The sequence below is a fragment of the Leisingera sp. SA32 genome, from assembly GCF_056033425.1.
The window spans coordinates 397,927-451,186 of sequence record NZ_JBVYHB010000001.1; the positions used below are offsets into that span (position 1 = coordinate 397,927).

The following is a 53,260-nucleotide window of genomic DNA, read 5'->3' on the forward strand; positions in this document are numbered from 1 at the left end:
CTACCGTGCCGGGTCGCACCGTCATCGGTATCGAACTGCCGAATGAGAACCGCGAAAAGGTGGTCCTGCGCGAGATCCTGTCGAGCCGCGATTTCGGCGACGGCAATCACGCTCTGCCGCTGGCCCTGGGCAAGGACATCGGCGGCGATGCGATGGTGGCGAACCTCGCCAAGATGCCGCACCTGCTGATTGCGGGCACCACCGGCTCCGGTAAATCGGTGGCAATCAACACCATGATCCTGTCGCTTTTGTACAAGCTGACGCCGGAGGAATGCCGCCTGATCATGATCGACCCCAAGATGCTGGAACTCAGCGTCTATGACGGTATCCCGCATCTGCTGTCGCCGGTTGTGACCGACCCAAAGAAGGCCGTCGTGGCGCTGAAATGGGTGGTCGGCGAGATGGAGGACCGCTACCGCAAGATGTCCAAGATGGGCGTGCGCAACATCGCCGGCTACAACGGCCGCGTGAAAGAGGCGCTGTCCAAGGGCGAGATGTTCAGCCGCACGGTGCAGACCGGTTTTGACGACGAGACCGGCGAGCCGGTGTTCGAGACCGAAGAATTCGAACCCAAGGCGCTGCCCTATATCGTGGTGATCGTCGATGAGATGGCCGATCTGATGATGGTCGCGGGCAAGGAGATCGAGGCCTGCATCCAGCGCCTGGCGCAAATGGCGCGGGCTTCCGGTATTCACCTGATCATGGCGACGCAGCGCCCCTCCGTGGATGTGATCACCGGCACCATCAAGGCCAACTTCCCGACCCGGATTTCCTTCCAGGTGACGTCCAAGGTCGACAGCCGCACCATTCTTGGCGAAATGGGCGCCGAGCAGCTCTTGGGCATGGGCGACATGCTGTATATGGCGGGCGGCGCCAAGATCACCCGTTGCCACGGGCCGTTCTGTTCGGATGAAGAGGTGGAGGAAGTGGTCAATCACCTCAAGCAGTTCGGACCGCCGGATTACGTCGGCAGCGTGCTGGACGGCCCGGATGACGACAAGGCCGACAATATTGATGCGGTGCTGGGTCTGAACACGGGCGGCAACACTAACGGCGAAGATGCGCTTTATGATCAGGCGGTGGCGATTGTGATCAAGGATCGCAAATGCTCGACATCCTACATTCAGCGCAAGTTGGCGATTGGCTACAACAAGGCCGCGCGGCTAGTGGAGCAGATGGAGGATGAGGGCGTGGTCTCTGCCGCGAACCACGTGGGCAAGCGGGAAATTCTGGTTCCCGAACAGTAGGCTGACGAAAACCTGCCGATGCCGGGCCGTGATGCGCCCGGCATCTTCACATCTGCCACAGGCTGCCTATGTTGAAGGGCATGAAACGCATTGCCCTTGCCCTTGCCCTGACCCTCTGCGCCCCGGCTTCCTGGGCCGCAGAGAAGCTGAGCCTGAATGAAATCTCGCGCTTCTTGAACGGGATCACCACGGCGACCTCTTCCTTTACCCAGATCAACGACGACGGCAGCCTGTCCACAGGAAAGCTGTACATCCACCGGCCCGGGCGGATGCGGTTTGAGTATGATGGCAAAGCCGGTGGGACCGTTGTTGCAGGCGCCGGCGCGGTGGTGATCAAAGATCCCAAGTCGAACCAGCCGCCGGAAACCTACCCGCTGAAACGAACGCCGCTGTCGATCATCCTCGCCCGCCAGGTCAATCTGGGACGCGCCAACATGGTGGTGGGGCACGGTTTCGATGGCACCTCGACGGTGGTGCGGGCGCAGGATCCGGAAAACCCCGAATACGGCAGCATCGAGCTGATGTTCACCAGCAATCCCGTCGAGCTGCGCAAATGGGTGATCCACGACAGTGCGGGCAGCCAGACCACGGTTGTTCTGGGGCCGCTGGAAACCGGGCAGCGGCTGCCGTCCCGGCTGTTTAGCACCTCGCCCTAAGCGCGCGCGAAGCGCGTCGCCCCAATTCTTTTTTAATCGCGGCGCCCTCCCGCGCCCGCACAGGCTTCGGCAGGCCGAAGCCCGCTGGCGGCCTTGGGCCGGGCGCCGGGCTTTTGCCCGGCGCGGTTGCGCCTAGCTGTAACGAGGCCTGTCCGGCGAAACCTGGCGGCAAGGGCGCACCGCGCGGCAGCGCGGTGCCCGGCCCAACGGTTTGGGGGCTTTCGCAGAAAGCACCGCAAGCGGGCGGGAGTGCCTGCCCGCCGGAGCCTGTTTCGGGCTAGCGGAACTTGCGGCAGGTGGCCAGTTGCGCCTGATACGTCTGCGCACGGTCCTCGGCACGGGCGGCGACACGCATCAGCCAGGGTTTCGCGCGGTAGCTGCCGCGGGCAAATCCGCTGTGGCCCTCGTGGTAGGCGAGATACTGGTTGCGCGCATCATAGAGCGCGATGCCGTTCTTCTCGTAGCTCTTGCGCATGTACCAGCCCATGAAATCGGTGGCATCGCTGATCCGGTCGCGTCTGGCACGGCGGTTGCCGGTTTCGCGGCGGTAATCGTCCCAGGTTCCGTCCAGAGCCTGGCTGTAGCCATAGGCGCTGGATTGCCGCCCCACTGGAATCACGCCCAGCACATATTGGTGCGGCGTGCGCGCGTCGCCGCGAAAACGGCTTTCGTGATAGATCGTCGCCATCTGCACATGCACCGGCACGCCCCAGCGTTTCTGGGTCTTGCGGAATGCCTTCAGATATTCCGGGCGCTGCTGGATGATGCTGCACGCATTGTCCAGATGACGCGGCGGTGAATTGTACCCGCCTCCACAAGACGCAACCGCCAAGAGGAGGATAAGGGCGCTGATGAGTCTGCTCATGACCTCTGCCCGTGTTCTTTTGCCTGTGGTGTTCTTTTGGCAGCAGTCTAGCGGATCGCGGCTGCGGTGAAAATCACATTTCCAGAACCAGCCCCAGCAAAAGAGGCAGCAGCACCGCGGACAGCAGGGTCGAGACCACCACCAGGCCTGCCACCGCCTGCGCATCCGCCTTGAACTTCTCGGCCAGCAGGTAGGCGGTCACGGCCACTGGAGTCGCCAGTTGCAGGATCAGCACGCCGGCAGCGGTGCCATCCAGGCCAAAGACCAGCGCGAGCGCCCAACCAGCGGCGGCGCTAATCAGGAATTTCACCAATGACACAACGCAGGCGGTGCTTGTGCGCCCCGGTGTCAACCGTGCCACGGCGGTGCCCAGCGTGATAAGCATCAGCGGCACTGCCATCTGTCCGATCAGCGACAGCGCGTTGGTCAGGAAGGCCGGCGTCTGCCAGTCCTGCCACAGGAACAGCCCGCCCATGAGGGTTGCCCAGACCATCGGTTCGCGGATCACCTTACTGCCGGCGCCGCGTCCCGCCACCAGGTAGATCCCATAGGTGAACGACAGCACTGCTGAGACCGCCAGCATCACCACCGCATAACCCAGCCCGGCCTCGCCAAAGGCGAACAGCGACAGCGGGATGCCGATATTGCCAGTATTTCCAAAGATGAACGGCGCCAGAAAGGTGCGTCGTTCCAGACCGACGCTGCGGCACAGGATCTCGCCGGCCACCGCGAGCACCCCGTGCCCGGCCAGTGCCGCCAGCATAAAGGTGCCCAAAGCGGCCTTGTCCAATGTGGTCTGCATCAGTGCTGTGAAAATCAGACAGGGCACCGCCAGCGTCATGGCCAGCCGGGTCACGAACTCGGTGCGATACTCGAAACCCAGTTTCACCCAAGTGAAACCCACAAGCGCAAGCAGGAAGACGGGGGCTGTGATTTCCAGCACTGTCACGGCGAGGTTCACAGTCTGTTTCCCTGAAAATTTGTGTCAAGCGTTGGACAATTGCCGCACTGGCGCGCTATTTACAAGAGGACGGGGGCAGATAGGACCATGATGAGAACACGCGCAAAGTACAACCTCGGGCAGGTCGTCCGTCATCGCAAGCACCCCTTTCGCGGGGTGGTGTTCGATGTCGATCCTGAATTTGCAAATACCGAAGAATGGTATGAAGCAATCCCTGAGGACAGCCGTCCGGTCAAGGATCAGCCGTTCTACCACCTTCTGGCAGAGAACGATCAGACCTATTACGTCGCCTACGTGTCAGAGCAGAACCTGGTCGCGGACTACTCGGGAGAGCCGGTCGGCCACCCGGATGTGCCGGAGATGTTCGGCAATTTCGACGGCGGCGCCTATGTGTTGCATTACCCGCTGAACTGACGCCGATGGCGCGGCAGCTGACGGTCCGCCCAGCAGTCCGCCGGCCCCAACGTTCGCCGCGCCCCAGCTCTCCGCGAGCCATAGGACGCGGCGCGGATCAGTAGCCCAGCGCGCAGCCATCCTTGCGCGGGTCGCTGCCGCCGATCAACACGCCAGACGCATCCATGCGGATTGCCTGCGCACCGCCCAGCGGCGTGTCTGGCACCTCGACCTTATGGCCCAGATCCGCCAGCTGCTGGCGCACGTCGGATGTATAGCCACGCTCCACCTTCAGAATGTGACCATCCGCAAAACAGCGCGGCGCATCGATGGCTGATTGCAGGTCCATGCCGAAATCGCTGAGATTGCTGACCAGCCGGGCGTGCCCCGCGGGCTGGTAGCCGCCGCCCATCACGCCAAAGGGCATCACCACCTCGCCGCCCTGTTTCAGCATGGCGGGAATGATCGTGTGCATCGGGCGCTTGCCTGGCGCCAGCTCATTCGGGTGGCCCTGTTCCAGGCTGAAGCCGGCACCGCGGTTTTGCAGCAGAATGCCAAATTTTTCCGACGCGATGCCCGAGCCAAAGCCATGGAAGATCGAGTAGATCAGCGACACCGCCATCCTGTCACGGTCGACGACAGTAATGTAAACGGTATCCTTGTGGATGGATTCGCTTAGCGGGGCGGCGGCGGCCATGGCGCGGCGGGGATCGATCAGCGCCGCCAGCCCGGCGGCTGTTTCCGGTGCCAGCATATGGTCGAGCCGCGCGGTGTGATCCGGATCCGCCAGGAACCTGTTGCGCGCATCATAGGCCAGCTTGGACGCCTCGGCCTCGATGTGGGCGCGCTCTGCCCCCATTGGGTCCATCGCGGCAATGTCAAAATGTTTCAGGATGTTCAGCAGCAACAGTGCCGTGGCGCCCTGGCCGTTTGGCGGGTGCTCCACCAGATCATAGCCCCGATAGCTGCCGTCCACCGGGACGGTGGCAAGGGCGCGGGCGGCGGCAAAATCCTCCGCGGTATGGACACCGCCATGGGCGAGCAGCGTGGCAATCATGTCCTCTGCCACTTCGCCGCGGTAGAACCCGTCCCGGCCATCGCGGGCGATCCGGCGCAGAACCTCTGCCTGACCCGGCGCGCGGAACATCTCGCCGGTTTGCAGCGGTTTGCCGGCATTCAGATAATGCTGCCGCGCCGCACCTTGCAGGCTTTGGGCGTCCTTGTTCCAGTCAAACGCAGTCCGGGCGGCCACTGGCACCCCCTCTTCGGCATATTGGATGGCCGGTTGCAGCAGAGTATCCAGCCCCAGCGTGCCCTCCGTCTCTGCCAGTTGGCAAAAGGCGTCGATGGCGCAGGGGATTGTGACCGCATCGGCACTGCGCAGCGGCACCGCCGACAGCCCGCGCTCGCGCAGGGTGGCGGCGCTTGCGGCGGCCGGGGCGCAACCGGAGCCGTTCAGCGCTCGCACCGGTTGGCCGGGCCGGGACTGCAACACAAAGCAATCGCCGCCGATGCCGGTCATCTGCGGCTCGCAGATCCCCAGCAGCACCGCGCCGGCCAGAGCGGCATCCATTGCATTGCCGCCGCGTTTCAGGATGTCCACCGCCACGCTCGCTGCCAGGGGGTGCGATGTCGCGCACATGCCGTTTGCGGCGATCACGGCGGACCGGCCAGGATGGTGGAAATCGCGCATGTAGCTGCTCCTCGCTGTTGTTGGGCAGAGCCTAGAATCCGCGCGCCCGAAGCTCAAGCGGCGAGGGTCGACATCGACGTGGCGCCCTGGCGACGGCGTGTCTCTACACTGCGGAGCGAGGCCGCGGAGGAAAAAGGGAGAGGGGGCGATCAACCCATGCATTGGTCAGATGCCACGCATAGGGACGGCAGGCCCGTGACATGCCGGGCCATGAACGGTTTGGTGCAGGCAAGGCTCAGACCTTGGCCGAATGTCCCGTCACCTGGATTTCGAAGCAAAGCGACAGGTTGTTGTTGCCCTCAGTGCGTTCATACTGGACCTTGCTGGCGAGTTCGCGGATCAGGAACCAGCCAAAGCCGCCTTCGGGCAGGTCCTGGATGGGGACATCCACATTCGCGGGTTTGCCTTCGGGCAGGATACCCGACTGGAACGGCGCGCCTGCATCCTGGATGGAGATCCACAGCCGTTCGGAATAGAGCTCCCCACGTATCCGCACATCGCCAGGCGCGGTACCGGCGTAGGCGTGTTCCACAACATTGTTCACGGCTTCTGTCAGGGCGATTTGAACCTCGTCCACACGGGAACCCGGCACCCCAAGGGAGCGCAGTTTCTCCACCACCGAGGATATACCCGAGCGGGCATCCAGATTCGTGGCTGTGAACGAGCAGGCAAATGTTTTTACCATCAATATCTCGCTTTACGCGTCCTACGCAGTCGGTGTCAGGAGTTGGCGTCAGCCGGGGCGGTCGCATCGCCGAGCGATGCGTAAAGGTCAAAAATGGTATCCATACGGGTAAGCCTGAACACTTTTTCAACCATAGGCGTCAGCCCGGCCAGGTCCAGCTTGCGGCCGCTGCCCAGCTGTTTCATAGCTGCGACAATAGCGCCCAGGCCGCTGGAATCGATAAATTGCACCTCGGACAGATCCAGGATGACGCGATCCGGCCCGCTTTCGGTCTCGGTGCGCATGTCCTCTTTGAACTGGATGGCCATGGCGGCGTCAATGCGCTCGGCATTGACTTTGACGATCTGGGCACCGTCCGTCATGGTGGTTGTCAGGCTCATGATGTCCCCCTGGGATCTTGTGTCTCTCAACAGCACTCTAGACTGCAAAGCTTACTATTCTGTAGGTGTTGTTTCGACACTTGGAGGAAAATTGCATGAAAGATGTTGTTATTGCCGGCGCCGCCCGGACACCGATGGGCGGGTTCCAGGGCATGTATGACGGTGTGACGGCTTCGGAGCTCGGCGGCGCGGCGATCAAGGCTGCACTGGAGGGGGCTGGCACCAAAACGGTCGACGAGTTGCTGATGGGCTGCGTGCTGCCTGCGGGCCAGGGCCAAGCGCCTGCCCGGCAGGCCGGCTTTGCTGCGGGGCTCGGCGAAGAGGTGCCCGCCACCACGCTCAACAAGATGTGCGGCTCTGGCATGAAAGCGGCGATGATCGCCTTTGACCAGATTGCCCTGGGGCAGGCCGACACCATGGTGGCTGGCGGCATGGAGAGCATGACCAACGCGCCTTATGTGCTTCCAAAGATGCGCGGCGGCGCCCGTATCGGCCACGGTCAGGTGATCGATCATATGTTCCTCGACGGGCTGGAAGACGCCTACGACAAGGGCCGCTTGATGGGCAGTTTCGCCGAGGATTGTGCGGAGAAGTACCAGTTCACCCGCGAGGCTCAGGATGAATATGCGCTCAAGTCGCTCTCCAACGCATTGGCGGCGCAGGACAGCGGCGCGTTTGAAGACGAGATCGCTGCGGTCACCGTGAAAAGCCGCAAAGGCGAGGTGGTGACCGAGGCGGACGAGCAGCCCAAATCGGCGCGCCCAGAAAAGATCCCGACGCTCAAACCAGCCTTCCGCAAGGACGGCACCGTGACGGCGGCCAATGCCTCCTCGATTTCCGACGGCGCCGCGGCGCTGGTGCTGGCGTCGGCCGATGCGGCCCAGGCCCAGGGGCTGACAGTCCGCGCCCGCATCCTGGGGCACGCCAGCCATGCCCAGGCGCCGGGCTGGTTCACAACCGCCCCGGTGCCGGCGGCGCAAAAGCTGCTCAAGACCATCGGCTGGAGCGTTGAAGACGTGGACCTGTGGGAGGTGAACGAAGCTTTTGCCGTGGTGCCGATGGCCTTCATGCACGAAATGGGCATCTCTCGCGACATCGTGAACGTGAACGGCGGCGCCTGCGCGCTGGGCCACCCGATCGGTGCGTCGGGTGCGCGGATCATGGTCACGCTGCTGAACGCGCTGGAGAAACGCGGTCTGAAACGCGGTGTGGCCGCGATCTGCATCGGCGGCGGTGAAGGCACGGCCATCGCGATTGAACGGGTCTGACGGCTCTTCTTCTGGCCGAAATATCCTCGGGGGTGAATTGACCGCCAGGTCAAGAGGGGGCAGACAGCCCCCTCTGCTATGTTGAAGGAGGGCACCCATGCGGGTCGATTACCAAACCTTGGCCAAAACCGTCGCGGCACTGACCGATGGCGAGACCGACGAGGTGGCGCTGATGGCCACGCTGGCCTGCGAGGTGCATCACGCCGACACGAGGTTCGACTGGACCGGGTTCTATCGAGTGGTGGCGCCGGAGCTGTTGAAGATCGGCCCCTATCAAGGAGGTCACGGCTGCCTGCAGATCCCGTTTTCCCGCGGCGTCTGCGGCGCGGCTGCCCGCACCGGCGAGGTGCAGCTGGTGGCGGATGTCGAGTCCTTTCCGGGTCACATCGCTTGCGCCTCCTCAACCCGGTCGGAGCTGGTGCTGCCGGTCTGGAACCATCAGGGTGCGCTGATCGGGGTGTTCGACATCGACAGTGACCAGCCCGATGCCTTCACCAAAGAGGACGCGGAACAGTTGGCGGCCATCCTGGCGCAGGTGTTTGGCCGCGCCTGACGGATTTCAGGGGCTTTGCCCCTCGGCCTGCGGCCTCACCCCAGAGTATTTCCGACCAGAAAGAAACCACCCGGTGCCGAACAGACGCCGGGTTTTTTCGGGCGCGCTCAAGCGCGTGAAAAAATGTCTTGAAATTTCACGCGCAGTGGCCATTGTGAAAAAAGATGATGATTTTTCATGAAAGGCGGAGCGAGGCTGTGCGCGATCAAATCCAGACCGGGGCGACGTTGGGCGCGGATATTCGCGCCCTGCGCAAAGCGCGGGGGCTGACGCTGGCGCAGATTGCTTCCCGGCTGAACCGCTCTGTCGGCTGGTTCAGCCAGGTGGAACGCGATCTTTCGGAGCCATCGATTTCGGATCTGCGCCAGATCGCACAGGCGCTGGGGGTGCCGATGTCGATGCTGTTTGCCCATTCCGAGGCGCCGGCCGCAGAGCGTGGCTATGTGGTGCGCGCGGGAAGTCGTCGCCCGATGGGCTCCGGCGAGGAGGGGCTCATCGAAGAGCTGCTGTCGCCGGATCTCACCGATGATTTCGAGATGGTGCATTCCACCTTTCAGCCGCGCTCTCGCATGCAGACCCCGGCAGACCGGCCAACGCAGGAGGTGGGCTACATGATCTCGGGCCAGCTGGATCTGGAAATTGGTGGCCGCCCGTTCACCGTTGGCCCCGGTGACAGTTTTCGCATCCGCCATGAACCTTACCGCTGGGCCAACCCCTATGACGTGCCCGCGGTGGCGATCTGGGTGATCGCGCCACCAGTTTACTAGCCCGCGCTGGCAAGGAATGCGCATGACCAAGGGGCGCAGGCCCGCAACAAGATTGCATAGAGGGAGCAACCATGTCCGAGTTTCCAACCAAGGCCCGCGTTGTCATCGTTGGCGGCGGCGTCATCGGCTGTTCGGCGCTGTATCATCTGGCCCAAAAGGGCTGGGCTGATTGTGTTCTGCTGGAAAAGAACGAGCTGACGGCCGGCTCCACCTGGCATGCGGCGGGCAATGTGCCGACGTTCTCGACCTCCTGGTCGATCATGAACATGCAGCGTTATTCGACCGAACTCTATGCCCGCCTGGGGGAGGAGGTCGACTACCCGATGAATTATCACCAGACCGGGTCGATCCGGTTGGCGCATACGCAGGAACGGATGCAGGAGTTCGAACGTGCCTGTTCGATGGGCCGTTACCAAGGCATCGGAATGGAGATATGGACACCCGAGCAGGCCAAAGAGCGCTATCCCTTTCTGGAAACCCATGATCTGAAGGGTGTGCTGTGGGATCCTTCCGATGGCGACATCGATCCGGCGCAGGTCACCCAGGCCCTGGCCAAGGGCGCGCGCGACAGGGGCGCGCGGATCATCCGCTTCTGTCCGGCAACCGGGGTGACGCAGCAGGCGGACAAGAGCTGGGTCGTACACACCGACAAGGGTGATATCGCCTGCGACCACGTGGTCAACGCCGCCGGATATTACGCCCAGCGGGTTGGTGAATGGTTCAAACCCTACGGGGGGCGCACCGTGCCGATGATGGTGATGAGCCATCAGTATCTGCTGACGGAACAGATCCCCGAGGTCGAAGCGCTCAGCAAGGAAACCGGCAAGAAGCTGCCCCTGATCCGCGATGTGGATGTCTCCTACTACCTGCGCCAGGAGAAGAACGGTTATAACCTCGGCCCCTATGAGCCGAATTGCCGGGGCTACTGGATGACCTCGGACGACCCGATGCCGGAGGACTTCTCGTTCCAGCTGTGGTCCGATGACCTGGACCGGATCGAGGACATCGTGGCCGACGCGATGGAGCGGGTGCCATTGATGCAGACGGCCGGTGTTTCCAGCGTCATCAACGGGCCGATCCCCTATGCCCCGGATGGTTTGCCGCTGCTCGGTCCTATGCCGGGCGTCGACAATGCCTTCGAGGCCTGCGTTTTCACCTTTGGCATCGCCCAGGGCGGCGGCGCGGGCAAGGTGCTGGCGGAATGGATCGTTGACGGGCGCACCGAATGGGACATGTGGGCGGTCGATCCGCGCCGCTACACCGATTACACCGATCAGGACTATTGCAACCAAAAGGGCATGGAGGTCTACGGCAACGAATATGCCATGCACTTCCCGCACCACGAGTGGCCCGCCGCGCGCGACAAGAAGGTGAGCGAAGTGCATGCCCGCGTAAAGGAACTGGGCGGCCAGATGGGCGTCTACAACGGATGGGAACGCGCCAACTGGTTTGCCAAGGAAGGCGACGACACCTCCGAGGCGGCGACGCAGACCTGGGGTCGCGCCGGGCCGTGGCAGCCGCGCATCAAGGAAGAATGCGAGGCGGTTCGCGACGGTGTCGGTGTGCTGGACCTGCCGGGGTTCTCCCGCTTCAACCTCTCGGGCGAGGGCGCGGCAGAGGCCTTGCGCGGGCTGATTGCCGGCGGTCTGCCCAAGGTGGGCCGGATGAACCTGATCTATATTGCCGACGACCGCGGGCGCATCGTGACAGAGATGTCCTGCCTGCGTCACGACGAGGACGTCTTTACCCTGATTACCGCGGGCGCGGCGCAGTGGCATGACTTTGATCTGCTGCGCAAGGCCCTGCCCGCGGGGCTGAGCCTGACCGATCACACCACGGAATTCGCGACCATGATCGTGACCGGACCGAAGGCCCGCGATCTGTTTCAGGCGATCGGCACCGAGGCCGATCTGTCGCTGCCCTGGCTGTCGCATCAGCCTGCCACCGTGGCCGGGCACCCTTGCGCGCTGGCGCGGGTCTCTTTCGCGGGCGAGCTGGGCTGGGAGGTGCATTGCGCCAGCGCTCAGCAGCCGGAGATCTATGAGGCCATCCTGTCGGCGGGGGCCAGGCCCTTTGGCATGTATGCGCTCAACAGCTTGCGGATTGAGAAAGGCTACCGCGCCTGGAAGGGTGATCTCAGCACGGATTACTCGCTGCTGGAGGGCGGGTTGGCGCGCTTCGTCAAGCTGGACAAGCCGCAGGACTTCCCGGGCAAGGCGGCATTGCTGCGCCAGACGCAACAGGGGGTGAGGAAGGCCTTTGTCACCCTGATCGTCGAGGCGGGCGACGCCGATGCACCTTATATGTCCTGCATCTGGAAGGACGGCGACATTGTCGGCGAAACCACCAGTGGCGATTGGGGCTATCGCGTCAATGCCTCCATCGCGCTGGGTATGGTCCGGGCCGACCTGGCGACGCCCGGCACCCGGCTCGAGGTGGAGATCTACGGCCAGAAATATCCCGCGGTGGTGCAGGCGGATGCGCCCTTGTGGGATCCTGAAAACACCCGTCTTCGGGCCTGAGCGGTCGGCGGGGCCGTGGCAGCGCAGCAACACAACCCGGAGGGCACCGGCGCGCAGCGGATCTGGCGCTTTGACATCATCCTGTGCGAAGGCTTCGTGCTGACGGAGCTTTCCGCACTGGTTGAGGTTCTGCGCATTGCCAACCGCGTGCTGGCGCAGCCGCCTTTTGTCTGGAATCTGCGGTCGGCTACAGGCGGGCAACTTGGCTGCCGTGCCGGGCTCAGCGCGGATACCGAACTGCTGACAGAGCGTCCGGACGCCGATTTTGCCTTCTTTCTGGGGAATTCGGATCCAGACCATCCGGGCCTAGCCGATGCGCGCGCCATCGCCCGCTATCTCAGCCGCGGCACCAAGGTCTATCTTCTGGCCGAAGCTGCGGCGCGTTACATACGCGACCAAGGCGGCGGCGACGGGCGTCTGACGACCCATTGGGAGAACTCCACGCTGCTGCGCGAGCGGCTCGGGTGGGCGGATGCCAGTCACGCCTTGGCCAGCGAGGACGGGCAGCTGGTCACCTGCGCCGGCATGAACGCGACGCTGGACGTGGTGCTGGCGCTGGTCGGGCGACTTACCTCGGCTGCGGCGCAGGTGGCGGTGGGCAACATCCTGTTGCTGGAGCGGGTGCGCGATCTTTCCTCCTTGCAGCCCTTTGCCGGGGTCCGGCCGACGGTCACCGGCGACAGCGATCTGGACCAGTGCATCCGCATCATGCAGGACAACATAGAAGAGCCGGTTCCGATCAGTGATCTGGTCGATCAGCTGCGCATCTCCACCCGCTCGCTGGAGCGCAAGTTTCGCAGCTACCTGGGCACCACGCCCAATGGGTTCTACCGCGAGATGCGCCTGTCGCGGGCCAACAACCTGTTGCTCAACACCAGCATGAGCGTGCGGGAAATCGGTCTGGCCTGCGGTTTTGCGAACGGGTTTTCCAGCCTGTACAAACAGACCTTCGGAATCACTCCGCTGACGCTGCGCAAACGGCGCCGGGCAGCAGCCATGCCCGACGGCAAAGCGCAGGGGCCGTTGCAAAGCCTATGAAGTCTGGCGTTTCTGATGCATTTTGCGCCGCCTTCCCATGGTATCGCTAAAGGGAACGCAAGCAGGAGCGACGAGATGAGCGATCTTCCCAAATCGGCCCGCGTGGTCATCATCGGCGGCGGTGTGATCGGTTGCTCGGTGGCCTATCACCTGACCAAACTGGGCTGGCAGGACGTGGTTCTGCTGGAGCGCAAACAGCTGACGTCGGGCACCACATGGCACGCGGCCGGACTGATCGCGCAGCTGCGCGCCACCGCCAACATGACCAAACTGGCAAAATACAGTCAGGAGCTTTATGGCGCTCTGGAGGCCGAAACAGGCGTCTCTACCGGCTTCAAACGCTGCGGTTCGATCACCGTTGCGCTGACTGAAGAACGCCGCGAGGAAATCTTCCGCCAGGCCGCCATGGCCCGCGCCTTTGGTGTCGAGGTTGAGGAAATCTCACCCGCGGAGGTGAAAGCCCGGTATGAGCATCTGAACATTGACGGCGTGACGGCGGGTGTCTGGCTGCCCAAGGACGGGCAGGGCGATCCGGCCAATATCGCACTCGCGCTTGCAAAAGGTGCCCGCCAGCGCGGCGCGGTGGTCAAGGAACGTATCAAGGTCACCGGCATCGCCAAACAGGGGCGCCGTGTCACCGGGGTGGATTGGGTCAGCGACGACGGTCAATCGCAGGGGCACATCGCGGCAGACATGGTGGTGAACTGCGCGGGCATGTGGGGGCATGAGGTCGGCCGCAAGGCGGGCGTCAACGTTCCGCTGCACGCCTGCGAACATTTCTACATCGTGACCGAAGGTATCAAGGGCCTCAGTCAGATGCCGGTGCTGCGGGTGCCGGATGAATGCGCCTATTACAAGGAGGACGCGGGCAAAATCCTGCTTGGCGCTTTTGAACCAAACGCCAAGCCCTGGGGCATGAACGGCATCCCCGGCAGTTTCGAGTTTGACCAGCTGCCTGAGGATTTCGACCATTTCGAGCCGATCCTTGCAGCCGCCTGCAACCGCATGCCGATGCTGGCGGAGGCGGGCATCCATACCTTCTTCAACGGCCCCGAAAGCTTCACACCCGACGACGCCTACCACCTGGGCCTCGCGCCCGAGATGGACAATGTCTGGGTCGCGGCCGGTTTCAACTCGATCGGTATCCAGTCCGCGGGCGGCGCGGGTATGGCGCTGGCACAGTGGATGGAGGACGGGCAGAAACCCTTTGATCTCGGCGATGTCGATATTTCCCGCATGCAGCCGTTTCAAGGCAACAGGCACTACCTGTTTGAACGCTCCAAAGAGACGCTGGGCCTGCTCTATGCCGACCACTTCCCCTATCGCCAGAAGGCCACCGCCCGCGGCATCCGCCGCACGCCCTTCCACCAGCATCTAACGGAACAGGGCGCGGTCTTTGGCGAGCTTGCCGGCTGGGAACGGGCCAACTGGTTTGCGAACGAAGGCCAGGAACGCGACTACCGCTACAGCTGGAAACGCCAGAACTGGTTTGAAAACTCCGCTGCCGAACACCGCGCCGTGCGCGAGAACGTGGGCATGTACGACATGTCCTCCTTCGGCAAGATCCGCGTCGAAGGCCCCGATGCCGAGGCCTTCCTAAATCGCATCTGCGGGGCCAGTGTCTCTGTGCCCGCGGGCAAGATCGTCTACACGCAGTTTCTGAACCCGCGCGGCGGCATCGAGGCCGATGTGACCGTCACCCGCCTGAGCGAGACTGCCTATCTGGTGGTCACCCCGGCGGCCACGCGGCGCGCCGATCAGACCTGGATGCTGCGCCAGCGCGGCGATTTCAGCGTGGTAATCACCGATGTGACCGCGGCCGAGGGCGTGCTGGCCGTGATGGGGCCGAATGCGCGCAAGCTGTTGCAAAAGGTTTCCCCCAACGATTTCTCAAACGCCGTAAACCCCTTTGGCACCGCACAGGAGATAGAGCTGGGCATGGGCCTCGCGCGGGTGCACCGCGTCACCTACGTGGGCGAGCTGGGCTGGGAAATCTATGTCAGCGCTGACATGGCGGGCCACGCGTTCGAAACCTTGTGGGACGCAGGCCAGGACATGGGGCTAAAACTTTGCGGCATGCACATGATGGACAGCTGCCGGATCGAAAAGGGCTTTCGCCATTTCGGTCACGACATCACCTGCGAGGATCATGTAATCGACGCGGGCCTCGGCTTTGCAGTTGCGACGGGCAAGGATGACTTCATCGGCAAAGCGGCGGTGCTGGAGCGCAAGGAAACCGGCCCGCAAAATCGGATGCTCCAGTTCAAACTGGCCGATCCAGAGCCGCTGTTGTTCCACAATGAACCGATCCTGCGGGATGGCGAATGCGTCGGCTATCTCAGTTCCGGCAACTATGGTCACACGTTGGGGGCGGCGATCGGCCTGGGGTATGTGCCCTGCGCGGGCGAAAGCGCGGCGGATGTGCTGGGTTCATCCTATGAAATCGACGTCTGCGGCGTGCGTGTGGCCGCCGAGGTGTCGCTGAAACCGATGTATGATCCAAAATCGGAGCGGGTTAAGGTCTGAGCCGCGCCACCAGCCTGCTGCCGCCGTGGCGTTTTGGGGGTGTCACCGCCGCCGTCCGGTGGCGCGTCGGGTTCTCGTGCAACGATTCTCTTGGTTTCGCGCCCCAGCCGCGCGCGGCCTCTTGACCCCGTGGTAAATCCCTTGGAGAAATCCATAAAAAGCCTTGTACGGCAGGGGCAAACCGCTAGGTTGCTTGTCCCGGCCACTGACAGGGGGCCAGACGAAGAGGATTTGGGATATGAAGATCAGCATCGAACGCGGCACGCTTCTCAAGGCCGTGGCGCAGGCGCAGTCGGTGGTGGAGCGCCGCAACACCATTCCGATTCTCGCGAATGTGCTGATCGAGGCCGAGGGCGACAGCGTCCAGTTCCGCGCCACGGACCTGGATATCGAGGTGGTCGACAAGGCCAACGCCCAGGTGGAGCGCGCCGGTGCCACCACCGTGGCCGCCACCACCCTGCACGAGATCGTTCGCAAGCTGCCCGATGGCGCGCTGGTCACGCTGAGCGCCGATGCCGCCACCGGCCGCCTGACGGTTGAGGCCGGACGCTCCAACTTCTCGCTGGCGACCCTCCCGCGCGAGGATTTCCCGGTGATGGCTTCGTCCGAGTACCATTCCAATTTCTCGGCCAAGGCCGCGGTGCTGCGCCGCCTGTTCGACAAATCGAAATTCGCCATCTCGACCGAGGAAACCCGCTATTACCTGAACGGTGTCTACCTGCATGTCGCCACCGGTACCGAAGGCGGCAAGGCGCTGCGCGCGGTCGCCACCGACGGACACCGCCTGGCGCGCATCGACGCCGAGTTGCCGCTGGGGGCTGAGGACATGCCGGGCGTGATCGTGCCGCGCAAGACCGTGGGCGAGCTGCGCAAACTGTTGGATGAGGATGACATGGATATCGCGGTGTCGGTGTCCGAGACCAAGGTCCGCTTTGCCACCCCCAATATCACCCTTACGTCCAAGGTGATCGACGGCACCTTTCCCGATTACACCCGCGTCATTCCCGCCGGCAACACCCGCCGTCTGGAGGTCGACGCGGCCGAATTCGCCCAGGCGGTTGACCGGGTTGCAACGGTGTCGTCCGAACGCTCCCGTGCGGTGAAACTGCAGCTGGAAGAGGATCGCCTGATCCTGTCAGTGAACGCGCCCGACAGCGGCGCCGCCGAGGAAGAACTGGCCGTGGCCTACAACGACGAGCGGCTGGAAATCGGCTTCAACGCCAAATACCTGTTGGAGATCGCCAACCAGGTGGATCGCGAAAACGCCGTGTTCATGTTCAACTCCTCCGGCGATCCGACGCTGATGCGCGAAGGTAGCGACGAAAGCGCCGTCTACGTGGTGATGCCGATGCGGGTCTGACCGTGTGACGGGGATGCCTCCCCTCTCGGCGGCCAAGGCGCCTGCCGCGCAGCGGGGCATGAGTATTTTTGGAATGATGAAATAGGGCGCACGCTTCATGCTGGCTCTGACTGCCCTGACCCTGTCCCATTTCCGCTCGCATTTGCGGGCGGAATTGCATTTGGACGGGCGACCTGTGGCAATCCACGGCAACAACGGCGCAGGCAAGACCAATATTCTTGAGGCGGTCTCGCTGTTCTCTCCCGGTCGGGGTCTGCGCCGCGCCAGTGCTGCCGACATGGCGCGCAAGCCTGAGGCGCTGGGCTGGAAGTTGAAGGCGACATTGCAGGCGCCCAGTCAGGCCTATGAGCTGGAAACCTGGTCCGAAGGGGGCAATGCCCGCCAGGTCAAGATCGACAACAAATCCGCGAGCCAGGTGGCGTTGGGGCAGGTGGTGCGGGTGGTCTGGCTGATCCCGTCGATGGACCGGCTGTGGATCGAGGCGGCAGACGGGCGGCGGCGCTTTCTGGATCGCATCGCGCTGAGCTTTGAACCCGCCCATGCCGAGGCCTCGCTGGCCTATGAAAAGGCCATGCGCGAGCGCAACCGCCTGCTGAAGGAGCAGGTGCGCGATGCCGCCTGGTACCGGGTGCTGGAAGATCGCATGGCCACCGCCGGTCACCGGGTTCATGCGGCGCGGGTCGCTGCGGTGGATCTGTTGCAACAGGCGCAGGATGCAGGAGAAACCGCCTTTCCCGTCGCCGAGCTGGAGCTGGTCCAGACCGAGGGCAGCATGCCGACCACCGAAGCGGACTTCAAGGAGGCGCTGGCAGAAAGCCGGTTTCGTGATCTGTCGGCGGGCCGCACTTTGGTGGGGCCGCATCGCAGTGATCTGATCGGCACCTTCCGCGCCAAGGGGATCCCGGCCAAGGACTGTTCCACCGGCGAGCAGAAGGCGCTGCTGGTGTCGCTGATCCTGGCCAATGCCCGTGCGCTGGCCGCCCGCGAGGGCGCGCCGCCGATCCTGTTGTTGGACGAGGTGGCCGCGCATCTGGACGCCGCCCGCCGCGCCGCGCTGTATGATGAGATCTGCGCGCTTGGCGCCCAGGCCTGGATGACCGGCACCGGGGCGGAGCTGTTTGCCGAACTGGAGGGCCGGGCGCAGGTGCTTGAGGTCTCCGACAGCGGCGGCACCTCCGAGGTCTCGCAGAGGTGACGGTCTCTGTCTGGGACCTGACGCTATATGCGGGCGCGTTGCTGGTGTTGTTTTTGACACCGGGGCCGGTTTGGCTGGCCCTGATGGCGCGGTCGGTCTCTGGCGGGTTTTCTGCCGCCTGGCCGCTGGCTCTGGGGGTTGCGGTTGGCGATATGCTGTGGCCGCTGGTCGCCGTGGCGGGTATGTCCTGGGTGGTGGCCGAATTCACCGGCATCATGGTGGCGCTACGATGGGTCGCCTGCCTGATGTTCCTTGGCATGGGCTGTCTGCTGATCCGTCGCGCCGATGCGGAGGTTGTGGAAAACCGTGCCTTGACCCGCCCCGGCGTTGGAGCGGGCTTCGTGGCCGGCATCGCCGTCATCCTCGGCAATCCCAAGGCGATCCTGTTCTACATGGGCGTGCTGCCGGGGTTTTTTGACCTGTCTGCCACCGGTTGGCCGGATGTTGTTGCCATCGTCACATTGTCCTTTTTGATCCCGCTGGCTGGCAATCTGGCGCTGGCGGGGATGGTCCACCGGGTGCGCCGCGCGGTGAGCATGCCGCACAGACGGCGGCGGATCAATCAGCTGTCGGGGGGGCTGCTGATCTGCGTTGGCCTCGTGATCCCACTGGTCTGACGCGACCTGCCGATCAGGCAGGCGGCGCCAGCCAGGCCTGCAAATAGGGGCGCAGCGCATCTGCGGGGGGCTGGTTGTCGTCATGTTCCATGCAGAACCACAGTGCCAGCACGTGGTTCAGGAAGCCTTGCACCCCCTCGGCCAGCAGCTGCGCAGGCTGGTCCCGTCGCACCGCCCCCGCCGCCTGCATGACGCTCAGCCATTCGGTCAGCAACGTCACCTGACGGGTGAAGCCGGCGGCGACGACCTCATCCGGTTCGGCGGCAGTCGCGCCGGAATAGCGCAGCAGAAGTTCAAAAATGACCCGGTCCTGCGCCACATAGTCCAGGTGCGGCTTCAGCCGGTGCAGCAGGGCCGTTGTATCGTGCGGAGGGGCCTGGTCCTCCATGGTGTCCAGCAGGTGCATCACCTCGTCGCCGATCAGAACGGCCAGCAGCCCGTCCTTGTCCTTGAAATGCGAAAACAGCGTGCCCTTGGCGACGCCCGCCCGGGCCACGACGTCCTCGACCCGCAGCCCCGAATAGCCCTGCGTCTGCACAATGTCAGCCGCGGCCGCCAACAGCCTGTTGCGGGTTTCCAGCCGTCGTTTCTGGGGCACACGCGTCATTCCGACCTCACATATTTTGACCGTGGTCACTTTTAATATTGACCGCGGTCATTTTTGATTCAATAAAGTGACCGTGGTCAATTTATCTGATGGAGATACCCATGTCTGCCCCCAAAAAAACGACCCGAAAAATCCTGATCCTCAATGGGCACCCGGCACAGAGCTCGTTGTCGAAATCCCTGTGCGAGGCCTACCGCACAGCGGCATTGGCCAGCGGTCACCAGGTCCGCAGCCAGGAGCTGCCGACCATGCAGTTTGATCCCGACTTCGGCCAGGGCGGGTATGAGAATACCAAACCGCTGGAACCGGATCTGGAGGCCTTTCTAACCGATCTGGAATGGGCTGAGCACGTGGTCATGGCCGCGCCTTTGTGGTGGGGCGCGGTTCCGGCCAAGCTGAAGGCGCTGTTTGACCGCGCCCTGCTGCCGGGACGCAGTTTTGACACCCGTAACGTCAATTTTCTCGGCCTGCCTGCGCCCTTACTGACCGGTAAAACCGCACGGGTGCTGCTGACGTCGGACACGCCGGCGGTGTTCTTATGGCTGTTCTACGGAAACGCGGTGAAGAAATTCATCAGTCGCCAGATCCTGGGGTTTGTGGGCATCAAGCCAACCCGCTTTACCACCTTTTCCCCGGCCACCGGTGCTTCCGACGCCAAGGTCAAATCCTGGCTGCGGCGGGCCAGCACCTTGGGGGGCAGGGCCGCCTGAAACAGGCGGGGAAAAAAGGGGGTGGATGCGTGACATTCCCCTGCGGGTTTCGTATAAAATCCCGAAGCAAAGACAGGAAGATGCGAATGTCCGGAAACGAGCAGGCCCCCGCAGAATATGGCGCGGATTCCATCAAGGTTCTCAAAGGGTTGGAGGCGGTTCGCAAGCGCCCCGGCATGTACATCGGGGACACGGATGACGGCTCGGGCCTGCACCACATGGTGTACGAGGTCGTGGACAACGGCATCGACGAGGCACTGGCCGGTCATGCCGACCACGTGACGGTGAAGATTCACGCCGATTCCAGTGTCTCCGTCAGCGACAACGGCCGCGGAATCCCGGTTGGCATCCATGAGGAAGAAGGCGTCTCGGCCGCAGAGGTCATCATGACCCAGCTGCACGCGGGCGGTAAGTTTGACAGCAACTCCTACAAGGTCTCTGGCGGCCTGCACGGGGTGGGTGTGTCGGTGGTAAACGCCCTGTCCGACTGGCTGGAGCTGCGGATCTGGCGCGACGGCAAGGAGCACATCGCCCGGTTCGAGCGCGGCGAAACCGCCAAGCATCTGACCGTGGTGGGCGACTGCGGCGACCGGACCGGTACAGAGGTGCGTTTTCTTGCCTCGACCGACACGTTTTCGAACCTGGAATACTCCTTCGAAACGCTGGAAAAGCGCCTGCGGGAGCTGGCCTTCCTCAACTCTGGCGTCCGCATCATTCTGGTGGACGAACGTCCCGCCGAGCGGCTGGAGGTGGAACTGTTCTACGAAGGCGGCGTCAAGGAATTCGTCAAATACCTTGACCGCCACAAGGCCCCGGTCATGGATACTCCGGTCTATATTATCGGCGAAAAGGACGAAATCGGCGTCGAGATCGCCATGTGGTGGAACGACAGCTACCATGAAACGGTGCTGCCCTTCACCAACAACATCCCGCAGCGCGACGGTGGCACCCATGTGGCGGGCTTCCGCGGTGCGCTGACCCGCACCATCAACGCCTATGCGCAATCCTCCGGGATCGCCAAGCGGGAGAAAATCTCCTTTACCGGCGACGATGCCCGGGAGGGGCTGACCTGCGTTCTGTCCGTCAAGGTGCCAGATCCGAAATTCTCCAGCCAGACCAAGGACAAGCTCGTCTCCTCCGAGGTGCGCCCCGTGGTCGAGAGCCTGGTTGGCGAGAAACTGGCCGAATGGTTCGAGGAAAATCCGAACGAGGCCAAGCAGATCGTCGGCAAGATCATCGAGGCCGCCCTGGCGCGCGAGGCCGCCCGCAAGGCGCGCGAACTCACCCGGCGCAAGACGGCGATGGACGTGAACTACCTGGCCGGCAAGCTCAAGGACTGCTCCGAGAAGGATCCGTCCAAAACCGAAGTCTTCCTGGTCGAGGGTGACTCGGCCGGCGGCTCCGCCCAGACCGGCCGCGACCGCCAGACCCAGGCGATCCTGCCGCTGAAGGGCAAGATCCTCAACGTCGAGCGCGCCCGCTTCGACCGCATGCTGTCGAGCCAGGAGATCGGCAACCTGGTGATGGCGCTCGGCACTGGCATCGGCCGCGACGAGTTCGACATCTCCAAACTGCGCTACCACAAGATCGTCATCATGACCGATGCGGACGTCGACGGCGCCCACATCCGCACACTGCTGCTGACCTTCTTCTACCGGCAGATGCCGGAACTGATCGAGGGCGGCTACCTCTATATCGCGCAGCCGCCGCTCTACAAGGTGAGCCGGGGCAAGTCGGAGGTCTATCTGAAAGACCAGGCGGCGATGGATGATTACCTGATTAATCAGGGTGTTGATGGTGCGGTACTGAGGTTGGGCAACGGCTCTGAGATGGCCGGTGCCGACTTGGCCCGCGTGGTGGGCGAAGCGCGCCAGTTGAAACGCGTGCTGGACGCCTTCCCGACCCATTATCCCCGCCACATCCTGGAACAGGCCGCCGTGGCCGGCGCCTTTGTGCCCGGCGCGGTGGATGCCAACCTGCAGGGCGTCGCCGATCAGGTTGCCGCCCGTCTGGACGCTATCGCGCTGGAATACGAACGTGGCTGGCAGGGCCGGATCACCCAGGACCACGGCATCCGCCTCGCCCGCATCCTGCGCGGCGTCGAAGAGGTCCGCACCCTGGACGGGCCGATGCTGCGCTCCGGCGAGGCGCGCCGCACCGGCAGCTTCACCCAGAGCCTGCAAGAGGTCTATGGCACCGCCGCCCAGCTTGTGCGCCGCGACCGCAGCCAGATCATCCACGGCCCGCTGGGGCTGCTCAAGGCGATCCTGGAAGAGGGCGAGAAAGGTCTGACGCTGCAACGTTACAAGGGTTTGGGCGAAATGAACCCGGACCAGCTGTGGGAAACCACACTGGACCCGGACGCCCGCACCCTGCTGCAAGTGCGCGTCGACGATATGGTCGAGGCGGACGACCTGTTCACGAAGCTGATGGGGGACGTGGTGGAGCCGCGCCGCGAATTCATCCAGAAAAACGCGCTGAGTGTTGAGAATCTGGACTTCTAACGGCCTGTAGGCGAGCGCATAGTTTTTCGCGCCGCATGTGGGGCAGGAGGCATTGATCTCGGCCGCAGCGTATGACTGGCGGCTCCTGAAACGGAGCTGAGCTGTGTCATGAGCGATCGTATCTGATTGGCCGACGCGCAAACAGCGCGTCGGAAAACCAATTTTATGAAGTCGCACGGCAAGCCGCGGGCTGACGACACGCGTGTGCTGAGCGAGTTCAACTTTTTCACTCGTAATGCCCTGCGTCGCCATGGCCGATATAGGATCGTGTCTTTTTAACCGCGGTTATGATGCCAAGTGGTTTAGAGAGGCCCTGAACCGTAACGGCCACCGGCCGCTCTGGGGGGGCATGCGCGGGCCAGCCACTGACCGATACCTCCCGGCGCTTTGGGCCGTCCGCGCGCCGTGGTCGACATCTCGCGGACTGTCGTCGACAGGGGCGATGTGCCCTTGCGGCTCTCTAGTTGTCGATGTCGGTGAGGATGATACGCGTACGGACGACATGATGCAGGCCCGATCCGGCCCGTTCCAGCGCGGCCTTGATGACCTCGATGCATTGCCGGGGCTGTACTGAAATGTCGCCGATGCCGACCGTGTTGCCCTGCGCATCGACTGGGGCGGTGCCGCCGATCGCAATCATGGGCCCGACCCGAACGGCGCGCGAGAAACCGACGATGCCCTCTATGGGGTTGCCGTTTGAAATCAGCTCTCGGTCGAATTCCATGTTATGATCCTCCCTGGATGCGTGAACAGTAGCATGGATCGCTTCCGCAGACGACGGAGGTGCGATGTGACCCATTCAGAGTTCGATACCTGGAGTGCCGGCCAAAGCTACGAGCAGTACATGGGGCGGTGGAGCCGGAAAATCGCCGGGCCGTTCATCGACTGGGTTGATCCGCCCGCTGGTCTCGACTGGTTGGAGATTGGGTGCGGCACCGTGCATTGACGCAAGCCCTGTTGTCGCAGGCAAGTCCCCGGTCGATCCGCGCCACAGACCAGTCGCGGGACTTCGTCTCTCATGCGAAGGCGGAAATCACGGATGAGCGGGCGACTTTTCACGTGGCCGATGCCTGCGATCTGCCTTGTCCTGATTCTTCTGTCGATGTCGTCACATCGGGTCTCGTTTTCAACTTCATCCCCGACAAGCAAAAGGTCCTAGCAGAAATGCGCCGCGTGCTGCGTCCGGGGGGTGTGGTGACGTTCTACGTCTGGGATTACCCCGGCGGAGGCATGGGGTTCATCGACGCGTTTTGGAAGGCTGCCGCCGAGCTTGTTGCCAGTGCGGCAGATCTGGATGAAAGCGCGCGCTTCCCCTTTTGCCAGCCGGACGGGCTTGCGGAACTCTTCACCACGGCAGGCGCCGCCGAAACGCATGTCGAGCTCATCGAAGAGGAAACGCGGTTTCCAGATTTTGAGGCCTTCTGGCACCCTTTCACACTCGGAGCCGGTCCGTCTCCGCCTGGTCCTCGGTGTAGACCTGCAACGAATAGGCGTCGTTCGGCTGCACCTGCGGTCCCGCATTCAACAGCGCATAAGGCAGACCGAGGAGCGTCATCTCGACCACCTGAACTGCCCCCGCAGGGAGGCCCGGCACGCCCTCGGGCACGCGGGTGAGGGTCTCCACGGCCGTATCGGGAAAGGTTGCGGCATAGAACTCCGCCGCCTGTTCGGCCTGGGTGTCAAACCACAGGAAGACGGCGGCCTTGCGTCTTGTCATTGGTCTGCTCCATGCGGCGGGGCGGGGTCATCCATCGGGATTTGCGCTGGCTTCGAAGACAGGCGTGAAGCCGCCCCAGATCATGCGTTTGCCATCAAAGGGCATCGTGAGCTCCTGCCAGCGCGGGTCCGTCTCCATGGAGGCCCCGCAGCGGTCATGGCTTTCCTTGTCGGGCCAGACGATCCACGAGAAGCACACACTTTCGCCCGCCTCCAACGCCACGGCGCGCTTGAAGTCGGTGCGCGTGCCGTCGGGGATCTTGTCGCCCCAGCTTTCCATGATCGACAGCGCGCCATAGTCGCGAAACAGCGCCCAGGCCTTGCGGGCGCTTTCGATGTAGGCCTCTCGGTTCCCGTCCGGAACGGGGGCGATGAATCCGGCTACATAGGTCATGTCAGTTCTCCTGTTCCGGGCCGTGGTTTCGGACCTGCCAGAAGTCGGCTGCTGTGCTGCCCGCAAGGTCACAGCGCTCTGCCACGGTGGCAGCGATCCTTGCCGCCGCCGCAATGTCCGGTTCAGGCCCCGTCGTGGCCGTCCGTTGCACGTTCCGAGACCGCGCCTGCATCCATCCAGACCGTTTCCCAGCCATGGCCATCGGGGTCTTCGAAGGCACCGCCGTACATAAAGCCCTGGTCTTTGATGGCGCGGGTGTCGCGCCCACCGGCGGCGGCGGCAGCGCCATGGATGTCGTCCACCGCTTCCTTGCTGTCAAAGGACAGGCACAGCAACACGCCGCTCTGTGTCCTTGCATCAATGATCTGCTTGTCGGTGAAGGTCGCGTAGAAGGCGCGGTCGAGCAGCATGACGTGGATCGTATCCGACCACACCATGGCGCTGGCCTGCTCGTTTGAGAAAGCCGGGTTCTTCTCAAACCCGATGGCCTCGTAAAAGGCCGTCGATTTCGCCAGATCGGTCACCGGCAGATTGATGAAGATCGTCTTTCCCACGGCGCATCCTTCCGAGTCGCGCTTCGGTCATGGACAGGTTACGCAAGTTTGGTTACATAAAGCAATTATGGAGTTACATAAAGAAACCATATTGCCGAAGGGACCTCACGGCCGTTGGTATGCAGATGCCTGCGGCACGGCCTTCGGAATGGAGCTGCTGGGCGAGCGCTGGTCTCTTCTGATCGTGCGCGAGCTGATGTTCGGACCGCGGCGCTTCACCGACATCCGCGGCAACCTGCCGGGGATCAGCGCCAAGGTGCTGACAGAGCGGTTGGCCGGGCTGGAGGCAAACGGCGTGATTGTCCGCTCGACCGCGCCAGAGCCTGCGCCCGCACAGCTTTATGGGCTGACGGAATGGGGCTACGCTGCCGAGCCGATGATCCAGGAGATCGGCCGCTGGGCCGCCGCATCGCCGCTACATGATCCGACCCTGCCGCTCTCGCCAGCCTCGTTCATGCTCTCGCTTCGGACGATGCTCGATCGCGGCGCCGCCGGTGATATGACCCTCACCGCGGCCTTCTACATCGGCCCGACGCGTTTCATCGCGCGGCTTGAAAACGGGCAGATGCCGGTCGAGCGCGGCGAGATGCCTGCGCCGGATCTCACGTTCAAGTCCCCCTCCGCCCCGCCGCTTGCCGCAGTCTTCTACGGCGGCCTGTCGCCATCGGATGCCGGTGTAGAGATTGCCGGAGACGAAGCATTGATGCGCCGCTTCACAGATTGCTTCAATTTGCCGGTCAAACAGGCCCAGTGACAGGCCGCGCCGAGCAACCGCGGCGTTGCCTCTCAGATGCCAAGGCGCACAAAAGCTGGAAATGGTGCGGCAAGCGGCGCGGAAGCGGATCGTCAGGGGAGAAGTATTTCGGGCCCTCGGCGACGTGACTTGCGCGCAGAAACTCCGCAAGCCATCGCGTTGCTGGACCGCTGACGAAAAAATGCGCGCCCCTACAGCGCGTGTCGGGGCGCGGGCGCTCAGACCCGTCGCGTGGGAAACCTTGCGCCGCAACCGGACGGGCGCGATGCCGATGTTTGACGGGTCGCCATCTGCTGACGGCCGTAATTACAGGGTGATACTTCCCAGATGGTCCTCGCCGCGTTCGCGGGCCAGTTTCATCTGTCTCTGCCGTTCGCGGAACCGGGACTTGTCCTCGTCCGAGGTCTCATCAATACACTGATGGCAGCTCACGCCCTGCTCGAACGCGGGGCGCGCCTTGTCCTCGGGCAGGATCGGGCGGCGGCAGCCATGGCACAGCTCATGCGGGCCTTCGACCAGCCCGTGACCCACCGACACCCGGTTGTCAAAAACGAAGCATTCGCCTTCCCAGGTGCTGTTTTCCGCAGGCACCTCTTCCAGGTAGCGCAGGATGCCGCCTTTCAGGTGATAGACATCCTCCAGCCCCTGTCCCAACAGGTAGTTGGTTGATTTCTCACAACGGATACCGCCGGTGCAGAACATCGCAACGCGCTTGTTGTGAAACCGCGCCTTGTTTTCCTCCCACCAGGCGGGGAAGTCGCGAAAACTCTCTGTCTTGGGGTCGATCGCACCCTCAAAGGTGCCGATCGCAACCTCATAGGAGTTGCGCGTGTCGATCACCACGACATCCTCCTGGCGGATCAGATCGTTCCAGTCCTCCGGTTCGACGTAATGGCCAACACTGGCGCGCGGGTCGACGTCCGGCTGCCCCATGGTGACGATCTCTTTCTTCAGCCGCACCTTCATCTTGCCAAACGGCGGCTCGCTGGCGCTGGCCTCTTTCCAGTCCAGATCGTTACAGCCCGGCAGGGCGCGAATATGCGCCAGCACCGCGCCAATCCCGGCATGCGATCCTGCGATGGTGCCGTTGATCCCCTCCTGCGCCAGCAGGAGCGAGCCCTTGACGCCCTCAGCCTGGCACAGCGCCAAAAGCGCCGGCTTGATCGCGGCGGGGTCGGCGAAACGGGTGAAGTGGTAAAGTGCTGCAATCCGGTACATGGCCCGGCCATAGAACCCTGCGGCCGGTAATTCAAGAGCCGCGATGCCGGGGGCCGCCGCGATGAAATGCGGATCTGGCGCGGCATCGTTTGCCAGTTTTGGTGCAATCGCGCCGCAAGCCGTTTCCAATCCCCGAAGGAACCGCTACATTTTGTGTATACCAATAAGAGGAGCCGCAAATGTCAGAGGCGCTGATCGTCGTGGATGTGCAGAATGATTTCTGCCCCGGAGGTGCGTTGGCGGTGCCCGGCGGGGATGAGGTGGTGGCCCCGATCAATGCGATGATGGACCGCTTTGATGCGGTGATTCTGACGCAGGACTGGCACCCGGCGAGGCACAGCTCCTTTGCGTCCTCGCATCCGGGCAAGGCGCCCTTCGACAGCATCCAGATGCCCTATGGTGCGCAAGTGCTGTGGCCGGATCACTGCGTGCAGGGGACCCGGGGCGCTGAGTTTCATGCGGATCTGCGCACCGATGGCGATCTGATCATCCGCAAGGGGTTCCGCCCGGACATCGACAGCTACTCGGGCTTCTTTGAAAACGATCAGTCCACCCCCACCGGTCTGGAGGGATATTTGCGCAGTCGCGGCATCACCGCGCTGACGCTGGTCGGGCTGGCCACCGATTTCTGCGTTGCCTTCACCGCGCTCGACGCGGCCCGGTTGGGTTTTGCGGTGACCGTCGACCTCGCCGCCTGCCGGGCCATCGACCTGGAGGGCTCCCTGTCGGCGGCGCTCGTCCAGATGGAGACGTCGGGTGTAATCCTGCAATCATAAGTATAGCAATAAAATCTGCCACGGGGTTAGACTGTGTTCATAACCTGATGGCAGGATGGGGTGATGAAAACCACAGATGCAGCTGACACAGGGCTGTTGGACAGCTACCATACGCGATACGACCCCGACGCGCTGCTGCTAAGCTACGCGCGCGGTCGGGTGCGGACATTCTGGGCGCGTCAGTTTTGCATCTTTACCGCATTCGCGGTCCTGGGCCTGGTTGTGCCACCCGTCTTTGCATTGGCTGCCTTTGCCGTTTCGATGGCCGGCGACGTTCTGGACACGCTACTGCTGCGGCAGGCACCCGCGCTGCTGCGCCGCGGCATGTCGGTTGAACGGCTGCAGCGGCTGACCGGGCTGGCAGGTCTGCTGCAGGCCTTGTCGCTGGCTGTCGCGGCGCTTGCACCCTATTGGATCGAGGTTCCGAACCTGCCGCCGGGCATTCACAATCAGCCGTTGTTCACCGTTGGTTTGATGCTGGGTGCGGCGCTGAACACTGGTCTGGTGATCGCCTACAATCCGCAGGCGGCTCTGGCCAAGCTCACGATCTTTGCTGCGCTGCCTGTTTTGCTGGTCTTGCATGATTTCGTGACGTCGCCGAATTTGGTGCCCATGCATTACCTGCATCTGGGCGGATTGCTGGTTCTGTATGTGTCTTTCTACTGGTTCCTGCATTTCATCCTGCGCAATTTTGAGCACAGTCGCCTTCGCCATCTGGCCCAGACGGAACAGCAGCAGGAGCTGGAGCGCGCCTACACCCGCCTTTCGGAACAGCAGATGCTGGCCCGGCGTCTGGCTCTGGTGGCGAAGAATGCCCATGACAGCGTCATGCTGATGGACCGCGAAGGGCGTATCACCTGGGTCAATGACAGCTTCAGCCGCTTGTCCGGCTACAGTTTCGAGGAAGCGGTGGGCACGTTTCCCGGTGAACTCCTGAATGGTCCGGGAACCGATCCGGAGGCCATCCGCAAACTTCAGGACGCCATTCGCAATGTCCGACCTGTCCGCATCGAGATCTGCAACCGGCGCAAGGATGGGCAGGACATCTGGATCGAGACCAGCCAGGTGCCGGTGCTGAATAGCGACGGCGGGCTGGAATCACTGCTGGCGGTGGAACGGGATGTCACCGCCGCCAAGGAACACGCCCAGCAGCTGGAAGATGCCCGCATCGCCGCCGAGGAAGGCGCCCGTGCCAAGGCCGATTTTCTGGCGACGATGAGCCACGAAATCCGCACGCCCATGAACGGGGTGATCGGCATGGCGCAGTTGCTGCGCGACAGCGGGCTGACGGCAGAGCAAGACTCTTATGCCGATGCCATCCTCAGCTCGGCGGATACGTTGCTGTCGCTCATCAATGACGTTCTGGACTATTCCAAGATGGAGGCAGAGGGGATTGTTCTCAGCTGCGAGGATTTTGACCTGCACGCCTGTTTCCGTTCCACCGTTCAGCTGCTGCGACCGCAGGCCGAGGCCAAGGGGCTGGAGCTGCACTTGGACATCGGCGACGAGGTGCCGCAGCATTTGCACGGCGATGACCGACGCATCCGGCAGATCCTGATGAACCTGCTGGGCAACGCCATCAAGTTCACGCCACAGGGCCAGGTGCGGGTGACGCTGGATGTGGTGCCCGCTGAAACCACTGTCGCTGAACGGGCCGGACACGCCCATGCGCCACAGGCCGTCGGATTGGTTTTTTCGGTGGCCGACACCGGCATCGGTATCGCGGCGGAGCATCTGGACAGGGTGTTCGAGCGGTTCTCGCAGGCGGACGCGGCCATCACCCGCCGCTATGGCGGCACCGGACTGGGGCTGACGATCAGCCGCCGCCTCGCCGCGGCCATGGGCGGCAGCGTCTCCGCCGAGTCGGAGCTGGGCCAGGGGTCATGTTTCACCGTTCAGCTGACACTGCACCCCAGCCGGGCATTGCTGGCACCGCAACCGGATGAGACCGCGACCGCCGCCGCTGATCTGCCAACGCTGGAGGGGCTGCGGGTGCTGGTGGCCGAAGACAATGTGCTGAACCGCAAACTGGTGGAAAAATTCCTGCGCTCCGTTCAGGTGGATCTGGTGTTCGCCGAAAACGGCCGTGTCGCGGTGCAGCAGTTTGAGGCCACCGCGCCGGACGTCATCCTGATGGACATGTCGATGCCGGAAATGGACGGCTTGGAAGCCACCCGCGCCATTCGCCATCTGCCCTTGCCGCAGCCGGCCATTGTGGCGCTGACTGCAAACGCCTTTGCCTCCGATCGTGCGGCCTGTCTTGCGGCGGGCATGGACGACTTCATGAGCAAACCCGTCAGCCGCCGCAAACTGGTGGCGCTGCTAGAGAAATTTGCAACCCAGACACGTCGTGCGGGCTGATCTCCTTGCTCTCCTTCGGTGGGTGTCCTATCAATCCGTGACCCTTATGAATGAGGCCGCCGGTGGACATTGCAACCCGCGTCTACAATCACAAATGGAAGATCGACCCGATCGTCCGATCGCTGATTGATACGGACTTTTACAAGCTGCTGATGTGCCAGTCGGTGTTCCGCAACAAGCCGGACACCACGGTGACCTTCTCGCTGATCAACCGCTCTACTCAGGTACCGTTGGCCCGGCTGATCGACGAGGGCGAACTGCGTGAGCAGCTGGACCACATCCGCTCGCTTTCCCTCAGCCGGGGCGAAAGCACATGGCTGCGCGGCAATACCTTTTATGGCAAGCGGCAGATGTTCCGCCCAGATTTCATGGAGTGGTTCGAAGGGTTGCAGCTGCCGCCCTACCATCTGGAGCGCAAGGGCGACCAGTATGAGCTGACCTTCGAGGGCAAGTGGCACGAGGTCATGCTGTGGGAAATCCCGGCGCTGGCGGTGTTGATGGAGCTGCGCAGCCGCGCCGTCATCAACAGCATGGGCCGGTTCGAGCTTCAGGTGCTTTATGCCCGCGCCATGACCCGTGTCTGGGAAAAGATCGAAAGTCTGCGGGACATTGATGGCCTCACCATCGCCGATTTTGGTACGCGGCGGCGTCATTCCTTCCTCTGGCAGGACTGGTGCGTGCAGGCGATGATGGAGGGGCTGGGCGCAAAGTTCACCGGCACGTCCAACTGTCTCATCGCCATGCGCCGCGAGGTCGAGGCGATTGGCACCAATGCGCATGAGCTGCCGATGGTCTACTCGGCGCTGGCCGATAGTGACGCGGAGCTGGCGCAAGCCCCCTATGACGTGCTGTCGGACTGGCATGACGAACACGAGGGCAACCTGCGCATCATCCTGCCCGATACCTACGGCACCCAAGGGTTCCTCGACCGCGCGCCGGACTGGCTGGCGGGCTGGACCGGCATCCGCATCGACAGCGGTGACCCTGCGACGGGCGCCGAAGTGGCGATCAACTGGTGGAAAGACCGGGGCGAGGATCCGGCGCAGAAGCGGGTGATCTTCTCTGATGGTCTCGACGTGCAACAGATCCGTGATCTGCACGCGCAATTTGCCGGCCGAACCAACATTTCTTTTGGTTGGGGCACCTTGCTCACAAACGACTTCCGCGGGCTGGTGCCGAATGACGCGCTGGCACCGTTCTCGCTGGTCTGCAAGGCGGTCTCGGCCAACGGGCGGCCCACGGTGAAACTGTCGGACAACCCCGAAAAGGCCATGGGACCGGCGGCTGAGATCGCCCGCTACAAACGGGTCTTCAGCGTCGGCGCGCAGGAGCGGCAGGACGTCATCGTCTGAACCGTCCCCAGCGCGGCAATCTCCGGATCCGCGCGCTGTTCCAGATAGCGCGCAACGATGTGCATTTGCCGCGTTGAAAGCAGCGGCCCCTGCCGCCGATCAGGCACAACGTGGTCTCAAACCACAGGGGATCAGACGTGCTGCGGGTTCCTTTTGGCATCGGTCAGGTCAGGCAACACCGGCGCCGCGGCAATCAGCTCCCGCGTATAGGGGTGCTGCGGGGTCGAAAACACGTCCTCGGTCACGCCCTGTTCGACGATCTGCCCCTGCTGCATCACCAGGCAGCGGTCGGTGATCGTGCGCACAACGCTCAGGTCGTGGCTGATAAAAAGATAGCTCAGGGCGTAGGCTTCGCACAGCTCTGCCAGCAGATCCAGAATGCGGGCGCGGACGGACACATCCAGCGCCGAGACCGCCTCGTCAAAGATAATCAGCTCTGGCCGGGTGATCAGGGCGCGGGCGATGGCGATGCGCTGGCGCTGACCGCCAGAGAACTGGTGGATGTATTTTCGCGCGTCATCGGGCGACAGGCCCACGGCTGTCAGGGTTTCGGCAATCAGATCGGTTCGGGCGCGGCCGGTTGGTGCTTTTTGCAGCAGGTGAAAGGGTTCGCAGATCAGACGATCGACACGGTGGCGCGGGTTGAAACTGCCGTAGGGATCCTGAAACACCACCTGCATCTTGGCCCGAATCGCAGGGGAGAGGCTGGGCGTGATTGTGTCACCGCCCAAACGAATCTCCCCCCCTTGCACGGGTTCCAGACCCAGAATCGCCCGTGTTAGGGTCGATTTTCCACATCCCGACTCCCCCACCAGCCCCAGCCGTTCGCCACGACGCAGGGTGAAGGATACGTCATTCACCGCGCGGTACTGGCCGGGCTTTCCAAACAGCGAGTCGCGCGGCGTCTTGTAGTCGCGCACAACGTGCCTCACCTCCAGCAGCGGGGCCGGGGCGGGGGGCGTGGGCAGCGTCACCTGATGGTTGGAGGCCGCAAACAGCATCCGCGTATAAGGGTGGCGCATGTCGCGCAGCAGCCCGTCGGTGTGGCCTGTCTCCACCACCTCGCCGTGGCGCATGACCACGATGCGGTCCGCCAGATCCGCCACCACGGCCAGATCATGGGTGATGATCAGCAGCCCCATGCCATAGTCCTGCACCAGGTCCTTGAGCAGCGCGAGGATCTGCGCCTGGGTGGTGACATCCAGCGCGGTTGTCGGCTCATCCGCGATCAGCAGCTTGGGGCGTAGCGCGATGGCCATGGCAATCACGACCCGCTGCCGCTGGCCGCCCGACAGCTCATGCGGGTAGCGCGTCTGCGGGAAGCGGTTGGCGGGCAGGCCAACCCGCTCCAGCACCTCGCGGGTGCGGGCCTCGGCCTGCGGGCGCGGCATGGCGCGGTGGATCAGGATCGTCTCCATCACCTGTTCGCCAATGGTCCTGAGCGGGTTGAGCGCCGTCATCGGCTCCTGAAAGACCATGCCCACCGACTGGCCGCGGATGGTACACATTTGCGCTTCCGGCTGGTCCAGCAGCTGGGTGCCGTTCAGTGTGACATAGCCCTTGGCCCGCGCCCGCTCCGGCAGCAGCTGCATCACGGCAAGCGCGGTCATGGATTTTCCCGATCCGCTTTCGCCGGTCACCGCGACCACCTCGCCCGGATCCACATGCAGCGACACGTCGCGCAGCACGGACAGTCCGCCGATGTTCAGCGACAGGTTGGTGACATCCAGCAGGGTCATGCGCGCGCCTCCCGCAGTTTCGGGTCCAGATGATCGCGCAAGCCGTCGCCCAGAAGGTTCAGACCCAACACCGTCGCGATGATGGCACAGCCCGGCACCAGCGCCAGATGCGGCGCAAAGCTGACCATGGTCTGGGCATCCGCCAACATGCGCCCCCAGCTGGGGGTGGGGGGCTGGGCGCCCAGGCCCACATAGGACAGCCCTGCCTCTGCCAGAATGCCAAGCGAGAACTGGATGGTCCCCTGCACGATCAGCAGGTTCATCACATTGGGCAGGATATGCTCGGCCGAGATCCGCGCCGCGCCCTTGCCCGCCACCCGCGCGGCCAGAATGAACTCGCGCTCCCACAGCGACAGCGCCGCACCGCGGGTGATGCGGGCAAAGACGGGGATGTTGAAGATGCCGATGGCGATGATCGCGTTGATCGCACCCGCCCCCAGCACTGCGGTGATCAGGATGGCAATCACCAGCGACGGGAAGGCAAACACCAGATCATTGCCGCGCATGATGACCTCATCCAGCCAGCTGCCGCTGCGTGCCGCCGCCGCCAGCCCCAGGGGCACGCCCGCGCCCATGCCGATGCCCACCGCCACCAGCGCCACCGCAAGAGAGGTGCGCGCGCCAACCATGATCATCGACACCAAGTCGCGGCCGAAATGATCGGTGCCCAACCAGTGCTGCGCATTGGGCGTTTGCAGCTTGGCCGGGATGTTCATGGCCGTGTGGTCATAGGGCGTCCATAGGAACGACAGAACCGCCGCCAGCAGCACCAGCGCCGACAGGGCGCCGCCCAGGATCAGGTTGCGGCTCATGTGCGGCTCCTCAGGCGGGGGTCGACCAGCGCATAGGTCAGATCGACCAGGAAATTCACCGTGATGACGGCAAAGACCAGCAGCATCACCACCGATTCCACCACGATCAGGTCGCGGGCGGAAATCGCCTGAAACACCAGACGGCCCAGGCCGGGCAGATAAAACACCTGCTCAATGATGATCGCCCCCGCCAGCAGGAAGGAAAACTGCAAGCCGATGATGGTCAGCACCGGGATCAGCGCATTGCGCAGCCCGTGTCGCCACAGCGCCTGACGGCGGCTCAGCCCCTTGGCGCGGGCGCTGCGCATGAAATCTTCGCCCAGGATGTCCAGCAGGGCGGAACGCATCACCCGCGTCAGGATCGCTGCCTGCGGCAGCGCCAGCGCAATCGCGGGCAGGGTGAGCGCATGCAGCCCCGTGCCGATGCCCGCTTCCCAGCCCGGAAACCCCCCGGCCCCGAACCAGCGCAGGTTGATCGCAAAGATCAGCACCAGCATCATTGCAAACCAGAAATTCGGCACCGCCACGCCCAGCTGGGTGGCCCCGATCACCGCCATGTCACCGCCCCGCCCGCGGCGCGCGGCGGCGTAGATCCCGGCGGGAAGAGCGATCAGCGTCGACAGCGCCAGCGCATAGAGCGCCAGCGGCAGTGACACCCACAGCCGGTCCGCAATCATCTCCGCCACCGGTGTGCGATAGGTATAGGAGGTGCCGAAATCGCCGCCCAACATCCCCGTGACCCAGGACAGGTAGCGCGCCAGTTTGCCCTGATCCAACCCCAGCTCAGCCCGCAGGGCAGCCACCGTGTCGGCCTGCGCATTGACCCCCAGCATGAAGGACGCCGGATCGCCCGGCGCGACCTCGACCACCAGAAAAATCACCAGCGAGGCAACCCCCAGGCTGAGGGTCAGCGAGATCAGGCGTTTGAGAGCATAGCGCAGCATGTGGGTGACGTTAGGAGGGCAGCAGGCGCGGGTCCAGAGGGGAGCCGCGAAATTTGCCGCTCTGCCTGAATAATTGTTCGATCATAATGTGTTGTAACGCATGTGCCCTGAATATGCGCGCAACCCGCACGCAAATACCGCGATCCTAGCAGCCGGGCGAGGCAAGTCCCGCCCGGCGTGGCGTGCAATCGCCGCCTATTCCGCCCAGCTCAGCGCGCTGAGGTCGATGGCAGCAGTGGGCGCGTTCTCCCACAGCCCTTGCAAACCGGCCTTCGCGACGCCGAGCTTTGCCAGCTGGAACAGGTAGGCGTTGACGGCGTCGGCGGCGATCATCGCCTGCGCCTCTTGCAGCAGGGCACTGCGGCTGGCCGGGTCGCTGTCGGCGGTCAGCCGGGTCATCAGCGCCTGAAACGCCGGGTTGTCATATTGGAAGTAGTAATCGGGCCGGGCATAGATGCCGATGTCCATCGGCTCGGTATGGCTGACGATGCTCAGGCCAAAGCTCTTGCCGCGAAACACCGTTTCCAGCCACTGCGCCCATTCCACGTTGATGATCTCAGCCTTGATGCCGACCTGTGCCAGCTGGGCGGCGACGATCTCTCCACCGCGGCGCGCATAAGAGGGCGGCGGCAGGTGCAGCGTGGTCTCGAACCCATCCGGAAATCCGGCCTCTGCCAGCAGGGCGCGGGCCTTGTCGGGGTCATGGGCTGATCCCGCGGTCAGATCCTTGTAATCCGGGTTGTGGGGCGCAAAATGGCTGCCGATCGGGGTGCCATAGCCAAACATCGCGCCATCGATGATGGCTTGGCGGTCGATGGCATGGGCCACCGCCTGCCGCACCCGCAGATCGTCAAACGGGGGCTGCTTGTTGTTGATCGCCAGAATGGTTTCACCTTCGGTCGACCCCACCAGCACCTGAAAACGCGGGTCGGCTTCGAACTGGGGCAGGTTCTCCGGCGCGGGGAAGTTGTCAAAGGCGTCGATGTCCTCAGCCATCAGCGCGGCAAAGGCGGCGGTGGGATCCGAGATGAACTTGAACGTGGCAGAGGCCAGCGTCGGCTGTTCTCCCCAATACCCGTCGTTGCGCGTCAGGGTGATGCTGTCGCCCTGCACCCAGTTTTCGAACGCATAGGCGCCAGTGCCGACCGGGTTGGTCTTGATGCTGTCGATGCTTTCCGGCGCGACGATCACCGCATCGCCCCAGGCCAGATTGAACAGCAGGCTGCCGTCGGGCGCGTCCAGTGTGATCTTCACGGTCTGCGGGTCGACGGCGTCAACGCTGGCGATGCCGTCAAACAGCGCCTTTTGGGCATTGGTGCTGTCCTCGGCCCGCGCCCGGTCCAGCGAGAATTTCACGTCCTCGGCATCCATCGTGCTGCCGTCGTGAAAGGTCACGCCCTCACGCAGTTTAAAGGTATAGACGGTGCCGTCGCCGGAAATCTCCCAGCTTTCGGCCAGGCCGGGCACCACCGATCCATCGCCTTCAAACCGGGTGAGACCTTCGAAGATGTTGCGGTAGACCACGGAATCGATGGCCTGCGCGGCGGCGCTGGTCGGGTCCAGATGCGGCGGCTCCAGCTGCATGGCGATGGTGACGCTGTCCTTGGCCCAGGCGCTGCCAGCCATCAACGCACATGCGGATCCTGCCGCCAGAACAAATGATCTCAACGCCATCTCAATCTCCCTGAATTGCATGCTGCGCCTGTTTGCGGCGCCTATTGGAAACGAGTTTCCCGTTTTCCCGTGCGTAATCAAGACCAGAGAGACATTTCGTCCACTGGAAGCGCGCCGCGGAACTTGTTAGGTCGTGCGCAGTGTGAACAGCGGGTAGAAAGCCATGAGCGCGACAGCCAAGAAACAGGCCCCGAACGCCGAAGACATCCGCGCCCGCAAGGGCGGCACGCCGCTGGTCAGCCTCACGGCCTATACCACGCCAATGGCGCAGATGATGGACAGCCATTGCGATTTCGTGCTGGTGGGCGACAGCGTCGGCATGGTGCTGCACGGGCTGCCCTCGACGCTGGGCGTCACCCTGGAGATGATGATCCTGCACGGGCAAGCGGTGGCGCGCGGTCTGTCCCGTGCGATGATGGTGATCGACATGCCCTTTGGCAGCTACGAGGAAGGCCCGGCGCAGGCGTTCCGCAATGCGGCGCGGTTGATGGCGGAAACCGGCGCCGGCGCGGTCAAGCTGGAAGGCGGCGTGGAGATGGCCGAGACCATTCGCTTTCTGGTCAGGCGCGGCATCCCGGTGATGGCGCATATCGGCCTGACGCCGCAGTCGGTGAACACGCTGGGGGGCTACAAGGTACAGGGCCGCGACGCGCAGGCCGAAGCGGTGCTGGCTGACGCCCGCGCGGTGGCTGATGCGGGCGCGTTCTCTGTCGTTCTGGAAAAGGTGCCGCAGGGACTGGCCGATCAGATCACCGCCGAAGTGGCCATCCCCACCATCGGCATCGGCGCCAGCGCCGGTTGCGACGGGCAGATCCTGGTGGTGGACGACATGCTGGGCGTGTTCACCGCGTTCAAACCGAAGTTCGTGAAACGCTACGCCGATCTTGGGGCCGCAGCGGAAGCGGCGATTGCCGAATATGCGGCGGAGGTGCGCGCCCGCAGCTTCCCGGCCGATGAACACGTTTTTGCCGACCAAGCCCCCTCCAAAGGATGACGTCCCCGATGACTGCCCCGATTCTGCGCCGCCTGGCGGAGCTGCGCGCCAAAACCGCCGCCTGGCGCCGCGCCGGCGAAACCATTGCCGTGGTGCCCACCATGGGTGCGTTGCATGCCGGTCACCTGTCGCTGGTCGACGCTGCCCGAAATGCCTGCGACCGGGTGATTGTCACCATCTTCGTGAACCCTAAACAGTTCAACAGCCCCGAAGATCTGGCCAACTATCCCCGGACTGAGCACGCGGACGCCGCCAAGCTCACCCCCTTTGGCGTTGACGTGATCTACGTGCCCGACCCGGACCAGATCTATCCCGAAGGATTCGCCAGCACAGTCTCGGTCAGCGGCAGCGTCACCGATGTGATGGAAGGCCCCTTTCGGCCCGGCCATTTCGACGGGGTCGCCACGGTGGTGGCCAAGCTGTTCCTGCAAACCAGCGCCGACAAGGCGTTCTTTGGCCAGAAAGATTACCAGCAGCTGATGGTCGTCACCCGCATGGCCCGTGATCTGGATATCCCGATTGAAGTGATCGGCTGTCCAACCGTGCGCGAGGCCTCGGGACTGGCGATGTCGTCGCGCAACCTGCGTCTGCCGGAGGCCGCCAAGACACAGGCGGCCCAGCTTTATGCCGCGATGCAGGCCGCGGCGGCCGGCGCCGCGGCAGGCCAGCCTTGGCCCGCGCTGGAGGCCGCCGCGCGTCAGCAACTGGCGGAAGCAGGATTTGGCGACGTCGAATACTTCGACCTGCGCTGTGCCCGGAACCTCGAGGCGCTGGAAACCCCCAGCCGTCCGGCCCGGCTGCTGACAGCCGCCTGGCTGGGCGACATCCGCCTGATCGACAATATCGAAGTACCAGAACTAATTGTTTAGTATGGGCTGGTAGCGATACCGGCTTTGCGTTTATGGTCTCCGGTCAGAGGAGACTGGAGGGGGCAGAAGATGACCTATATTTTGGCAATTGATCAGGGCACCACATCGACCCGCGCAATTCTGTTTGATGCGGATATGCAGGTGGCCGGAACCGCGCAGCAGGAATTCACCCAGCACTATCCGCAGGCGGGCTGGGTGGAACACGATCCAGAGGACATCTGGGACAGCACCCTGGCCGTCTGCCGCCAGGTCATGGCAGAGCTTGAGGTCTCGGCCGCGGATATCGCCGGCATCGGCATCACCAACCAGCGCGAAACCACGGTGGTTTGGGACAAGACCACCGGCAAGGCGATCCACAACGCCATCGTCTGGCAGGACCGCCGCACCGCCGCCATCTGCGAGGAGCTGCGGGCCGCGGGACATGCGGACATGGTCGCCGACCGCACCGGGCTGCTGCTGGATCCGTATTTTTCCGGCACCAAGGTGAAATGGATCCTCGACACCGTCAAGGGCGCCCGCGACCGCGCCGCCGCGGGGGAGCTGCTGTTTGGCACCATCGACAGTTTCCTGATCTGGCGGCTGACCGGCGGTGCGGCGCATGTGACCGACGCCACGAATGCCGCCCGCACCCTGATGTATGACATCCGCAAGGGCCGCTGGAGCCGCACCATCAGCGATCTTTTGGAGGTGCCGCAGCAGATGCTGCCCGAGGTCAAGGACTGTGCCGCTGATTTCGGCACCACCAAGGCGGACATCCTGGGCGGGGAGATACCGATACTGGGCGTCGCGGGCGACCAGCAGGCGGCCACGATCGGCCAGGCCTGTTTCACGCCCGGGATGATGAAATCCACTTACGGAACCGGCTGCTTTGCATTGCTGAACACGGGGGATGCGCCGGTGGTGTCAAAGAACCGCATGCTGACCACCATCGCCTATCAGCTGGACGGCAAACCGACCTATGCGCTGGAAGGATCGATCTTCATTGCCGGGGCCGCCGTGCAATGGCTGCGTGACGGGCTGGGGATCATCGGCAAGGCGTCGGAAAGCGGCGTGCTGGCCGAAAAGGCGGATCCGGGGCAGGACGTGATCCTAGTGCCCGCGTTCACCGGCCTCGGCGCGCCATATTGGCAGCCGGATTGCCGTGGCGGCATGTTTGGCCTGACCCGCAACTCTGGCCCGGCGGAATTTGCCCGCGCCGCGCTGCAAAGCGTCGCCTACCAGACCCGCGACCTGTATGAAGCGATGCGCGCCGACTGGGAGGATGACACCCACCACACCGTCACCCTGCGCGTGGATGGCGGCATGAGCGCCAGCGACTGGACCATGCAGAGCCTGTCGGACATTCTCGGCGCCGCCGTCGACCGGCCGGTGATGCAGGAGACCACGGCGCTGGGCGCCGCCTGGCTGGCGGGCATGCGGGCCGGGGTCTATCCGGACCAGGATGGTTTTGCCGAAACCTGGAGACTGGACCGCGAGTTCACCCCGAACATCCAGCCGGAGATGCGCGAAGCGGCCTATGGGCGCTGGAAACGCGCTGTGCAAGCGGTGATCGGCGTCTGAACCCGCGGGGCAGGGCGGCGGGCGTGCGCTCCCGCCTGCTCCGGCGCCTTCCTGGCAGAATGCCCCTCGCAGTTGGGCGTGGCGCCGCGCTTCGCGCGGCGCTGGTTTTCTGCCGAGAAGCGGTTCAAGGGCAGGTCTGCCCATGAACGCGCCATCCCCAGTGTGTGTCCGCCCATCGCCGCCTCAAGGGTCAACCGTGCCTGCGGCACGGCGGCGATGCCGCCCTTGACCCGTCGCTGGCCGGGGCGGCGTCAGCCCACCTGCGCGCCTGGGGCGATGGTCGGGGGGCGGGCGTTCAGCTCTTCGATGGAGAAGCCGGCGATGGATTTATAGCGCGCCGCATGGGCCGCTAGTTCGGCGGTGGGGATCACCTCGTCGATCTGCTCAAAGCACCCGCCGCAGAGATCCTCAACCCGTTGCAGCACCGCATCCGGCCCGCCGCCCGCCCGGTTGGCGCGGCCCACCGCCGTGGCCAGCGGGCGCACGGCGGCTTCATAAGCCTCCAGCGCCGTCGGGCTGAGCCCATGCGCCAGCAGCTGCGCGCCGATCACCCGCGCGTCGACAATCGCCTGGCTGGCACCGTTGGAGCCAATCGGATAGGTCGGATGCGCCGCATCCCCCATCAGCGTCACGCGGCCAAGGGTCCAGCGTGCCAGCGGGTCGCGGTCCACCATCGGATACTCATAAACCACCTCGGCGCCGCGGATCAGCGCGGGCACATCGATCCAGTCGAACTGCCAGGATTCGAAATCCGGCAGGAACTCGGTGATGTCAGCTGGGCGGTTCCAGTCCTCCCGTCGCCAAGGAGAGGCGGGATCAAAGCTCTTTTCCGCGATCCAGTTCATTGTCACCAGCCCGTCGCCATCCGGAGCCGAGATCGGATAGGCCACCAGTCGCAGCTGGTCGTGGCCAATCATCGCCATGGCGCGCCCGCACTTGAACTCTGGCGCGCGGGTGGTGGCACGCCACAGGATGCGGCCGTTCCAGATCGGCGCGCCCTCATCCGGGACCATCTGCGCACGCAGGGCCGAATGGATGCCGTCTGCCGCGATCACCAGTGCGCCCTCGGCCCGCTGCCCACCCTCCAGCAGCACCGACGCGCCCGTGTGGGTGGTGTTAAACCCAACCGCCCGACGGCCGGTGGTGATGCAGCCCGGTCCGGCACGGTCCAACAGCGTGCGGTACAGCATCATCTGCAATGCGCCGCGATGCACCGAGTATTGCGGCCACGCATAGCCCGCATCGCGCCCGCGCGGCTCTTCCCAGATGGTGCGGCCCAACTTGCTGTAGAAGCCCAGCTGCCGTGTCCGCACCCCAATGGCCTCCAGCTGGGTCTCCAAGCCGAGGTCCAACAGTTCCCGCACCGCATTGGGTTGCAGATTGATGCCCACACCCATCGGCCGGAGCTGCGCCGTGGCCTCATAGATGTGAAACGGCACCCCGATCTGATGCAGGGTCAGCCCCAGGGTCAGCCCGGCGATGCCGCCGCCGGCGATGAGGATGGACATGATAAGTATACTCCCTATTTGTCACGACACAGAACCACAGCCCGCCGCATGGGGCAAGGTCAAAGATGCGTGACGATAAAACGGGGAAGCTAGCGCCGACCGGCGATGATCAGGTCCGGGCCAAAAATCACATCGGCGTAGCTGTGCAGGTAGATCTTCAGCCACGGGGTGAACCGCTCGGGGTGACGGCTGACCTCGGCGAGCAGGTCGTGATAGTCGACCCAACGGGTCTCCATGACCTCCGCCGGGTTCGGAGCAACGCGCAACGGGCGATGCACATGGGCGAGGAACACGTCCACCGCCTCATGTTCGATCAGACCGTTGCCGACGTCAGCCCGGTATTCCAGATGATGCCGGAACTCGGGGTAAAGCCCGGTGATGCCCAGCTCCTCACGCATCCGCCGCACCGCGCAGGCCGAGGGCTGCTCGTCCCACATCGGATGGGTGCAGCAGGTGTTCGCCCACAGGCCCGGCGTGTGGTATTTGCCCATCGCCCGCCGCTGCATCAGGATTTCCACGCCTTTGACCACAAAGACGGAGACCGCCTTGTGTTTCAGCCCGCGTTCATGCGCGGCCAGTTTGTCCACCGGTGTCAATTCGCCGTTCACCCAGGCGGGGATCTTGTGGCTCATGCTGTGTCCGTGACGGTTGCGTCGGCGCGGCTGTTTGCAGGACAGCCTGGTCCTTACCGCTAACGCCGAAGGGTTACGAAAGCAATTACGCGAAAAGCCGCGGCGAAAATGCCGCGGCTCTGGGGCATGTCTGCCGCAGGCAGCTGCTTACTCGGAGGGCGCCGTGGTGGTTTCCTCAGCGGCCTCGGCCTCTGCTGCTGCGTCCACCGGGGCCTCTGCCGCAGCGGGACCGTGGCTGGCCAGGAAGGCATAGATGTCCTCGCCGCCCTTTTTCAGGCGGAACGACATTTTCGACTTGGCCTTGGAGTTGCCGGTCTCAGCACGCAGGAACTTGCGCGGATCGGCAGTATAGGCGACGAAATTCTCTTCGTCCCAGACCAGACCTGCCTCACCGGCGGCAACCAGGTCCTTGCCGTATTTGAACCCCTCGACGGTGCCCGCCGTGCGGCCCGCAATCCCCCACAGGTTGGGGCCGGTCTTGCCGCCCTTGACGATCACCTCGCCCGCGTCTGAGGTGACGGTGTGGCAGGCCTTGCATTTGTTGAACCCTTTTTCCCCCTTGGCCGGGTCGCCCGCGGCAAGGGCAGGGGCAGCGAGAAGGCCGAGAATGACGGCGGTTGCGAGAGGTTTCATCGTGCTTGCTCCAGTTCTGAGTTGGCAGGTCTGACTCATGGTCCAATCGCCCGCAGTGTCAACGGGCAGTTTGACGCGCACCAGGCGCGGCGCATGGCCCGCCCAAGGGGTCAGCGGGCGGTTTCGAACATGCAGGGCAGGATGTCGCCGGGTTCGGGCCGCGCCAGCCAGACCGCGCGGGCAATCGCCCGGCTGAGACATAGCGCCGCGGCATGGGCGATTGTCCCCAGCTCTGCCGGATCCGCCAATGGCCGGGCACTGGTGCTGGCGGCAAAGACCAGATCGCCGTCACCGGGCATATGGGCGGGCACGATGGCGCGGCCGATGCCGTCATGGGCGGCGCTGGCCATGCGCTGGCACTGCGCCTTGGTCAGATCCGCGTCGGTGGCGACAATGGCGATGGTGGTATTGGCGCGCTCCTCAGGCAGCACTGCCCCCTGCGCCAGCTGCTGCATCGCCTCCATCCGGCGGCTGTCGAGGCACCGGCCCAGCCCGGCCGCGGTCTCCACCCCCAGCCCGCCGAATTCATCGCCGATCTCATAAGGCGCGGCCCAGAAATGGCGCTCGCCCGGTGTGGTCACGGCCCCCATCGGGTTGGCCGCAACCAGAGCGCCGACCGTGACGCCGCTGTCCAGCACCAGCGAGGCTGAGCCTAGCCCGCCCTTGACCATGGCCGTCAGCGCACCACACCCGGCACCGGCTGTGCCGAGGGCAAAGTCCTCCGCGGCGGTTTCAAACGCGGTTCGCCCCAACGCGGCATAGGGGTTCCGGGTCCAGTCCTTGTCTCCGCCATTCAGCAGATCGAACAGAATTGCCCCCGGCACCAGCGGCACCCGTGCGGGGCCCACCGCAAAGCCCCGCCCCTGCGCCCGCAGCGCATCCATGACGCCGGAGCAGGCCTCCAACCCGAAGGCAGAGCCGCCCGACAGCACCAGCGCGTCGATCTGTGCCACCGATTTGTCCGGCGCCAGCAGGTCGGTCTCGCGGCTGCCGGGGGCGCCGCCCAATACCTTTACCGAGGCCGTGAAGGGCTGGTCGGCGGTCAGCACCGTAGCGCCGGATTTCAGTACGCTGTCCTGCGCATTGCCGACCCGCAGGCCGGGCACGTCGGTGATCAGATTTCTGCGGCCAGGGATCATTTCTAAAGGTCCTTGTTCCTAAACAGTGCGCCTGAGCGCGCGGCCTCCGGCGGAAGGATTATTCGGAAAGATGAAGCAGGTGCTCAGATGCGGCGGCTGCTGGTGACCATGCTGGCCTCTTTGCCTGCCAGCCGCATGGTTTTCCTCCCGAATATTTTGCGGGCAGGATGCGCCGGTGCGGCGGCGGGTGCAATCAGAAGTCAATCGGGATCAATTTTTCCGCGCGACGATTTCAGCGCACCGCGCTGTTTCTTGGCATCCAGACGACGGCGGACGGAGCCGCGGGTGGGTTTGGTGGCGATGCGGCGTTTGGGGGCAACCAGCGCCTTGCGGATCAGCTCGGCCAGCCGATCGCGGACGATTTCGCGGTTGCGCTGCTGTGATCGGGTCTCGTCACATTGCAGGATGATGGCACCGTCCTTGGTCCAGCGCCGCCCCGCCAGCCGTTTCAGCCGCGATTTCACCGCCGGAGACAGCGCCGGTGCGCGGGCGGCTTCGAACCGCAGCTCAACCGCGGTGGCGACCTTGTTCACGTTCTGCCCGCCAGGGCCAGAGGCGCGCACGAAGCTCTCGGTCATTTCCCAGTCTTGCAGGGTGATCTGGTCGTTGATGCGGATCATGGGCTCTTTATGACCCGGGCCGTCAGAAATCGAAAGGGCTGTTCCCACACGCGGGAACAGCCCTTCGAGATGATAGGAGGTGCACCGGTTAGGTCCGCACCAATTCAGTGGTCTATACGCACCAAGGGCTGCCTTGGCCGCACACCTTCTGAACTGTTCCGGTACTGCTCTCCATGACTTCTCTAGACAATGGGCACCTCCTTTCTGAGTGTTTCGTGTGACCTCAGCCTGCCATAGATTCGGCAGATGTCAAAACAAAATCATGTGGTGGCAGCGCTGAGTTTCCGCACGATGATGCGGAAAGGCACAAGCGCCAGCAGGGCAAGCGACAGTTTCACCATCCAGTCGGCCAGCGCCAGCGAAACCCACAGCGGGGCGATTGGGCCATTGCCCAGAAGTGGCAGCATCTCAGTGGCCCAGGACACGTCGTTGCCTGGCTCCAGCCAGCTGAGCGTGCCGGAAAAGGCGATGGTGAAGAACAGCGCGGTGTCAACCGAGGACCCCACCAGCGTCGAGGCCAGCGGCGCGCGCCACCATTTGCCGGTCCGCAGGGCGGAGAACACGGCCACATCCAGCATTTGCGCGGTCAGGAAGGCGAGGCCGGAGCCAAGCGCGATACGCAGGGTCACGGCCGGGTAGGTGTAGCCATCGCCCTGCAGCATGATCTGGGTGCCGATCAGCGAGCAGATGACCCCGACGACAAAGCCGACGGCGACGATCCGCCGCGCCGCGGCGGCGCCATAGACGCGGTTCATCACATCGGTGACGAGAAAGGCAATTGGATAGGTGAAGGCGCCCCAGGTCAGCCATTGGCCGTACAGGAATTGCACCAGGATGTTGGAGGCCACAACAACGGCGGCCATGGCAAGAATGCCGGGAAGGTATACGCGGGTCATTTTGGATCCGTTTTTTATACAAGGTCGCGGAGACTTGTTCCGCCGGAGCGAAAGACTGGCCCATCTAACCGGGATGGCCGTTCGTGGCAAGGAGTTCGTATGGTCAGGATGGCGGCGGCGCGGCTCCCGCCCACGCGGGTGCATCTGGCGATACACCCTGTGTGGTTGGGCCGGGCGCCGCTGGCGCGGCGCGGTTGCATCAGGGGTCAGCGTGGCAGCGCGTATTCGACCAGCTCAGTGCGTTGCAATGGCAGAAAATTATCATCTGACACCATGGTTGCGCGCAGCCCGCCATCCGTCGCGCGCCAGACTGACAGCCCCTCCAGGTTATCGTGGGTGCCGGCGCGGGTTTGCAGCAGCGTCACCTCGTTTACCGGGCCAGTCGCGGTGATGTCCCAGCGGCGCAGGCGGCTGCGAAACCCCAGAAAGGACAGGTCGCGTTCCAGCAGGTAGAATCGCCCGTCGGGACCAAAATCCGCATCCACCGGGAGGAAGCCGTCGCGCGGAGGCAGGCTGAAGGGGCGTGACCAGCGCCGCCCGTTCCAGCGCCAGACCGGGATCTGCCCGTGTTTGTCCAGCGCCCGTTCCGGCAGTGTATATAGGTGGCCACGCCGGTCGATGGCCAGGGTCTCCAGCGATTTGTTGCGCGGCAACCCGCGAAAGGCTTTTGGCCGCGGCAGAACCTTGGCGCGGTCCTGCGGGTGCCGGTAGCGCGCCACCCGCGCAGAACCTTCAAACGAGATATAGTGGGTTCCGTCCGCAGCCACCGCCAGCCCTTCGCTGTCGCCGTGACGGCCGCGCAGCGCCTTGCCTGTGGCCGCTCGCAGCGGATGCACCGACGCCACCTTAATGTCGGCAATCTGCCCGCCGCGGCGGCTGATGCGGCCAGTGACCAGGGTGGCCCGGTCGCTGAGCACCGTCAGCGCCTGGCCGTCGCCGCCCAGGTTCAGTGCCGAAAAACCGCCGAACCACGGCTGGCTCAGATGCCAGCTGTAGCTGCCCAGATGCTGGGCCCCTTGCGCCGCGGCCTCTGCGGGACGCTTGGCGGCATAGGCGGCGGCCGCCAGCCCGGCAGCGGCCAGCAGCGGCAGGATCAGTTTGATTGAAGTACGGCGGCGCATTGCTGGGGCAGGTCCGACAGGGTGTGGTCGCGTCTCGGTCTAGGCTTTGGCGCGTTGGGGTCAACCGGTTTCGGCGGCTGAGGATTCAGAATGTTGGCAACCCACTGCCGCGCCTCGGCGCAGCCATCGCCCTTGGGCGGAGCAGCTTGATCCACACAGCCGCGGGCCCCGCGGGGGCAGTTCAGCCGCACGTGGAAGTGATAGTGATGCCCCCACCAGGGGCGGATCTTGCGCAGCCAGCGGCGGCTGCCCTTTTCGTCATTGCACATCTGTACCTTGGCCCCGGGAAAGACAAAGATCCGCGCCACCCGGCGGTCCTTGGCCGCCGCTTTCAGGATCTCGTGATGGGCGCGGGTCCAGCTGCTGTTCACATAGGCGCCCTTGGCGCGGCGCATCGAGATTGAGGAAATATTCTCTCGCGCGCTGCGGCTCAGGTTCAGCCGGTCGGCGGGGCGCATCCAGATGTCTATGTCCAGCCCGATCTGGTGGCTGCGGTGGCCCGACAGCATCGGCCCACCGCGCGGCTGGCTGATGTCGCCGATATAAAGCCCGTTCCAGCCGCGCTGCCGGGCAGCGACGCGGCTCAGATCCTTGATGAAGTCGATCGCTTCCGGGTGACCCCAGTTGCGGTTGCGGCTGAGCCGCATGGCTTGCCAGGTGGGGCCGGTCTCCGGAAGTTGCACGGCGCCGGCCACACAGCCCTTGGCGTAGGAGCCAAAGGGCGCAGGCCGCTGCTGCGAGGCGCTGGGCTTGGCGCCGAACAGCGCCTTGGCGGGGGTCTGCGCGCTTGCCGGTAGCAGAAACCCGATCACCGACAGACAGATGGCAAGTAACAGTTTCACCCTTGGTCTCCTTCTGTATTTACCCAGAACAACAGCAACAGCCCGGCGGCAAACAGCCCGATCACCGGGGTGATCCCCAGCCGCGCGCTGCCGGTCACGGTGGTCGCGATGCCGATCAGCGCCGGCGCGAGAAAGGCGGTGGCCCGGCCCGACAGACCATACAGGCCGAAACTCTCGGTCGCCTTCAGCGGATCGGTATGGCGCACCATCAGGCTGCGGCTGGCCGATTGCAGGATACCGCCGAAGCCGCCGATCAGCACGCCACAGCCAAAGAACACCGCGTCCGGCAGCTGTGACCCTGCGGGCAGGGCGATGCCGAAGATCTGCGTCCGCGACATGCTGACGATGGTCAGGCAGACCAGGCTCAGCACCAGGATCGAAAGGATGATCACCGGCTTGGGACCAAAGCGCCGGTCCGCCTTGCCGCCCAGCCAGCAGAACACCGTCGCCGCCAGCGCCGCGACGATTCCGAACACGCCGATCAGGGTGATTTGCCAGCCCAGCACCAGCTTGGCATAGACGCCGCCAAAACCATAGAGCCCGTTCAGCGCATCGCGGTACAGCATCGAGGAGCCGAGGTAGCTGGCCAGGCTGACGCGATTGCGCAGGTTGCGGACTGAGCGCAGCACCAGCGCCACAGCCGCCGCCACTGTGCCCCGCTGCCCGGTGGCGCTGCCCTCGCGCACCCACACGAAATAGGGCACCATGAAGATTGCGAACCACAGCGCCGTGAACGGCCCCACCGCGCGGGTGCCTTCACGCGCGGCGGCATCCAGCCCGAACAGCGGGTCAAGCCCGATCAGCGTCTTGCCGTCGGCCTGTTCGACAAACAGCAACAGCATGACGAACAGCGACAGCACCCCGCCGAGATAGCCGAAGGCATAGCCCGAGCCGGAAACATCGCCCACATCCTCGCGGCTGGCCAGCGACGGCAATTGCGCGTTGACAAAGATCAGCGCAAATTCCGCGCCGATAAAACCCAGACCAAAGCTGACCAGCATCCACCACAGGTTGCCACCCGATGGATCCATGAACCACAGACCGGCCGCGCCCAGCACATACATGACGGAAAACACCGCGATCCACGGCCGCCGCCGCCCGGAAATATCCGCCAGCGCCCCCATGAAGGGCGCGCCGAGGCCGATAAGAAGCCCGGTCACCGTCAGACACAGCGACCAAACGGTCTGCGCCTGAGCGTTTGCAGCTGTCTGTTCCAGCCCCTGGTCAACAAAGTAGCCCGCTGCCACGGCCGCGAAAAACGGGCCAAAGACAAAGGTCACCAGCAGCGTGTGATAGGGTTGGCTGGCCCAGTCAAAGAACCACCACCCCCAGATCCGCTTGCGCGTGGATATCTGCTGCATGCCCGGCCTCTTGTTATAGTTGACCTCAGGTATGGCAGCCGGGCAGGGGGTCAGGCAAGCCCGTCCTGCATCGGCGGCCAGGGCCGGCCGGCATCTGCCACACACCAGTCGCGGATCCATTCCGGCAGCTCGGGCGAGGGCGTATCCGCCTGCCCCAGCACCGCCAGCACGCGGGCGGGCGGCACGATGCCATTGCGGTCCGTCACCGCGGTGCGCAGCATCACATGGCTGGCGCAGTCGCCGTTTTTTTTCCACATGGATTGCTCGACATAGATGAACTTGTCATCCCAGCCCGCGGCGCGGCTGCGCATCTCGAATTTCTCGAAACCGCGGATGCGGCGGCGATAGCGCACCGACGACCCCGCCACCGTCAGCCCCCAGCGGTTCTTCTTCAGCGCGCCAATCAGCCCGGCCCGCTGCGCCAGCATGGTGCGGCCCAGATCATAGAGCGTCATGGTGCGGCCGTTGTTCAGCTCCATCCACATATCCAGATCCCAGGGCCAGCAGATATGGTGCGAGACATGCAGTCCGGTGATCGGCAGCGGCGCCATACGGCTGGCCAGAAGAGTGTCCTTGATCAGGCGGAAAATCGGGTACATCGCACGGCGCTCCTTGGTGAGATGTATCCGTGATGCCACCCGTTTACAGCCCGTCAACCGCAACCTTGCGGAACCCTTGCACATTTTGCGCTGTCTGCTTACCTGTGTGGCTGTTCGAATAAGGAAATATCAGATGGTCTCGCTGTTCCAAATCCTGATGCTGATCCTGGACATCGTCTGGTTCTTCATCATCGCCCATGTCATCATGAGCTGGCTTATCAACTTTCAGGTGCTGAACCTGCAGCAGCAGCTGGTCGGGCAAATCTGGTACGGGTTGAACCGGATGCTGGAACCGCTTTATGCGCCGGTGCGCCGGATCCTGCCCAACATGGGCGGTATCGACCTGGCGCCGCTTGTGGTGCTGATCGCGGTCTACGCGCTGCGCATCATTCTGGTGAACAACGTCGCGGCGTTCTACTGACACTTCGCAGTTGACGTACCACCCGGCCGATAGGCCGGGCAGCGCCCGACCCGCCCCCCGCGGGGCGGGCGCTTCGCTTCCCACCCCATCGGGCCGGGCGCTGCCCTTGGCGGAAGTGGTTAGCGCCGATGCCTTGCCCTCCCCCCTTGCCGCCCCATGCCTCCTGTGGGATTGTGCCTGCCAGACGAGCAGACACCAGCACCACGAGGCCACCCGCCCCCATGACAGCCACCGCAGCCCTGCCAGGCGCGTCCCCGATCCTGCGCGAGATCTTCGGCTTTGACGCCTTCCGCCCCGGCCAGGAGGAGATCGTCGACGCCGTGACCGCGGGTGAAAACGTGCTGGCGATCATGCCGACCGGCGGCGGCAAATCCCTGTGCTTCCAGCTGCCTGCTCTGCTGCGCGAGGGCGTCACCGTGGTGATCTCGCCACTGATTGCGCTGATGCGCGATCAGGTCCGCGCCCTGCAGGAGGCGGGTGTCACTGCCGGTGCGCTCACCTCCGGCAATACGGACGAGGAAACCGAAGCCGTCTGGCAGGCGATCGAGGCGGGGCAGCTGAAACTCCTGTACATGGCGCCCGAGCGGCTCGCCTCGGGGGCGGCCATGGGCATGCTGCGCCGCATCGGTGTCAGCCTGATCGCGGTGGACGAGGCCCATTGCGTCAGCCAATGGGGCCATGACTTCCGCCCCGATTACCTGCGCATTGGTGAGCTGCGCCGCGCGCTGGATGTGCCGTTGGCCGCCTTCACCGCGACAGCAGACCAGGAAACGCAGCAGGAAATCGTTGAAAAACTGTTTGACGGTGAGGCCCCCCGCAGTTTCCTGCGCGGCTTTGACCGGCCCAACATCCACCTGGCCTTCGCCGCCAAGGACAGCCCGCGCCGCCAAATCCTGGAATTTGCCGCCGCGCGAAAGGGCCAGTCGGGCATCGTCTACTGCGGCACCCGCGCCAAGACCGAGGCGCTGGCGGCCGCCCTGCGCGAAGACGGGCATTCCGCCTGTTTCTACCACGGCGGCATGGAGGCCGAGGACCGCCGCATCGTCGAGACGCGTTTCGCGCGCGAGGACGGTTTGATCGTGGTGGCCACCGTCGCCTTTGGCATGGGCATCGACAAGCCCGACATCCGCTGGGTTGCTCACGCCGACCTGCCGAAATCCATTGAGGCTTACTATCAGGAAATCGGCCGCGCTGGCCGCGATGGCGCGCCTGCCGAAACCCTGACGCTGTTCGGCCCCGATGACATCCGCCTGCGCCGCACCCAGGTGGACGAGGGTCTCGCCCCGCCGGAACGTCGCGCCGCCGATCACGCCCGGCTGAACGCCCTCTTGGGGCTGGCCGAGGCGCTGCACTGTCGCCGCCAGAAACTGCTGGGCTATTTCGGCGAAGAGGCCGAGCCCTGCGGCAATTGCGACCTGTGTGACACCCCGGCGGATGTCTTTGACGGCACCACCGTGGTGCGCAAGGCGCTCTCGGCGGTCCTGCGCACGGAAGAGTGGTTCGGCTCTGGCCATCTGATCGACATTCTTCTTGGCGCCGACAACGAGCGCATTCGGGCCAAACGCCACGATCAGCTGTCCGTCTATGGCTGTGGCAAGGAATTTGGCAAACGCCAGTGGCAGGCGGTGTTTCGCCAGATGATGGGCCACGACCTGTTGCGCCCCGATCCCGAACGCCACGGTGCGCTGCGTTTTACCGAAGCGGCGCTGCCGATCCTGCGTGGCGAACAGTCGATTGAGCTGCGCCGCGACACCATCAAATCCGCCGACCGCCGCCCGGCGGTCAAGACGCTGGTGTCAGAGGAAGACGCGCCGCTCCTGTCCGCGCTCAAGGCCAAGCGCCGCGCACTGGCCGAGGCGCAGAAAGTGCCGGCCTATGTGATCTTCCCCGACCGCACCCTGATCGAAATGGCGGAGATGCGCCCCGAAACGCTCGACCAGTTGGCCCGCATCAGCGGTGTCGGCGCCAAGAAGCTGGAGCGCTACGGCGATGATTTCCTGTCCGTGATAACCGGCGCGGCCGAGCAGCTGCACCCGGCGCGGCGCAAATTGGCCGGGCGCGAGGCGGGATCCGCCTACGACCGGCTTCTGGAGGTGCAGGCGCAGCTGGCCCGCGGTGAATGCGGCACGCTGAAACCGCTGACCTGCTCTGCCTCGCTTCTGGCCAAGGTGGCGCAGATGCGCCCCGATGACGAGGCCGGGCTGACCCGGCTGCTGGGAGAGCGCCGCGCGGAACGTTTCGCATCGGCGTTTCTGGACGTCTTGCGCGGCGCGGGATAGGATCGCGCCAAGGACCATAGGGCAGATATTCGGGGGCAGATATGCTGGTAGTGACCTCTCCGGCCAAGAAGCTGGACTGGGCGGAACGGGATCAGGACATGACCTGGCCCGCGCTGCACGACGACGCGGTGGCGCTAGCCGAGGTGGCCCGTGAACTGACCGTGGCAGAGCTGATGAAGCTGATGCACATCAGCCTCGATCTGGCGCAGCTGAACCACACCCGGTTTCAGGAGTGTACCGCCGACCCGGCCACCGCGGCGACCCGCCCGGCGGTGCTGGCTTTTGCCGGCGACACGTATCAGGGGCTGGAAGCATCCTCGCTGGACGCAGAGGAGCTGGCCTGGGCGCAGGACCACCTGCGCATCCTGTCGGGGCTTTACGGCGTGCTGCGGCCGCTGGACGCGATGCAGCCCTACCGGCTTGAGATGGGCTCGCGCCTGAAAAACCCGCGCGGCAAGAACCTGTATGAATATTGGGGCAGCCGGATATCCCAAGCGCTGAACGAACAAGCCGCGGCCACCGGCGCGCAGGTGCTGGTGAACTGCGCCAGCCAGGAATATTTCGGCGCGGTGGATCTGTCGGCGCTGAAATTGCGGGTGGTGACGCCGGTGTTCATGGAAGACAAGAACGGCACCCCCAAGGTGGTGAGCTTTTATGCCAAACGCGCCCGCGGCGCGATGGCGCGTTATATCATCCAGCACCGGTTGACTGACGCGGAAAGCCTGCTGGACTTCGATGCAGGGGGCTATGCCTATCAGCCCGACCTGTCGGCACCGGACAAGCCCGTTTTCCTGCGCCGCGGCTGACGCTGTTCCACCGCGAGGTGCGGCTCCCGCCCGCTCCGCCGCAGTCAGAGAATGCGACGTCCCGGTTGGGCCCGGGAGGGGGGGGGTTTTTGTCTCTTTTTAGTACCCAAACCCCCCCACGAAACTTTCTGTCTCCACA

At 64.1% G+C, this 53,260-nt stretch carries 51 protein-coding genes and 1 pseudogene (1 of these 52 cut by a window edge); 26 read left to right on the forward strand and 26 right to left on the reverse strand.

Annotated elements, in window-relative coordinates:
• Together AC0IPL_RS01950 and AC0IPL_RS01955 are read left to right on the forward strand one after the other, a co-directional pair.
• A protein-coding gene (locus AC0IPL_RS01950) for a DNA translocase FtsK (RefSeq protein ID WP_474271681.1) crosses the window boundary here: on the forward strand, positions 1 to 1,247 show its end. The gene continues 1,828 nt to the left of window position 1, outside the view; 1,247 of the gene's 3,075 nt are visible here — the last part of the coding sequence; the start codon falls outside the window, past its left edge; it ends in the stop codon at positions 1,245 to 1,247.
• An 80-nt stretch (positions 1,248 to 1,327) separates the two neighbouring features.
• Positions 1,328 to 1,903, forward strand: a complete 576-nt coding sequence (locus tag AC0IPL_RS01955; RefSeq protein ID WP_474271682.1) for a LolA family protein — start codon at positions 1,328 to 1,330, stop codon at positions 1,901 to 1,903.
• A 277-nt stretch (positions 1,904 to 2,180) separates the two neighbouring features.
• Here AC0IPL_RS01955 and AC0IPL_RS01960 read toward each other — a convergent pair whose 3' ends face one another.
• Positions 2,181 to 2,768, reverse strand: coding sequence for a transglycosylase SLT domain-containing protein (locus AC0IPL_RS01960; RefSeq protein WP_474271683.1), 588 nt, complete (start codon positions 2,766 to 2,768; stop codon positions 2,181 to 2,183).
• Positions 2,769 to 2,841: 73 nt separating this feature from the next.
• A complete protein-coding gene (locus AC0IPL_RS01965) occupies positions 2,842 to 3,729 on the reverse strand; it encodes an AEC family transporter (RefSeq protein WP_474271686.1) in 888 nt (295 codons plus the stop codon).
• Between the two features lie 87 nt (positions 3,730 to 3,816).
• Here AC0IPL_RS01965 and hspQ point away from each other — a divergent pair, with 87 nt between their 5' ends.
• A complete protein-coding gene (gene hspQ, locus AC0IPL_RS01970; protein ID WP_474271688.1) occupies positions 3,817 to 4,143 on the forward strand; it encodes a heat shock protein HspQ in 327 nt (108 codons plus the stop codon).
• 97 nt (positions 4,144 to 4,240) lie between these two features.
• Here hspQ and AC0IPL_RS01975 read toward each other — a convergent pair whose 3' ends face one another.
• The 3 genes from AC0IPL_RS01975 to AC0IPL_RS01985 all read right to left on the reverse strand — a co-directional run bounded on the left by AC0IPL_RS01975 (position 4,241) and on the right by AC0IPL_RS01985 (position 6,880).
• The gene (locus AC0IPL_RS01975; RefSeq protein WP_474271690.1) at positions 4,241 to 5,815 is read right to left on the reverse strand and encodes a gamma-glutamyltransferase family protein; all 1,575 of its coding nucleotides are present in this window, start codon (positions 5,813 to 5,815) and stop codon (positions 4,241 to 4,243) included.
• A 235-nt stretch (positions 5,816 to 6,050) separates the two neighbouring features.
• A complete protein-coding gene (locus AC0IPL_RS01980; protein ID WP_474271692.1) occupies positions 6,051 to 6,500 on the reverse strand; it encodes an ATP-binding protein in 450 nt (149 codons plus the stop codon).
• A 35-nt stretch (positions 6,501 to 6,535) separates the two neighbouring features.
• Complete coding sequence (locus AC0IPL_RS01985) at positions 6,536 to 6,880, reverse strand: STAS domain-containing protein (protein ID WP_474271694.1); 345 nt, start codon at positions 6,878 to 6,880, stop codon at positions 6,536 to 6,538.
• Positions 6,881 to 6,975: 95 nt separating this feature from the next.
• Between AC0IPL_RS01985 and AC0IPL_RS01990 the strand changes: the two genes are divergently transcribed.
• The 9 genes from AC0IPL_RS01990 to AC0IPL_RS02030 all read left to right on the forward strand — a co-directional run bounded on the left by AC0IPL_RS01990 (position 6,976) and on the right by AC0IPL_RS02030 (position 18,726).
• Complete coding sequence (locus tag AC0IPL_RS01990) at positions 6,976 to 8,148, forward strand: thiolase family protein (RefSeq protein WP_474271697.1); 1,173 nt, start codon at positions 6,976 to 6,978, stop codon at positions 8,146 to 8,148.
• A gap of 97 nt (positions 8,149 to 8,245) precedes the next feature.
• On the forward strand, positions 8,246 to 8,701 hold the full coding sequence (locus AC0IPL_RS01995) for a GAF domain-containing protein (RefSeq protein WP_474271699.1): 456 nt from the start codon (positions 8,246 to 8,248) through the stop codon (positions 8,699 to 8,701).
• Positions 8,702 to 8,868: 167 nt separating this feature from the next.
• On the forward strand, positions 8,869 to 9,468 hold the full coding sequence (locus tag AC0IPL_RS02000) for a helix-turn-helix domain-containing protein (protein ID WP_474271967.1): 600 nt from the start codon (positions 8,869 to 8,871) through the stop codon (positions 9,466 to 9,468).
• A 71-nt stretch (positions 9,469 to 9,539) separates the two neighbouring features.
• A complete protein-coding gene (locus tag AC0IPL_RS02005) occupies positions 9,540 to 11,990 on the forward strand; it encodes a GcvT family protein (RefSeq protein ID WP_474271701.1) in 2,451 nt (816 codons plus the stop codon).
• 15 nt (positions 11,991 to 12,005) lie between these two features.
• Positions 12,006 to 13,028, forward strand: coding sequence for a GlxA family transcriptional regulator (locus AC0IPL_RS02010; protein ID WP_474271704.1), 1,023 nt, complete (start codon positions 12,006 to 12,008; stop codon positions 13,026 to 13,028).
• Between the two features lie 75 nt (positions 13,029 to 13,103).
• Positions 13,104 to 15,554, forward strand: coding sequence for a GcvT family protein (locus tag AC0IPL_RS02015; RefSeq protein ID WP_474271706.1), 2,451 nt, complete (start codon positions 13,104 to 13,106; stop codon positions 15,552 to 15,554).
• Positions 15,555 to 15,792: 238 nt separating this feature from the next.
• On the forward strand, positions 15,793 to 16,914 hold the full coding sequence (gene dnaN, locus AC0IPL_RS02020) for a DNA polymerase III subunit beta (RefSeq protein ID WP_474271709.1): 1,122 nt from the start codon (positions 15,793 to 15,795) through the stop codon (positions 16,912 to 16,914).
• Positions 16,915 to 17,011: 97 nt separating this feature from the next.
• Positions 17,012 to 18,109 (forward strand): DNA replication/repair protein RecF, encoded by a 1,098-nt coding sequence (recF, locus tag AC0IPL_RS02025; RefSeq protein ID WP_474271712.1) that lies wholly within the window; start codon positions 17,012 to 17,014, stop codon positions 18,107 to 18,109.
• Positions 18,106 to 18,726 (forward strand): LysE family translocator, encoded by a 621-nt coding sequence (locus tag AC0IPL_RS02030; RefSeq protein WP_474271714.1) that lies wholly within the window; start codon positions 18,106 to 18,108, stop codon positions 18,724 to 18,726. Before recF ends, AC0IPL_RS02030 begins: the two co-directional genes overlap by 4 nt.
• 13 nt (positions 18,727 to 18,739) lie before the next feature.
• Here the strand turns inward: AC0IPL_RS02030 and AC0IPL_RS02035 are convergent, their stop codons facing one another.
• Positions 18,740 to 19,333, reverse strand: a complete 594-nt coding sequence (locus AC0IPL_RS02035; RefSeq protein WP_474271716.1) for a TetR/AcrR family transcriptional regulator — start codon at positions 19,331 to 19,333, stop codon at positions 18,740 to 18,742.
• Between the two features lie 101 nt (positions 19,334 to 19,434).
• On the opposite strand from AC0IPL_RS02035, the gene AC0IPL_RS02040 reads away from it, so the two are divergent.
• Together AC0IPL_RS02040 and gyrB are read left to right on the forward strand one after the other, a co-directional pair.
• Positions 19,435 to 20,043: an NAD(P)H-dependent oxidoreductase gene (locus AC0IPL_RS02040; RefSeq protein WP_474271718.1), complete on the forward strand. Its 609-nt coding sequence runs from the start codon at positions 19,435 to 19,437 to the stop codon at positions 20,041 to 20,043.
• Between the two features lie 86 nt (positions 20,044 to 20,129).
• A complete protein-coding gene (gene gyrB / locus AC0IPL_RS02045; protein ID WP_474271719.1) occupies positions 20,130 to 22,547 on the forward strand; it encodes a DNA topoisomerase (ATP-hydrolyzing) subunit B in 2,418 nt (805 codons plus the stop codon).
• Positions 22,548 to 23,007: 460 nt separating this feature from the next.
• Here gyrB and AC0IPL_RS02050 read toward each other — a convergent pair whose 3' ends face one another.
• Entirely contained in the window at positions 23,008 to 23,271 is a 264-nt protein-coding gene (locus AC0IPL_RS02050) for a Rid family hydrolase (RefSeq protein WP_474271721.1), read from the reverse strand.
• A gap of 66 nt (positions 23,272 to 23,337) precedes the next feature.
• On the opposite strand from AC0IPL_RS02050, the gene AC0IPL_RS02055 reads away from it, so the two are divergent.
• Both AC0IPL_RS02055 and AC0IPL_RS02060 read left to right on the forward strand, forming a co-directional pair.
• Complete coding sequence (locus tag AC0IPL_RS02055; RefSeq protein WP_474271723.1) at positions 23,338 to 23,493, forward strand: hypothetical protein; 156 nt, start codon at positions 23,338 to 23,340, stop codon at positions 23,491 to 23,493.
• Positions 23,475 to 23,687, forward strand: a pseudogene (locus tag AC0IPL_RS02060) (class I SAM-dependent methyltransferase); the annotation flags it as partial. The gene AC0IPL_RS02055 and the pseudogene AC0IPL_RS02060, both read left to right, overlap by 19 nt.
• A 15-nt stretch (positions 23,688 to 23,702) precedes the next feature.
• On the opposite strand, the gene AC0IPL_RS02065 reads toward AC0IPL_RS02060, so the two are convergent.
• From AC0IPL_RS02065 to AC0IPL_RS02080, 4 genes are all read right to left on the reverse strand, one after another.
• Positions 23,703 to 23,921 carry a hypothetical protein gene (locus AC0IPL_RS02065; RefSeq protein ID WP_474271979.1) on the reverse strand — a complete coding sequence of 73 codons (219 nt, stop codon included), beginning with the start codon at positions 23,919 to 23,921 and terminating at the stop codon, positions 23,703 to 23,705.
• Between the two features lie 58 nt (positions 23,922 to 23,979).
• Positions 23,980 to 24,264, reverse strand: coding sequence for a VOC family protein (locus AC0IPL_RS02070; protein ID WP_474271724.1), 285 nt, complete (start codon positions 24,262 to 24,264; stop codon positions 23,980 to 23,982).
• A 27-nt stretch (positions 24,265 to 24,291) separates the two neighbouring features.
• The gene (locus tag AC0IPL_RS02075; protein WP_474271726.1) at positions 24,292 to 24,657 is read right to left on the reverse strand and encodes a DUF1428 domain-containing protein; all 366 of its coding nucleotides are present in this window, start codon (positions 24,655 to 24,657) and stop codon (positions 24,292 to 24,294) included.
• Between the two features lie 122 nt (positions 24,658 to 24,779).
• On the reverse strand, positions 24,780 to 25,211 hold the full coding sequence (locus tag AC0IPL_RS02080) for a VOC family protein (RefSeq protein WP_474271728.1): 432 nt from the start codon (positions 25,209 to 25,211) through the stop codon (positions 24,780 to 24,782).
• Between AC0IPL_RS02080 and AC0IPL_RS02085 the strand changes: the two genes are divergently transcribed.
• Positions 25,192 to 25,965, forward strand: coding sequence for a winged helix-turn-helix transcriptional regulator (locus AC0IPL_RS02085; RefSeq protein WP_474271730.1), 774 nt, complete (start codon positions 25,192 to 25,194; stop codon positions 25,963 to 25,965). The genes AC0IPL_RS02080 and AC0IPL_RS02085 overlap by 20 nt on opposite strands.
• A 306-nt stretch (positions 25,966 to 26,271) precedes the next feature.
• On the opposite strand, the gene trhO is transcribed toward AC0IPL_RS02085, so the two are convergent.
• The gene (trhO, locus tag AC0IPL_RS02090; protein ID WP_474271732.1) at positions 26,272 to 27,183 is read right to left on the reverse strand and encodes an oxygen-dependent tRNA uridine(34) hydroxylase TrhO; all 912 of its coding nucleotides are present in this window, start codon (positions 27,181 to 27,183) and stop codon (positions 26,272 to 26,274) included.
• Between the two features lie 179 nt (positions 27,184 to 27,362).
• Here trhO and pncA point away from each other — a divergent pair, with 179 nt between their 5' ends.
• The 3 genes from pncA to pncB all read left to right on the forward strand — a co-directional run bounded on the left by pncA (position 27,363) and on the right by pncB (position 31,672).
• Entirely contained in the window at positions 27,363 to 27,959 is a 597-nt protein-coding gene (gene pncA / locus AC0IPL_RS02095) for a bifunctional nicotinamidase/pyrazinamidase (protein WP_474271734.1), read from the forward strand.
• A 63-nt stretch (positions 27,960 to 28,022) separates the two neighbouring features.
• Entirely contained in the window at positions 28,023 to 30,320 is a 2,298-nt protein-coding gene (locus tag AC0IPL_RS02100; protein ID WP_474271736.1) for a PAS domain-containing hybrid sensor histidine kinase/response regulator, read from the forward strand.
• 62 nt (positions 30,321 to 30,382) lie between these two features.
• Positions 30,383 to 31,672 (forward strand): nicotinate phosphoribosyltransferase, encoded by a 1,290-nt coding sequence (pncB, locus tag AC0IPL_RS02105; protein ID WP_474271738.1) that lies wholly within the window; start codon positions 30,383 to 30,385, stop codon positions 31,670 to 31,672.
• Positions 31,673 to 31,803: 131 nt separating this feature from the next.
• Here pncB and AC0IPL_RS02110 read toward each other — a convergent pair whose 3' ends face one another.
• The 4 genes from AC0IPL_RS02110 to AC0IPL_RS02125 all read right to left on the reverse strand — a co-directional run bounded on the left by AC0IPL_RS02110 (position 31,804) and on the right by AC0IPL_RS02125 (position 36,841).
• A complete protein-coding gene (locus AC0IPL_RS02110; RefSeq protein WP_474271741.1) occupies positions 31,804 to 33,411 on the reverse strand; it encodes an ABC transporter ATP-binding protein in 1,608 nt (535 codons plus the stop codon).
• On the reverse strand, positions 33,408 to 34,223 hold the full coding sequence (locus AC0IPL_RS02115; RefSeq protein ID WP_474271743.1) for an ABC transporter permease: 816 nt from the start codon (positions 34,221 to 34,223) through the stop codon (positions 33,408 to 33,410). The genes AC0IPL_RS02110 and AC0IPL_RS02115 overlap by 4 nt, the downstream gene beginning before the upstream one ends.
• Entirely contained in the window at positions 34,220 to 35,167 is a 948-nt protein-coding gene (locus AC0IPL_RS02120; protein ID WP_474271745.1) for an ABC transporter permease, read from the reverse strand. The genes AC0IPL_RS02115 and AC0IPL_RS02120 overlap by 4 nt, the downstream gene beginning before the upstream one ends.
• A gap of 195 nt (positions 35,168 to 35,362) precedes the next feature.
• Positions 35,363 to 36,841, reverse strand: a complete 1,479-nt coding sequence (locus AC0IPL_RS02125) for an ABC transporter substrate-binding protein (RefSeq protein ID WP_474271747.1) — start codon at positions 36,839 to 36,841, stop codon at positions 35,363 to 35,365.
• Between the two features lie 163 nt (positions 36,842 to 37,004).
• On the opposite strand from AC0IPL_RS02125, the gene panB reads away from it, so the two are divergent.
• From panB to glpK, 3 genes are all read left to right on the forward strand, one after another.
• Positions 37,005 to 37,835, forward strand: coding sequence for a 3-methyl-2-oxobutanoate hydroxymethyltransferase (panB, locus tag AC0IPL_RS02130; RefSeq protein ID WP_474271750.1), 831 nt, complete (start codon positions 37,005 to 37,007; stop codon positions 37,833 to 37,835).
• An 8-nt stretch (positions 37,836 to 37,843) separates the two neighbouring features.
• A complete protein-coding gene (panC, locus tag AC0IPL_RS02135; RefSeq protein ID WP_474271753.1) occupies positions 37,844 to 38,704 on the forward strand; it encodes a pantoate--beta-alanine ligase in 861 nt (286 codons plus the stop codon).
• Positions 38,705 to 38,773: 69 nt separating this feature from the next.
• Positions 38,774 to 40,264: a glycerol kinase GlpK gene (gene glpK / locus AC0IPL_RS02140; RefSeq protein ID WP_474271755.1), complete on the forward strand. Its 1,491-nt coding sequence runs from the start codon at positions 38,774 to 38,776 to the stop codon at positions 40,262 to 40,264.
• Between the two features lie 251 nt (positions 40,265 to 40,515).
• On the opposite strand, the gene AC0IPL_RS02145 is transcribed toward glpK, so the two are convergent.
• The 10 genes from AC0IPL_RS02145 to AC0IPL_RS02190 form a co-directional block, all read right to left on the reverse strand.
• On the reverse strand, positions 40,516 to 41,772 hold the full coding sequence (locus tag AC0IPL_RS02145) for a flavin-dependent oxidoreductase (protein ID WP_474271756.1): 1,257 nt from the start codon (positions 41,770 to 41,772) through the stop codon (positions 40,516 to 40,518).
• Between the two features lie 89 nt (positions 41,773 to 41,861).
• Positions 41,862 to 42,404 carry an isopentenyl-diphosphate Delta-isomerase gene (idi, locus tag AC0IPL_RS02150; protein ID WP_474271758.1) on the reverse strand — a complete coding sequence of 181 codons (543 nt, stop codon included), beginning with the start codon at positions 42,402 to 42,404 and terminating at the stop codon, positions 41,862 to 41,864.
• A 147-nt stretch (positions 42,405 to 42,551) separates the two neighbouring features.
• A complete protein-coding gene (locus AC0IPL_RS02155) occupies positions 42,552 to 43,037 on the reverse strand; it encodes a c-type cytochrome (RefSeq protein WP_474271759.1) in 486 nt (161 codons plus the stop codon).
• A gap of 110 nt (positions 43,038 to 43,147) precedes the next feature.
• A complete protein-coding gene (locus tag AC0IPL_RS02160; protein WP_474271762.1) occupies positions 43,148 to 44,176 on the reverse strand; it encodes a P1 family peptidase in 1,029 nt (342 codons plus the stop codon).
• Positions 44,177 to 44,376: 200 nt separating this feature from the next.
• Positions 44,377 to 44,796 (reverse strand): alternative ribosome rescue aminoacyl-tRNA hydrolase ArfB, encoded by a 420-nt coding sequence (arfB, locus tag AC0IPL_RS02165; protein ID WP_474271764.1) that lies wholly within the window; start codon positions 44,794 to 44,796, stop codon positions 44,377 to 44,379.
• Positions 44,797 to 45,056: 260 nt separating this feature from the next.
• Positions 45,057 to 45,692 (reverse strand): queuosine precursor transporter, encoded by a 636-nt coding sequence (locus tag AC0IPL_RS02170; RefSeq protein WP_474271766.1) that lies wholly within the window; start codon positions 45,690 to 45,692, stop codon positions 45,057 to 45,059.
• Between the two features lie 206 nt (positions 45,693 to 45,898).
• A complete protein-coding gene (locus AC0IPL_RS02175) occupies positions 45,899 to 46,813 on the reverse strand; it encodes an esterase-like activity of phytase family protein (protein ID WP_474271768.1) in 915 nt (304 codons plus the stop codon).
• On the reverse strand, positions 46,786 to 47,655 hold the full coding sequence (mepA, locus tag AC0IPL_RS02180) for a penicillin-insensitive murein endopeptidase (RefSeq protein ID WP_474271770.1): 870 nt from the start codon (positions 47,653 to 47,655) through the stop codon (positions 46,786 to 46,788). Before mepA ends, AC0IPL_RS02175 begins: the two co-directional genes overlap by 28 nt.
• Positions 47,652 to 49,016: an MFS transporter gene (locus AC0IPL_RS02185; RefSeq protein ID WP_474271771.1), complete on the reverse strand. Its 1,365-nt coding sequence runs from the start codon at positions 49,014 to 49,016 to the stop codon at positions 47,652 to 47,654. Before AC0IPL_RS02185 ends, mepA begins: the two co-directional genes overlap by 4 nt.
• Before the next feature lie 50 nt (positions 49,017 to 49,066).
• The gene (locus AC0IPL_RS02190; protein WP_474271773.1) at positions 49,067 to 49,615 is read right to left on the reverse strand and encodes an acyl-CoA thioesterase; all 549 of its coding nucleotides are present in this window, start codon (positions 49,613 to 49,615) and stop codon (positions 49,067 to 49,069) included.
• Positions 49,616 to 49,748: 133 nt separating this feature from the next.
• Here AC0IPL_RS02190 and AC0IPL_RS02195 point away from each other — a divergent pair, with 133 nt between their 5' ends.
• The 3 genes from AC0IPL_RS02195 to yaaA all read left to right on the forward strand — a co-directional run bounded on the left by AC0IPL_RS02195 (position 49,749) and on the right by yaaA (position 53,121).
• Complete coding sequence (locus AC0IPL_RS02195) at positions 49,749 to 50,036, forward strand: YggT family protein (protein WP_474271775.1); 288 nt, start codon at positions 49,749 to 49,751, stop codon at positions 50,034 to 50,036.
• Between the two features lie 221 nt (positions 50,037 to 50,257).
• The gene (gene recQ / locus AC0IPL_RS02200) at positions 50,258 to 52,315 is read left to right on the forward strand and encodes a DNA helicase RecQ (protein WP_474271777.1); all 2,058 of its coding nucleotides are present in this window, start codon (positions 50,258 to 50,260) and stop codon (positions 52,313 to 52,315) included.
• A 41-nt stretch (positions 52,316 to 52,356) separates the two neighbouring features.
• Positions 52,357 to 53,121 (forward strand): peroxide stress protein YaaA, encoded by a 765-nt coding sequence (gene yaaA / locus AC0IPL_RS02205; protein ID WP_474271780.1) that lies wholly within the window; start codon positions 52,357 to 52,359, stop codon positions 53,119 to 53,121.
• The last annotated feature ends 139 nt before the right edge of the window (positions 53,122 to 53,260 follow it).

Bases quoted from the DNA above. Each gene is read 5' to 3' on its own strand.
- AC0IPL_RS01955 (WP_474271682.1), top strand. From the start codon at position 1,328: ATGAAACGCATTGCCCTTGCCCTTGCCCTGACCCTCTGCGCCCCGGCT.
- AC0IPL_RS01960 (WP_474271683.1), bottom strand. From the start codon at position 2,768: ATGAGCAGACTCATCAGCGCCCTTATCCTCCTCTTGGCGGTTGCGTCT.
- hspQ (WP_474271688.1), top strand. From the start codon at position 3,817: ATGATGAGAACACGCGCAAAGTACAACCTCGGGCAGGTCGTCCGTCAT.
- AC0IPL_RS01975 (WP_474271690.1), bottom strand. From the start codon at position 5,815: ATGCGCGATTTCCACCATCCTGGCCGGTCCGCCGTGATCGCCGCAAAC.
- AC0IPL_RS01980 (WP_474271692.1), bottom strand. From the start codon at position 6,500: ATGGTAAAAACATTTGCCTGCTCGTTCACAGCCACGAATCTGGATGCC.
- AC0IPL_RS01985 (WP_474271694.1), bottom strand. From the start codon at position 6,880: ATGAGCCTGACAACCACCATGACGGACGGTGCCCAGATCGTCAAAGTC.
- AC0IPL_RS01990 (WP_474271697.1), top strand. From the start codon at position 6,976: ATGAAAGATGTTGTTATTGCCGGCGCCGCCCGGACACCGATGGGCGGG.
- AC0IPL_RS01995 (WP_474271699.1), top strand. From the start codon at position 8,246: ATGCGGGTCGATTACCAAACCTTGGCCAAAACCGTCGCGGCACTGACC.
- AC0IPL_RS02000 (WP_474271967.1), top strand. From the start codon at position 8,869: ATGATTTTTCATGAAAGGCGGAGCGAGGCTGTGCGCGATCAAATCCAG.
- AC0IPL_RS02005 (WP_474271701.1), top strand. From the start codon at position 9,540: ATGTCCGAGTTTCCAACCAAGGCCCGCGTTGTCATCGTTGGCGGCGGC.
- AC0IPL_RS02015 (WP_474271706.1), top strand. From the start codon at position 13,104: ATGAGCGATCTTCCCAAATCGGCCCGCGTGGTCATCATCGGCGGCGGT.
- dnaN (WP_474271709.1), top strand. From the start codon at position 15,793: ATGAAGATCAGCATCGAACGCGGCACGCTTCTCAAGGCCGTGGCGCAG.
- recF (WP_474271712.1), top strand. From the start codon at position 17,012: ATGCTGGCTCTGACTGCCCTGACCCTGTCCCATTTCCGCTCGCATTTG.
- AC0IPL_RS02035 (WP_474271716.1), bottom strand. From the start codon at position 19,333: ATGACGCGTGTGCCCCAGAAACGACGGCTGGAAACCCGCAACAGGCTG.
- AC0IPL_RS02040 (WP_474271718.1), top strand. From the start codon at position 19,435: ATGTCTGCCCCCAAAAAAACGACCCGAAAAATCCTGATCCTCAATGGG.
- gyrB (WP_474271719.1), top strand. From the start codon at position 20,130: ATGTCCGGAAACGAGCAGGCCCCCGCAGAATATGGCGCGGATTCCATC.
- AC0IPL_RS02050 (WP_474271721.1), bottom strand. From the start codon at position 23,271: ATGGAATTCGACCGAGAGCTGATTTCAAACGGCAACCCCATAGAGGGC.
- AC0IPL_RS02065 (WP_474271979.1), bottom strand. From the start codon at position 23,921: ATGCGTTTCGGCGGCGCCTGCCGTGGTGAAGAGTTCCGCAAGCCCGTC.
- AC0IPL_RS02070 (WP_474271724.1), bottom strand. From the start codon at position 24,264: ATGACAAGACGCAAGGCCGCCGTCTTCCTGTGGTTTGACACCCAGGCC.
- AC0IPL_RS02075 (WP_474271726.1), bottom strand. From the start codon at position 24,657: ATGACCTATGTAGCCGGATTCATCGCCCCCGTTCCGGACGGGAACCGA.
- AC0IPL_RS02085 (WP_474271730.1), top strand. From the start codon at position 25,192: ATGAAGATCGTCTTTCCCACGGCGCATCCTTCCGAGTCGCGCTTCGGT.
- trhO (WP_474271732.1), bottom strand. From the start codon at position 27,183: ATGTACCGGATTGCAGCACTTTACCACTTCACCCGTTTCGCCGACCCC.
- pncA (WP_474271734.1), top strand. From the start codon at position 27,363: ATGTCAGAGGCGCTGATCGTCGTGGATGTGCAGAATGATTTCTGCCCC.
- AC0IPL_RS02100 (WP_474271736.1), top strand. From the start codon at position 28,023: ATGAAAACCACAGATGCAGCTGACACAGGGCTGTTGGACAGCTACCAT.
- AC0IPL_RS02110 (WP_474271741.1), bottom strand. From the start codon at position 33,411: ATGACCCTGCTGGATGTCACCAACCTGTCGCTGAACATCGGCGGACTG.
- AC0IPL_RS02115 (WP_474271743.1), bottom strand. From the start codon at position 34,223: ATGAGCCGCAACCTGATCCTGGGCGGCGCCCTGTCGGCGCTGGTGCTG.
- AC0IPL_RS02120 (WP_474271745.1), bottom strand. From the start codon at position 35,167: ATGCTGCGCTATGCTCTCAAACGCCTGATCTCGCTGACCCTCAGCCTG.
- AC0IPL_RS02125 (WP_474271747.1), bottom strand. From the start codon at position 36,841: ATGGCGTTGAGATCATTTGTTCTGGCGGCAGGATCCGCATGTGCGTTG.
- panB (WP_474271750.1), top strand. From the start codon at position 37,005: ATGAGCGCGACAGCCAAGAAACAGGCCCCGAACGCCGAAGACATCCGC.
- panC (WP_474271753.1), top strand. From the start codon at position 37,844: ATGACTGCCCCGATTCTGCGCCGCCTGGCGGAGCTGCGCGCCAAAACC.
- glpK (WP_474271755.1), top strand. From the start codon at position 38,774: ATGACCTATATTTTGGCAATTGATCAGGGCACCACATCGACCCGCGCA.
- AC0IPL_RS02145 (WP_474271756.1), bottom strand. From the start codon at position 41,772: ATGTCCATCCTCATCGCCGGCGGCGGCATCGCCGGGCTGACCCTGGGG.
- idi (WP_474271758.1), bottom strand. From the start codon at position 42,404: ATGAGCCACAAGATCCCCGCCTGGGTGAACGGCGAATTGACACCGGTG.
- AC0IPL_RS02155 (WP_474271759.1), bottom strand. From the start codon at position 43,037: ATGAAACCTCTCGCAACCGCCGTCATTCTCGGCCTTCTCGCTGCCCCT.
- AC0IPL_RS02160 (WP_474271762.1), bottom strand. From the start codon at position 44,176: ATGATCCCTGGCCGCAGAAATCTGATCACCGACGTGCCCGGCCTGCGG.
- arfB (WP_474271764.1), bottom strand. From the start codon at position 44,796: ATGATCCGCATCAACGACCAGATCACCCTGCAAGACTGGGAAATGACC.
- AC0IPL_RS02170 (WP_474271766.1), bottom strand. From the start codon at position 45,692: ATGACCCGCGTATACCTTCCCGGCATTCTTGCCATGGCCGCCGTTGTT.
- AC0IPL_RS02175 (WP_474271768.1), bottom strand. From the start codon at position 46,813: ATGCGCCGCCGTACTTCAATCAAACTGATCCTGCCGCTGCTGGCCGCT.
- AC0IPL_RS02185 (WP_474271771.1), bottom strand. From the start codon at position 49,016: ATGCAGCAGATATCCACGCGCAAGCGGATCTGGGGGTGGTGGTTCTTT.
- AC0IPL_RS02190 (WP_474271773.1), bottom strand. From the start codon at position 49,615: ATGTACCCGATTTTCCGCCTGATCAAGGACACTCTTCTGGCCAGCCGT.
- AC0IPL_RS02195 (WP_474271775.1), top strand. From the start codon at position 49,749: ATGGTCTCGCTGTTCCAAATCCTGATGCTGATCCTGGACATCGTCTGG.
- recQ (WP_474271777.1), top strand. From the start codon at position 50,258: ATGACAGCCACCGCAGCCCTGCCAGGCGCGTCCCCGATCCTGCGCGAG.
- yaaA (WP_474271780.1), top strand. From the start codon at position 52,357: ATGCTGGTAGTGACCTCTCCGGCCAAGAAGCTGGACTGGGCGGAACGG.